This window comes from Acinetobacter portensis, assembly GCF_023158935.1.
GTDB classification, from domain to species: domain Bacteria; phylum Pseudomonadota; class Gammaproteobacteria; order Pseudomonadales; family Moraxellaceae; genus Acinetobacter; species Acinetobacter faecalis.
Genome location: NZ_CP096121.1, coordinates 230,686 through 288,356 on the forward strand (window position 1 = coordinate 230,686; position 57,671 = coordinate 288,356).

The following is a 57,671-nucleotide window of genomic DNA, read 5'->3' on the forward strand; positions in this document are numbered from 1 at the left end:
AAAACAATGCTTTTTTTTAGTAGTACCTATCTGAAATGGAAATACAACGTACTTTTTTCAATCAATTATAGAGAGTAAATGAGCTCTTATAGTTTGCTAGACGTCTTTTATATTCCTTTATAGTCTTATTCTTTCTTTTTATTATCTTTTCTATTCTTTTTTGTTCTTTTTTTAGAATATAATTTATACAGAAAATAACAAAGTACATTTATTCTTTTTTTAATTAAAATATTATTAATACTGTAATTTATATTTTACAGTATAGAAGTATATTAATAAAGATGTTAATATGCTTTTTTTAATTAATATTAAAAATATTATTGGTGATAATGCAATTTATTTATAAGCCAGCTTCTTTAATATTAAATAAATTGATAAAAACTGTTTGAAGAAAAAATGCATCTTGGTATATACCATTCCTAATTTAAAAGTTTAAAGACATTAAAGCTGCTACTTATAAAAACCTATCTTATGGTTTAGTGCTGTGCATCTTAAATATAAAGATTTGACACCTTAAACACCAATTAAACTGCAATAATGATAGGCTTAGAGTCGTATTTTTCCCTAAAAATTTAAGGCATCGCAACTGGCAAAAGACTATTGAAACTATGCATATCAAGCACTTCACTGTAAAAAAGGACCACTGTGTTTTTATGATTTCTCAACTTCATTTTTTTGATTTTTCCACTGTACTAACAAGAGAGGAGTCAAAAAAGACATTCGCATTTATTGGGCTTAAAAGTGAAAAACATTTTGCTTAAAGTGAAAAACGTTTTAACGAGTACTTTTAGAAAGGTGTTTAACGTTGTAGTATGTGCTCATGTTTTGCATGTGGATAAAGGGTGGTAGTGGTGAGCAGTTTTGAGAATCCTAATAGCTATCCAAAGACATTAAAAGAATACACAAGTCGTATAGAAGATTTTCCGTATTCTACTAAGACCAAATATGATATTGAGCTTAAGCAAAAAATTGATAAACATTTAGATAGTTCAGAGCTAGATTTAAAAATGTTATATGAAAACATATATTCTGAATTTAAAACTAAATCTGAAAATGGTTATTACGCGGAATCTACATTTAGAACATATCGTGCATATTTAGTGTATGGAATCGGTCTAAAGCTTAATGAGCTAAATAATGGCTCTATTAATGATGAAGATATAGATGCTGGTTTTGATGAATATTTTTTAGAAGAATTATATTTAAGAATCATTAACACAAAATATACAGCTAATAAGGACAAACCTAAGCGTACTTCTGAGCTGAAAACAAAGTACTTTGAACGCACGTTTTACAACTACTTGGTAAGAGAATTCGAGCATAAGAACGAGAGTAACACCAGGGTTAGTGAGTTTGATCGGATGATGGTTGCTTTTGTTGATGCCAATCTTGTTGTTGGATTGCGTCCTGTTGAGTGGTTTTCCGTTTCATTCTGTTGTGCAGTAAAAGGACCAAAACTGATCATGATTGTGGAAAATGGCAAGGCTACACATGGTCGGGCTAATGGACTTAAAAGGTATTTAATACTTGATGACCTTAAACATGAAGATCAAGAAAAGATATACCTTTATTGGAACTTGCTAAATAGGTATGTGAGAAAGGTATCTAGTTTAAATAAAACTAGTGGCTATACCTTTGGATGGGATGAAAAACAGACTTTTATTAAAATACTGCAAGAGCGTTTACGTTTAAGTTATATCAATTACTTTAAGCTTAGAGGCAAGGTTTTAACTAATGAAGATCAACGACCTACTTTATACAGTACAAGGCATCAATGTATTGCAAATGCTAAGGTAAAGGGTATTGATAAGTTTGTGATAGCTGGTGCTTTTGGACATGCTGGTAAAGATACTGCTTCTAACTTTTATGGGCGAAAGTGGAGAGGCCATAGTGGTTTTAGTATAAAGCCTACTTTAGATTCTATTGAAAACGTTAATGGTAGCCATGAATTTGTTAAAACACTTTTAGCTAATAACCTAGATACCTTTTATTATTTTGATCTTAATATAGCAAATGAGTTTAATACCGACTATTATAAGGACGAATTAAAGTCGGGTTTAGTGATTGACTAAATGGATAACTCTAAAACTAATTTGACTACTTCAACATGGGGTTCTCCTTACGCTGAAGTATCAATAATAGGTAAAAGAAAATACGCAAGGCTTTTAAGAGTGTTGGTTAGTACGTTTGCCTCATTGTGCATTTTAACCGTTTTAACAACGCTTAGTTTTGTAGCTTTTAAACTCACCACAACAGATTTTGAATCTTTGGTTTTTGATGACGGCACACCAGTTAAGTGTGTGCTTAGCTCTAAATCAGATCGTCCAATTCCATCTGTTATATATCAGCCAGCGAAATAGGAGTGCTGTTGTGTCTAAAGACAAATCTAATGAAAACGCTGAAATAGGTTCTTGTGATCCTAGTCTTTGGCTCAGAAAACAGGTGGATGAAAAAGATAAGGAGATTGCAAAGTTAAGACGATGGCTTGTTTTCGTGTTTTTCGCTTTTATCGTGAGTGCTGTTCTTGCGATGATTATTTTTGCTGCCTTTAATGCATACCCAAAAGTCAAAGCTGTTCAAACAGTAGATAACTCGGTTATCTGTCCAATCGAAGCATCAAAAAACCCTCGCGTTACTGACGTTGTTATTTCTGAATTCGGTAAGAGTGCAATTCTTTCTGTCTACAACTTTGATTTCTTGAACTGGCGTGACGTTATTAACAATGCTGGTTCAATGTATTTCACTGAGGGCGGTAAAGATTCATTGATGAAGCAAATCGCTCAATCACAAACAGTTGGCACAATCGTACAAAACAACCTAACGATGCGAACTACTGCTACTGATGTTCCACAAATCGAAAACCGTGATTTACATGCTGCAGAACCTAGTTGGACTGTTCGTGTTCCTATCACTACTCAATTCTTCTTAGGTGACAAACAACCTAAAGAGACTCACCGCTTCATTGCGACAGTTACTATTGTTGAGCATCCACGTTCTTATCTGAACTACAACGGTATTGCTGTTAAGACAATTACGTTAACTCCAGCGCGTTAATTGGATGATACTTATGAAATTGAAAAAATTATCTTTGGCTCTTTTTGCTTCTACTGCATTAACTACAATAGTTAATGCTGCTGATATGCCTCCGAATACTTTTGCGGATGCTCAATCTCCTTTGGTTGCACCTGAGGTAGTTGATACAGCATCGGAAATTGACAGACAGGTTCACAATCTTGTTGGTTTGCAGTTCACACCTGAGCAAACAAAAATAGTTAAAGGACTTTTGTTGCAACAAAAACGAAGCCTTTCTAGTCCTTATGTAAATACGCCACAAGCGAAAACCCGTAGTTTGGGTATTTCATTAAACCCTGGTGAGGAACCGCCAGTAATTCGTTTAAGCGCTGGCATGCTATCTACTATTGTCTTTACCGATTCTTCAGGAAATCCATGGAACATTGAAAAGATTTCTTTGGACCGTGGACGTTTCTCAGATGGCTTAGGTGAGCAAAACGAAAAAGAGCCAGACGAAATCCCTGAAACTAACATCCTTTCAATCGAACCATTAGATCCAGCTGCTTTCGGAAACGTAACGGTCACATTAAAGGGATTGGGTGCTCCAGTAATTTTGATGTTAGCTACTGGCCAACGTGATTTAGATGTTCGTGTAGACGCACGTATACCTGGTCGAAGCCCAACAGCCAAAGCTATGTATTCAACAGGCAATCAAACATCGATTATTCCAGATGGTGTGAGTTTGCAATTTATGGATGGCTTAGCGCCTGAGGGTGCTGTTGAAATGCGAACCGATAGTCCTAATGTCCGTGCTTGGAAGTTTGGTGGCTATATATATGTGCGTAGTAACTTTGGTGTTATTCAACCAGCCTTTTTGAGTTCTTTCCGCGCTAACAACGGTATGAAGATCTTCCGTTATGAAGATTCTGAAGATCTGAAGTACATCACATTTTCAACGACTGGCGGTACACCTAAAACTGTTTACCTCGAAGACGCATTTTAAGTCATTAAGTGAGAATTAAAAATGGATTCAACGAACCAACAAAATAACCCGAATGACATTGAAGAGAATTCTAGTCGTAGCACTGAAGTAGGTACTACCGATGAAACTATTATTTCTGCAAACCAAGTTCATTCAGAAGAAGACCAACCTAAAAAACTGAAAAATACAAGTATTAAAACTGCTAACAAAAAACGTGTTTTTGCAGATACGCGCTTTCGCGTTGTTGCAATTATTGGTTTGGTAGTAGTTGGTGGATTAGGCTTTTTTATGTTTAACCCAATGGGGAAAAGTGACCAACTAGCTTTAGATAATCAGGTTGCTATTGCTACACCAGAAATCCAAGGACAGGGTACAAATGTTATCCCTCCTGAATATGTAGAATATGAACGTCAAAAACAAGCTGAAGAAGCTGCTCGAGCTGGCAAAAATGGTGAAAGCTATTTGCCCGAATTTAAAACAGTTGCAACACAAGATCCAAACGGCGATCTGAACGATCAGAATTTTATTACAGGTCCAAATGGGCAACCTGTAAACGGTTCTGCAACAGGTGGTACACCAAATATTACGCTTGAACTTGACCAGATGGCCAGAGCTAATATGGCAAATCAAGGTGGTGCATTACCTCAACCAACTAGCGGTGGTCTACCACAACAACCACAAACACAAAACGGTGCTAATCAAAACGCACCGATTTATCAAACTAACTACGCGCAACAATATGAACATGCTTCATCTGCTGCTAATGATGTTGCTAGTGTATATAGCCAACAAGCAGCTGCTTATGCAGAACGTAATGCTGCAACGCGTGAATTAAGTCAAACTGCTTTTGTTGATCAACTTGCTGCGTTTTCTAATACAAAGAACAAGGTCAACGGATATTCAACATATAAATATTCACACAACACTAAAGCATCGGAAGGGCAACAAAACCTTGGAAGCTTGAACGTTGCGAATACGACTAGCGAATCTACTAAAGGACTAGCAATCATTAAAGCTGGTACAACAATGAAAGCGCGTTTAGATACAGGTGTGAATACTGATAAAGGTAAAAACCTATTTGCTACTGTTATTGGCGGTAAATTTAACGGCGCAAAACTTATTGGTACTGTTGGTCTGAATACTGCGGATATTGAATTTAACTTTACCCGTATGTTGTTTAAGGGCGAAGAGTATGCAATCCAAGTACGAGCTTTAACTCTTGGAACAAAACAATCGGGCATGGCTGATAAAGTCCAAAAACACACTTTGCAAAAGCTTGGCGGTATGGTTACTGCTGGAATCTTTGAGGGTTACGGACAAGCCTATCAAAACATTGGTACAACCCAAATCACAAATACTGGCAATGTTGTAAGCACGAAGGAAGAGCCAAACGATAAAGAAATTGCCGGGAACATCATTGGTAACGTTGGTACGGAAATGGCGAACATGGCACGTACATCAACAGTTCGACCAACTACGTATATCGTTAACAGCGGAAAAGTATTTGAAGTCTTTTTTGATGCTGACGTAACAACACCGAAAAATAAGGGGTAAGCGAAATGTCTGATAATCAAATGACTGCTGAACAGGCAAAGAAAAATCTAAAAGATGCTGAAGGCAAACCCCAAAAAGGCGAAGGTAGTGCGAAGGGTGGTATTCCTCCAAAACTTCTTATTGTTATTGGTGTTATTGCCTTAATTATGATTGGTACTTTCTTTTGGATACAAATGAGTAAACCAAAAGACGTCAGCACGGCAGTTGCTCCAGAACAAACACCAGAATCCATTGATACTGTTGGTCAAGGCATTCAACAAACACAAGCAACATACAACCAAAATCAACAACCTTTAAAGGACAATAGTATTGCTGATGATACGGCGTTCATTGTTGATGAAAATATTGTGTTTAAAGATCCTACCACTGGTCAATACATGATTATGTACAAATCCATGTCGTATCCGATTGATTCTGATCTAGGAATAGAGGCAGTTAACTTCTATCAAAGTCAGGGTACGAATGCACTTATTTTATTACAACGTTTGAAAGAAAAAGAGCAAGCGCATGGGCAAGTACAAAACGGCGAACAAACTGCAGTTGCTCAATCAGAAACCATAATCAAAAATGAACAACTGAAAGCTGAAAATGACGATCTTAAAAACCTTGTTGAATTGCAAGAACAGGCAATTAAGGAATTAAAGACTAGTTTAATCAAAATAGCTAAAGACCAGACTAAGCAAAAGGCTTTAAGTACATCGGGATCTAAAACCTTATCAATTCCAAAAGGTGCAAAACGCTTGGATGCTTTTGCGGTTGTAGGCGATCGCGCTTGGATGACAGATTCTCAAAACCATACATATACAGTCTATGTAGGTCAGAAGATGCCAGACAATCGCACGGTCTATGCTGTTGACGAAAACGAACAAGCCATTTGGGTGAAATAAGGAAAATAGCGTGGATGCATTAGATATAGTTAAAGCGATATTAAACATATACGGTCCACTACTAAGCTTTATACGCATTTGCTTTGTTGTAACGGGGTTGGTGATTACTGGCACGGCGCTTTTTGACTTAGTGCAAGCATCATCACCTCAACAAAAGTTCTTTGGTCATGGAATGAAAGAGCCTACCACTGGTGGGGCATTGTTGAAGATTCTTATCGGTGGTGCTTTTGCATCACTTGGATATGACGGATATATCATTGGTGCACTAGGTTCTTCATTGTTTGGTGGTAATGGCATAGAACTTGTAACGGTACAAAGTTACTTGCCTAATGCTGGTGCTAATGATTTAGGTGCATATATCGTTACGGCGGTTGTAGGTTTTACGCAACTGGTAGGGATTATAGCGGTAGCTCGTGGCTTATATGGTTTTGTAGAGAAAATTGATGCTCAAGGCAATGCGACATACCGCAAAGCATGGGTTTTAATTATAACAGGTGTATTATGCGTATACGTTCAGGACGTACACGATGTCTTTGTTAATACCTTTGGAACACAAATAGGAGGAACCTTTTTTACAATATTTTAAACAATCTTCTTAAAATAGGGTGAGAGTTTCTTAAAAACCTTGTATAAGATATTGAAGATATTTAACGAGAAGTTTAAAATTAAGCAACTTAAAGCAATAGGGTTTTAAGAATGTTTAATTACAGTGCGGAGATTAGCTCCCGTATATTAAATAAAAGGAAAATGACAATGGTATCATTAGTAAAACACTCAGTTCGCACTGTAAAAGCGACTGCATTCCGCGCAAAAGTAATGTTTTTAGCTTTTGTTTCTGCATTAATGGGTCAAGTTGCATATGCAAACACTGGCACATGGAACCCAGGTGGTACAGCTTACGGAAAACACGCTGCTGGTTCTGATGCGAATGAAATCTTAGGCCGTGGTGAAACATTAGGTCAAAACGTTTATAAATTCTTAATCGTAGTGTTCATGGTGCTTGGTTTAGGCTTAGTTGGTACTGGTTTGTATATGATGTATACATCAGAAGAAGATCAACAAAAGAAAAAGAAAACTGCTTGGATCTGTATTGGTGTGGGTGGTGCGTTATCAATCGTAGGCTTCATCATGTTCTCTGCTGCGAACACTATTACTGGTAAAGCGTAATACAATAATAAATAAGTTTAAAAGCGTGGCTTAGGCTGCGCTTTTTTTATTTTAAAAATAGTATATACATGTTTTAATTAGACCTTACTTAATAGTATTAAGGGGTTTAAGTGAAACATATAAACCGTAAGTTTGGTATTTTAAGACCTATTAACGGCGTAAACGACAAGCAAGAGATACGTCAAGATAAAACTATCCATGATGGTTTTAAAACCAATGAGACAATAAAGCAAATAATGTCTTCACAACCAGCTAAATGCTATTTTTGTGATTTCTATGACGAATACTTTTTAGAGCCACATCACTTAGACGGCGATCATAGCAACCATACGGCTGAGAACATTGTAGCGGTCTGTACGCTATGCCATGCACAAAACCACATCTTTGCACTATCACTGGAAAAGAAAGCTGAAATATGCGTATTGAGTACGAACATACCTCAAGAGATCTTTAATCAATATCAACGTGCATTACTGGTGTTATCGCATAAGTCTGACAACCAAGATCCTGAGCTTGCTAAGTTCGCACGGCGACATCGCCAAAGCTTGCTTGTAGAGCCGTTAAAGCGCCATCAACGCCCTAATCCTACAAAGATGTCTGAAGCAGAATACGCACGTAATATGTTTGAGGATATACAGGCGTTTAATGCGATTAAGACACGAACCCAAACAATTGATACCCAACTGTACTTCACGGACATTAAGTTCAACACAATGGCTGAATATGAAGAAGCCAAGCAAGAAGATATGTTGGTAGCGAACGTTGATTACGTAGACCAGCTCCGCAAGTACAAAGAGTGGTATTTGAATGCCATCAAAGAGAACAAAAACTTTTCTTTGTATCAACTCGCAAAAGCTTTGGAAAAGGTATCAGACGAAGCATACGAGAGCTTTAATCTGCCAAACCACTACATAGTATTTTCCCCGAATATCTTTACTGACGAGCAGTATGAGTACTACCAAACACTAGATGTATTTAAGGGTTTGGGTGATAAGTGAGTTCACATAAATGACAGAATGCTTAACAGATACCGAATACATAGATATGAGCTTAGAAGACGTTATATCGGGCATAGTGTTACAGCCATTTAAGCCTGACATAGTGAATGATATAGCGGTATTGGATAGCGTATTTGAGACGGACATATTGAATGATGATGAATACTCATTTATTGGTCCATACATCTACAAATATTGGGAACTTGGGATAGATGCACTACCAAAGGAAACGCACGATCAGCTATCGATATTTCGCTTATGCGTTATAGGTACTGAGGCTTTCAACTTCCTGAACGATTTGTATATACCAACGACTCGCGACACTGGTCATACATCTAACACGCTAATGCTACTCCATGTTGTACATATAGCGATAGGGAATCAGACAACAACTGGTGAAGACTCAACGGGGCATTTTCAAGATCCACTGATTAAAGCGCTACTGTTGATGAATATCCCCGTTAACAGCGATTGTTTGCTGTTGGATGACACTTTGGTACACCTAAACAAAATAACGGCGCTGAGTGGCTTAGACGTTGAAATACAGGTTAAGCAAAGTGTGAGTGTGAAGCATAAGAAATTACTAAGCACCAACTTTGGATTTGACAATCCATTATCAATTATAAGCGTTTTGGAACAAAAGAAACTGTCTGAAGAACTGACACGCTACTTTCCGATGATACATCTACCAACGTCCGTAGAAGATGCGACAAACCAGATAGATACGGGCAACTTAAAAATGAGTTCGCTGCAATCTTTTTGTATATACCAAAACTTAAAGCTATCGGTGTCTAAAGTTTTCCACGAACAGGGCTTATACCAGAACAAAGAGATCTACATAGAGCTTGATAAGGTTCACTTCCAACTTAAAAATACAGGTTCCTTAAACTTCAAGGTGGGTACTTTAGGTGAAAGCCAAGAGGTTTTAGAAACGGCGTTTTGGCAACTGCTTAATAAGGGTTTAGTGTTTGACCTAAATAGTTTTAAGAAGTATGTCGAATTAAAAGAGGACGAAACCGTTAAAACTGATGTATTTACTAATTCAAAAAATGATAATATCCCTTTTAACAGTACCTACTATGAGCTTTTATTAAGGTTGGTTTTAGATACAAGCTTAAAACCCTCTGTAAAAAGTCTTGAGGTCGCAATTCAAAATAAGGATTTCGACAGTGCGATTAACGTTTTAAGAGAATTACCGTTTTTTAGTGCTTAATGCTTAAAGGCATGTCTAATCAAAGATAGACGTAGAAAGGTGAATAAAGGTGTTTAAATGAGTAAGAAGAAAGCTGAGAAGTCTGGTTATAAAAAGACTGGTTACTCCAAGATTGAAATTATATTGATGTTATTCCTACAAAGCATGAAAGCTGACGTAGAGGATTATTGCGATTTAGAAACAGTATCGGACGAACATACGTTTGTCACAAAAACTGGTACAATGATTACGATCATCGAATACAAGGGGATTAAGAGTTTAATTAGTGGTGATGCATTCAGCCGTCAAATTGGTTTGATGACGAGCAACATGCGTAACTACTTCAAAGACCGTGGACATACGATTCATCTAGCGTTCAAAGTAGACCATGAGACGCCATTCGCGATTCATGACTTGAATGCCATGCAAAAGGCGACCACGGCGCGTTGTGCGATGAATCTAGACATCATCATTGATGAAATGACAGAAACCATTTCAGGCGGTGTATTTAACGAAAGCTGTTATATCGCTTTAATCTCTGAGCCAACCTTACTATCGCCAATCGATAAGGCTCAAGACTCAAAAAACCGTAAAAAGCTACTGTCGCAAATTACAATGCCAAGTACGGTCAATGCTCAAGACATGCTTAAATCATCGGACAGCTTATACGTACACCATGAGTCTTTTGTCTCACAATTCTTAAACTCACTCTCAACTGAAGAATTTCCAGCAATCTATGAAGTATTGAATGTTGTTGAAGCTGGTCTAGCGATTAAAAAACAAATTGCCTCACATTCAACTTCAGATGACTTCACCTTGTCTGTGCCGATGCTGAATACACGCTTACCGATGCGTTGGAAAGAAATACCATCAGAACATGATGCGTCACACGTTTTGTATCAACCGATCTCAGAACAACTCATGACGAATGCGATCTTACCTGGTACAAGTCAAGGTTCATTCTATCCAGTGGGAAGTGTTATCACTGACGGCGTTGTATATGCTCCATTGATGGTAGATATATATCCAGCGAAGACGAATACGTTTGAAACGCTATTCCGCTTATTACACCAGGCCAAAACGCACGACACTAGCGGTAACATCCGTTCTATCCCATATGCGGTGAGTTACTGTATTACTGGTGATGGTATGGCTGGAACCATGATGAAACGCACGTTATCAAGCGTTATTCACTTTATGACGGCACAAAACAAAGCCATTCGTAATGCTGGTAACATTTTGATGGCCACTAAAAATGACCTAGATCAAGTAGACACTGTTGCTGGTCTGCAAATGACCATGATGACATGGGCACCAAATACCGAAGATGGTGTAAACATTCTTGTAGGACGGCGCCAAAAGCTTTGGAAGAGTTTTGAAGCGTGGGGCGGTGCAAAAGTCATGGAACAGGCTGGCGATCCTATTTTGACTTGGGCATCACATATACCGGGCTTGATGGTACGTAATCACGCACCTATTTCACCGGCACCGCTGTTTGATGTGTTCTACATGTTACCGCTGACACGTATTAACTCACCATTCCATAAAGGGCATCAGCTCAACAAAACCTTAGACGGTAAACTGATTATTCTTGATTCGTTCTCAAATGAAGTGACTGTATGGACGACTATTAACATTGGTAAACCGGGTACGGGTAAATCGGTCACAATGAACAAAGGCATGCTTGAGGACATCATGATGCCTGGTAACGAGCGTATCCCGTTGACCTATATTGTCGATGTGGGTGAGTCAAGCCGTGGGTTAGTAGAAACAGTGCAAGATTCATTGCCTGAAGAGCTACGTCACTATGCCATCTATAAGCGTATTAAAAACTCAAAAGAAGAAGCGATTAATCCGCTTGAATTCAGTATGGGCTTACGCTACCCGTTAAACTACGAAATGCGTCAAATGACAGCGTTTTTAAGTTCATTGGTAACACCGCCTGAATTGAAAGGGCAACCAGCCAAAAATACTTCTGACGTTATTGGTGCGGTCCTACGCCGTACATTCTATTTTGCTGATGATACGAATGCTGATCATAAAGCACGTAAGTACATGCGCTTTGCAGATCCAGAACTAGATCGCATCATGGAAAAACACGGACTGATTGAGCCACATTCTGAACAAGGTAAGGATATTTCTTATTACGCTCTACGTGACCTTTTCCATTCTTTGAATGAGATCCGTGGACGCACGTTGGCACACCGTTACGCAATGCCGACTATTGGCGATATGATTGAAACCCTTTCTGATTCATCAATTTTAGATGTTTGGAGTGATGTTCATATTGATAATGAACGAGCACTGGACTTTTTGGCGCATCAGATTATGGCTGCACAAAATACCTATCCAGCATTCTTCTATCACACTAACTTTGACATCGGTAACGCTCGTGTAGCTTCTATCGACTTAAACGAAGTTGCGACATCATCAGATCCTAAAACTACATCTCTATTCTTCCAGATTGTACGGATGTTCATTAAGCGTAAGTTCGCCGTGAGCCGTGACGATATTCCAAAATTCCCACAAGCTTATCGTGAATATGCAACCCAACTGATTAATGAGCTTCTTGAAGACCGCAAAATTATGTCTTATGACGAATTGCACGTTGCGAAAGGCGATCCAATCCTATTAGAAGAATTGGCTGAAGACGCACGTACATTGCGTAAATGGGGTGCTCGTCTTAACTTGGCATCACACAAAGTAGAAGACTTTAAAGACTTGGTTGGCTTTGCTACGGCGTATGTGATTGTCGATCCTGGTACACGCGAATCTCGTGAAGCTATTCGTGACAGTATCGGTCTAACTCAACTAGAAATGGATGCTCTTGGTTCAGGTAACGTAGGTTTCTCAGATCAAGGCTTAACGTACTTCAGTAAAATTAAACTCGAAAAAATGGAATGTTCGGGCTTATATACCGTTTCACTTGGTCCAATCCTTTTATGGTCACTCAGTACACATCCCGATGAACGTGCGCTCCGTAACTACACGTATGACCTTATCGGTGAACGTGGTAAGGCGTTGAAGGTCCTTGCACAATTTTACCCAAAAGGTGCGAAGAACCAGATTAAGACACGGCGTACCATGATTGAGAAAAATGCCAAAAATAAAGGCACGGACTTTGACGAAAACAAAGCAACTGCTTCAGTGATTTCTACCATGGCACAAGAGATGGTTGTTGAATATCAACGCTATGAACTTGAGCAAAACATGAAGAAAAAATTACTGAACCAACGTAAGTCTGAAGCTGTTTCTTCTTAACTCCAATCAGCTATATAGATTTGCGTTAATTGGTATATACATTGAAGTGCTTGGAAATGGGTAAGGTCGTTAAACAACGACTTTGCCTATTATCCTGAAGATAAAAGAGTAGGTCGCAAAGCATGGCTTCTACACAAAAATACGGCACACAAACAAAGTTCAGGCCAAGTTCGCTTAAGCGTGATACACGATCAGGCTTAGAGAAAATCCATTTAAAACTTACAGCGCCAGACGGCGCTAATTATTTGGTTGGCGTTCTTGGTGCTATTGCAGTTATTTTGTTTGTTGTTCCGTTTGGCGGTGAGATATTTATAGGGATCGCGTATTACCTATTAAAACGCTACACACATCCGAATGATTACTTTTTTGAGTGGCCATTCCGTGCGCCGTTGCATTCAAACTCACTGGATGCGTCAACTGACATTACATCACGCGTAAAAGATGACGTACTGGACAATCCAAAAGCCTTTTTGGAATACGCACGTACCAATCGCGATAAGCTACAAGGTGAGGGTGTGACTTACCTTGGTCGTTGCCGTGAAACTGGTCTACCTGTTTATGCATCTAACTCCGATGACCGTACACATCAAATTGTGTTAGGTACTACGGGTTCGGGTAAAACAGAATACATGCTAGGTAACTGTGCCAACCAGTACGTACAAAACTCAGGTTATATCTTTGTAGACGCAAAAGGTGATACCAAGGCTCAACAAGACCACTATCGTTTATGTAACCGCTTTGGGCGTAATGAGGATCTATTAACGATCAACTTCATTACCTCAGGTCGTAACATGCTACGTGCACAAACCGACAAGATGACCAACTCAATGAACCAAATGAGCAACACCAGCTCAGGGATGTTGATTGAATTCTTGATCAACTTGCTTGATGACTCAGGCGGTGGCGGTGGTGACATGTGGAAAGGTCGTGCGATGGCCTTTATCGCCGCACTTACACGAGTTTTGGTCTATCTACGTGACAATGGCTTCATTCAGCTTTCACCAAAAGTATTCACGCAATACATGGAACTTGAAGCACTTGAAGAATTGGTATTTTGTCATAACGATAAATACGGGATTGACTTTGAACGTGTGGCTGAACAACTTCAAGGCTACCTCGTTTCATTACCTGGTTATTCAAGCAACCCTAAAAAGTTAAAGAAACAAGAAACCAAAACCCGTGAGCAACACGGTTATATCACCATGCAGTTAACCAAAGCGATTAACGACTTGACGTTTAACTACGGTCACATCTTTGGTGTAGAGCATGGCGGTGATATTGATATTTTTGACGTTGTACTTAACCGCCGTATCTTAACTGTGCCATTACCAGCTCTTGAGCGTTCACCAGACTCACTCAAAATGCTCGGAAAATTAATCATTGGCTCAATTAAACAAATGATGGCTGGTTCCCTTGGTAACAAAATGGAAGGTTTACGCCGTGCCATTATTGACGCACGACCAACCAACGCCACTACTTCATTTAAGCTATTTTTGGACGAATGGGGCTACATCGTTATTGTCGGTGCTTCGGTTTTACCAGCTCAGGCACGTTCGCTTAACTTCTCTATTACGTTCGGTGCTCAAACATTTGAAGATATTGAACGTGGATCTAAAGAGGAAGCAGCTGCTACATGGGGTAACACGACCGTTAAAGCCATTGGACGTACTACTTCGGGTGCTGAAAGTACAACATACAAATTGGTTGATGGTTTTGCTGGTGAAGAGTGGCAAGGTAAAGTTAACTCAATCAATATGTATCAAGGTCTAGTATTCAACCGTTCGGTACCACAAACAGAAGTCCAGTTCGCCAAAGAAAAACGTGTGACAATTGAACAAATTGCCGGACAGCACAACGGCGAATTTACCTTGCTCATATCAACTAAAGGGGAAGGTGGTAAAACTTCAGACGTTAAAATCGTATCAATGTTGGCGTTCTATGTGGCTGGTGATCAACCCAAGTACTTACGCTTAAATGACCTTTGCCCAATCTTCAATATCCAAAAATCTGAAATCTACGATCCTACTTTAAAAATTGAAGACTTCATTCATGAGATTGAGGAAAAACACACGCTACTGACAGACAACAATTCATCTGCCAATGTCACGGCGCTTGGTGATTTTGAGATCTGCAGAAAGCTCAATAACACCTTGTACGAAAACAACAACACGGTAAAAGACTTTACTCAAGATTTTGTACATCAGATTCTTGAAGCAAGACGTCTTGAATCCATCACACCTGAAGGGATGGCACCTGGTCAAAGAACAGTAATGTCTTCGTCCACGGCGAAAGGTGAAATCTCCAAAGAACAAAAACACCGTGAAAGTATTGTTTCAGCACAAAAAGAAGCAAACATTAAAGACCAGATTATTGAGAAGCGAAAACAGTTCCAGTACTTCGGTAAAGATTCTGACATTTCACCTCAAGTACAAGCTGGTGCTTACAACAATGCGGATCTTGATGCTGAATTTAATATCTATGGTGAACGTATAAGCGAACCTGAACAGGCTCAACAGGAAAGTGATGTTGAAACTGTGACTCGCGCCGTTATCACACCAATGAACCTAGACAGCTACTATGATGAATTGAAAGAGATCCTAACAGGATATGACTTAACCGTTGCGCCAATTACTGAATATCAGCTTGTTCAGATACCACGCCATGTAAAACCTGAAGATCAGACACAATACATTGCGGAAAACAAAGCCAGTCTTGATCAAGCCATCTCACATAGCACTAAAAATGAAATGGAATTCGTAGAACAACAGTATGCAGCTAAGTTTGAAAAAGCTTTGATGAAAAACCCGTTCTCGCACGAATGCGTTACTTTTGAAAAATTGTTGGTGATACTTGGTTCAAAAAGTTCTTCAGCTTCATTACGATCAGGCATTACAATCAAAAAAAAGGATGACTAAACGCATCCATGTAGAAGACATAAGGCTGGTTATCCAGCCTTTAGTTTTTTTGGGTGAGCTGTTTGTACTTAATACGCCTTAATTCATCACTCGGCATGTATTGGGCTATTTCATATTCGCTCTTATACGGCGTTTCATTGAATATGGCCAATAACAACAACTGCGACAGCGGAATGGCTTCAGGCACCATCATTTCGATTAAGCGAAACTTTTCAGACGCATTCACATCAAATGCAACCAATAGCGCCGTATATGGAATGTGGCGATCTGCAAGTGATAAATCGGGGTAAATAGGTTGGTCCTAGTGCTAACGTTTGAAAGTCATACATATTCAAGCAAGAGATAGCTTTAGGTACATTGGATAGGTTCACGGCGTAAGATTCAATGTTTGAACACATATTGGCATCCAGTTTGGTTTTAACCCTAGTTTAGATGCATTTTAATATAATAACTTAGTTTTAACGTGCGTATTCTTAAACATAACTAAACCACTTCTTAAAACCTTGTTTTGTTTTAGGCTTAATCGGTATATACCATTTCATAAAAAGTTTAATGAACTGTGTTTTACCCTTTACAATCCTTAATACATCAATTAAATTGCCCTTAAATCACATCCAATATACAGGATATAGGCAATGACTAAAGAACAGCTAGACGACTTGCAAACACTTGGAATGACTGACTATAAAACACGTTTACACGTTAAAGGTGTGCGAATTGTTGAAGTGCAACAGTACTCAAAGTCTGTCGATAACAACGCCGTACAACCACTTGCAACTAATACCACTCAACCGCAATTCTTAAATTAATTTTCCAAAAAAATACTTATAAGCACTTTCTGTATTAATATATCTTTATTAGTTTTAATAAAGCATTAATCAATGGAGTGCTTAAAATGTTAGACACTTTACTTTCGGTATTTTCAGCAAAACATAAGCTTTATAAGAATCTCAAGTTAAAACCCTTTATTGATACCCGTTTAGTCAATTCTGACAGCATCGCCATGACCGATGTTTTCCCTTTTCATCAAATCAAAGATTCTCTTTGTATGACTGGTATATCTCCTACTAATTTTGTACCAGGCAAAAACATTGTTTTGAATCCACATGCCAAAGATAACGATTCCATCAGCTACCTTGGTCAAGATACGCAAAATCATAAGCCGTTCTACATCTCTACCTTTGCTGAAGAATTGGCTGAAGTATTTAATCCGATTTTTGCAGAAATCATTCATCTTGAAACACCATGCTTACTTGACCTATCTGAAATTGGGGGCTTCTCAAATTCCAAGTCGGATTTAAGCCAGTACCGTAGCATTGATGATTTTGTAAAAAACGCATGCCCTGATTACATTAGTGATGTGAGTATGGAAAATTTAGATCGAATGTTGTTATGGCCAGAAATCCGTTTATTGAACTCTCCAGATACAACCACTGATCAATTTTTTATCTATGGCTGGAGTCCTAAGATTTTTGTTCAAAATGCTGGTGGATCACATCACATGGCTGCTGCACATTACTTGGCTAAGAAACTGAGCCAATGTGTGCCGATTCAAGGCAAAGTAAGTTTGAATCTAATCTCAAGTAAAGCACTTCAAAACTTTGATTCAAAATACGCTGCGTTCGCCGTGCCAGATGATGCATTGATTGATATGGGGAATGATTTATCAGAATCAGGGCTTGAATATCAGCTGGTGTTTTTCCGTGAACGTGAAGTTAATTTTATCTTCTTCAAAAAGAATGATCAGAATGCCCGTGTTATTTCGCTATTCAACAATCTGCATGCTTCATTGAATGGTGCATTAAAGTCGGCGGTTCAAGCGCAATTCAAAAATGAAGCACTACTCACAGTCATGAGTGCTAACCTCTCTGATACATCAGAAGATCAATTCTTTAGCACACGACCTCACTTGGCTGAGATCTACAATCACGTTCAAAACGAAATTTGTTTGAGTGGTCCTAAACCGACTAGCCCGACAATCTAAGGGGTAGGGAATATGGATCACCAATCATCAACTACACCACATGCACTCATTCTCGGTCTGACACTTGAACAGGCCATTTCTGTTTTAGCAAAGAAACCCGTTGATGCTACCCACTACAACTATCTTGAAGATGACGAGTACAACACCTACGTCATGATGAAACCTGAGTGGACTAGCCTCAACAAACATGCCTACCTACATGTAGATGGCTTAACCCATGAGCGTAAATGGATGTTTATGCCGAATGCTTCAGGTGAGTACAACTTGCTAGAGGGCTGTATTGACCTGTTTGAACTTAACCAGGCCATCGAACAGCAATATCTTGTGTTTGAACAATTCCTGAATGGCCACGGCGCACCGTTCCGCAAAGTTGGTGAGAAGTTTTCTTTTGTCACTCAACTTCTCTTTGATGCATGGGTGATAGATCCAGAACGTGCGATTCAAAAACTTCATGAGATGAAGGAAACAAAAATCTCATTACAAGTGCCTTTGCTTCATGGGGATAGTCAGCATGATTGATACGCAAAATACTAATGAAAACATTGCTTCAGAAATTGAAGCTCGTAGCGCTTTTGAAAATAGATACGGCGTGGTCGGTAGTCTGTTGGCCAGTGGCAACTATTCTTCTTGGGTGCATCAGGCGAAATGGGAAGCTTTTCGTGATGGTTGGATGCAAAGTGAAGTAGAAACTAAAAAATCTATCTATCAAATGCAAACACCAGCCATCAGCGATGACCAATTGGAAGTGGAAAAATTACTGCAGTTGCTCGATGACTTTTGGAATAAGAAATGGGGCGATTGGAAATCATCTGCAGATATGGTGGCGCAAGGTGAGGCAAATGCCTATGAACATGCGAGAGGATTGCTTGAAACGGCGATAAAACAAGATGAAGCCACATGCCAGTGGTTACGCAATCAATTGGCAACGATTCAAACTGAATTGGATGCTTTTATCACATTCGTTAATGAACACCTTGTTTACCATGAAAGTGATGGTCCAGATTTAATGTCGAAGATCCAGAAGCTCAAACATTTGATAAAGGTTAAACCATGATTACGGTTCAAATAGAGATGTGTGGCTTTGGGATTAAACGGCGTTGGGAGTTTGGAGATCCGCGCCGTGCGCCAATTACAGTTTTAGAAATGGGCTTCATTAAGGTTTGTAAAATGCGTGGTGATAGCAAACTGGTTGAGTTCATGAGGGGTTATGCAGACGACAAAGAATTCAACTGGCATCCCAAAGTTCGCATTGCACGTAGAAAAGCAGAACGTAAAGCCTATTCGTACTATGACAACCACTACAAACAGCAGATTAGAGAACTTTTCGATCGCCAAAATGTAGACCGCCAAAAACAATATGAATTGGAACGCCAAAACAAAGCGTTATTGGCTGTTATTGAACTTAAAAAAGAACAATCGTAGGTATATACCATGACGGGAATTGAATATTTTCAGAAATATGGCTGGAGTCACGCCGTCCAGTCCGTTAGTCGAATTCCAAGTGAATACAACGAATATTCACCAGAACTCAAAACTGTTGTTGTAAACGGCAACTTTCGTTATGCGATGGCTGCGGAAATCAGCAAAAAGAAAACTGAAGTCTATGTCACTGAGCTCAAACAAATCATTGAGAGTGAAAAGCTACTAGAAGACTTCTTTAACTTGAATCTGGTTGGTATAGAAAAAGGCTTAAGTAATGCTAAGCGTGAAATGCAAGACATGGAAGAACAGGGGATTGTTGAATTCAACCATCGTTTTGATGACGACCTGACTTGCACCACGGAACGCATGAAACTTGCCATCGCTCAAATAGACCATCTTTATCAAAACAACATTACAAAAAGTGAGTAATGCCCATGTTAGAAATGTTCCAAAATCAAACTATGCGATATATCTCTATTGCCATTGGCGTGATTAGTATCTTTATATTCCTGTACCTACTTAAACTCGGTGAGGGGCTTGTCATTAGCCTTATGGTTGCTGTGTTCATATGTGGTTTGAGTTTACTCAAACTGAAAAACTACTATGAAAAAAATAACCCATACATCAGTGCAGAACACCTTGCTTGGCTGTATGGTGAATTGCAAGAATATGACCAGGATCTATTCACAACTGTTAGCAATCTGACCAAGAGTACTGGACGTTTAGAATTGAGCCAGCTTAAATCAATCCGTAACCGCTATGCTTCTTCCATGAACGAAACTCAACTACAAGCATTGGCCAGTGAACATACTGAAGAAAGCAAATATCGCTTAGACCAGTACAACTACTCAATTTATGTGATGGATGAAGTCATTAATCAATATTAATGGCTGTATGCAATCTCTATTAACATCGCCGTGTTATATATCTGCTATACGCGGTATCAAATGTATAAAGAGATATAAAACTATTGAAAGGTTTATAAAATGAACACAACTCTACCTATTCTTATTCATAGCGTTATTGGTGGTATTGGTGAACATCCAGATGCTAAAAAACGAAGCTTAGGATACGGCGCTATCATGCTGTATATACCGATTGAACATATGGTCGGTTCAGGTGTACTTAAGCTGATGATTGATGTGAATACACTGTCGATCTATGCGTCTGAAAATCCTAATTACCTAAAACAACCACATACCATCAATGAAGCTTCTCACTTGTGGAATGCATTGCGCTTTGACAGTGCTTCTAAAGCCAGCCGGAAGGTCATTCATGATAATGGGTATGTTGAGTGTTTGTTTTCCATTCCTATGAAGGTTCTTGAGCCATTTATGGATGCTGAATTGATTCAAAACGAATTAGGACTTCCATACATGGCCATCGATCAAACTGACAAGTCGAAATGCATGCCGATTTGGTATGATGATGTCAGTAAATCTACCAATCAATTTATTGATGGCAACTACAACGATTATCCTGGTGTGCAGGCATCTTAAATTTTTAAGAAAAGTTTTTAGCTTTGATGGTTTATTAATATATTTATATCGACCACATTGGCGATGATGAAGAGAACAGACTCAATATGGCCCGTTTAATGGGCCACATTTATTTTTATAGATTAGGGATGCCAACGGCGTGAAAACAAAAATCATTTTAAACATCATTTTGTGGACCTTAACCGTCCTAACTTGTTTTGCGTGGATTGCCTTTACGTTTATTCAACCAGTTGGCTACACCATGACTTTTCTTGTTATTTTAATCTTGATGACAGTAGTGCTCAGCTGGTGCTTGGCAACACCTTATATTAAGACCAAAGACCGAACCAAGCGACTAGACGAAAACTTTATGCTACTTATGCTCTCTGTTGCTGTTGTTCCATTCCTAATGTTTCTACTGTCATATGGTTTTATATGGTGTTTCAAAACGCTAGAAAAGAAACAGTTCAACCATGACCATATTGCTGCGATGGTACCGGGTAGTAACTTCAATCAACTACAAAAGTTTGCCAAGGAAAACTACAACGCGCCACTTGTGTTAGGTGACTTTAACGAAAGTTGGGCTTTAACTTCCTTAGATATACCGCAAGCTTCTCCAGCTTCATTAAGATCTAGTACAGGATATTGCCTGGTGAATATGTCTAAAACCAGCATGAACACCATGTATAAAGAAGCAAAAACCGATGTAAGCTACAACGATTGGGAAATGCTGATATTAGCGCACGAGTTATCTCACTGTTTAGATCGTGCGACCGATGTGCCTGGTGAACTTGGCCAGCCACTTAAAGCATTAAATTCAATTGCGCCGTCTGATCGGTCCAAAGTAAAGATGGATGATGTATCTACCTTTGTAACCGCTGAAAGTAGCGGTAAAACGCAACTATGGCGAGAATCTTATGCGGATCTGTTTGCGGTAGGTTTTATGTCACTTGATCCAAAATACGATACTGCAGCGTTAAGAGAAAGCCTGATTAAATTACGTGAAAAACGTAAGGCACAAGATCCAACCCATAATTCGGTGTGTTGGTTGCAGTATTCTAAGAGTCAGCCTTTCCCACAAAAAGGTTCGGATGTTTTTTCTTGGGCAAATAACATCAGAATTAAAGCGCCGTGCGAGTTGAAATAACTTGTCTTCAGACAAATTAAAAGCCCGAATTTCGGGCTACTTTTATACCAGCTAATTAACAATAAAAGCCAGGGCTTATAGTTGGTGCAGACATATCATCATAGACGCAATCTATACTGACTGCAGGTTTATCAATGTGGCTAAATAAGCTTGGATTGACCAATTGATTTGTTAGCTTAGATTTTTCTATACTAAAGCCAACCAGTTCAACTTCACAATCACACACGTAATGGAATTTTGCCTTACCGTGCAACACAAATACATTAGGTGACTTCTCATACATCTTGAAGTACTCGGCTTGAGTTTGTGACAATGGAACCTCCAGCACCACAAAGCCATTTGGTACGACAAAAACTGCAGATCCATCATTTACTGAGTAAACGATGGCTTGAACATCAGAAGCACGTTCAAAACCCACACTTTTTTTTATCATTTAGATTACCTTTTTATATTGTAGCGAATGAACGTTGTAAAACAGATTGTAGATCTGCTTCATTTGTAATATTCGCCTCGAGCGCAGCGTTTCGTACATCAGCTAGGTTTAACCAATGGCGGTGCTCAGCTTTAGTTTTTTCAATTTTGTGTGGTGTTCTTGGGTATTCCCAACTCCAGTAATGCTTTTTATAAATCTCCTTATCTTTCACAAGATACGCCTGTATAGATTGACTATCCTCATTAGTTGCATAGCCAACGCCAAAGTAAATATCTAAACCTTGCTTTAGTGCAGTTTGATAATCGGCTTCAAATTGAATAACAAGGGATTCAATCCTAGCTTCATGAGAAAAGATACTAGATAGTTTTAATATCACACGGCTCCAAGTTTAAGGCAATATGCCTCGAGATAAAACCATTATAACGGTCAAAATCCACTAAATTAGTTTATTTAAAAAAAATTTCATTAAAGTTAAACCATTGAAGATTAAAACATACGGCGAAAAACTTAGGTTTTTTATTCAATATTAATCAGACTTACTCAAATTTAGTCTAGATGAACTGGTATTTTTAAAATTAAGGCTGCTTCGCGTTCCCATTTGTGAACAGATTCTCATTTTTGAGAATGAATTATATTTCATTTTTTGACTGACACTGGAACAATTAGCCATAGACGAGTAGGGGGTGGGTAAAGCCATATACCACATTTAAGAAATAACGCCGTAGTGGTGTTAATTCATTGTTAATTGAATATGGTTTGAATTAAGGCTTGATGGAAATGCATTAGTAGAATTATGGGTGCTGAATTATCAAAATTAAGTTTTGGATTATTTTAATCAACTAAAAAAACATCGTTTGCGTTTATAAAGCCAGCAGTTGATCAATTAGCTGATCAACGCAAGGGTATTAACCTTTTTTATGGTTTAAATACTTTTGAGTACGTTCTAATAATTTCGGGATGGTTTTTTCTGCTTCTTCTTGGGTGAGATGCAAACCATAAAATTTATTAGTTGTTCCGTAGCTTTCATTAAGTACTGAATGGGAGTGACGGGCACTGGCTGGCAATGTCTAGCAACGGCAGGCATTTCGGCTGAGGGTAAAAGAACTTTCCGCTAAGCGATAGACTGTATGTAAACACAGTATTGCAAGGACGCGGAACATGCCTCATGTGGCGGCCAGGACGGCCAGCCGGGATCGGGATACTGGTCGTTACCAGAGCCACCGACCCGAGCAAACCCTTCTCTATCAGATCGTTGACGAGTATTACCCGGCATTCGCTGCGCTTATGGCAGAGCAGGGAAAGGAATTGCCGGGCTATGTGCAACGGGAATTTGAAGAATTTCTCCAATGCGGGCGGCTGGAGCATGGCTTTCTACGGGTTCGCTGCGAGTCTTGCCACGCCGAGCACCTGGTCGCTTTCAGCTGTAAGCGTCGCGGTTTCTGCCCGAGCTGTGGGGCGCGGCGGATGGCCGAAAGTGCCGCCTTGCTGGTTGATGAAGTACTGCCTGAACAACCCATGCGTCAGTGGGTGTTGAGCTTCCCGTTTCAGCTGCGTTTCCTGTTTGCCAGCCGGCCCGAGATCATGGGGTGGGTGCTGGGCATCGTTTACCGCGTCATTGCCACGCACCTGGTCAAGAAAGCGGGCCATACCCACCAAGTGGCCAAGACGGGCGCGGTCACCCTGATCCAGCGTTTTGGATCGGCGCTCAATCTGAATGTTCACTTCCACATGCTGTTTCTCGACGGTGTGTATGTCGAGCAATCCCACGGCTCAGCGCGTTTCCGCTGGGTCAAGGCGCCGACCAGCCCAGAGCTCACCCAGCTGACGCACACCATCGCCCACCGGGTGGGTCGCTATCTGGAACGGCAAGGCCTGCTGGAACGGGATGTCGAAAACAGCTATCTGGCCTCGGATGCGGTGGATGACGACCCGATGACACCCCTGCTGGGGCACTCGATCACTTACCGTATCGCTGTCGGTTCACAGGCGGGGCGAAAGGTGTTCACTTTGCAAACTCTGCCGACCAGTGGTGATCCGTTCGGTGACGGGATTGGCAAGGTAGCCGGGTCCAGCCTGCACGCCGGCGTGGCGGCCAGGGCCGATGAACGCAAGAAGCTCGAACGGCTGTGCCGGTACATCAGCCGCCCGGCGGTATCCGAGAAGCGGCTGTCGTTAACACGAGGCGGCAACGTGCGCTACCAGCTCAAGACGCCGTACCGGGACGGCACCACGCACGTCATTTTCGAACCATTGGATTTCATTGCAAGGCTGGCCGCCCTGGTACCGAAGCCCAGAGTCAACCTAACCCGCTTCCACGGGGTGTTCGCACCCAACAGTCGGCACCGGGCGTTGGTCACGCCGGCAAAACGGGGCAGGGGCAACAAGGTCAGGGTGGCTGATGAACCGGCAACACCAGCACAACGGCGAGCGTCGATGACATGGGCGCAACGGCTCAAGCGTGTTTTCAATATCGACATCGAGACCTGCAGCGGCTGCGGCGGCGCCATGAAAGTCATCGCCTGCATTGAAGACCCTATAGTGATCAAGCAGATCCTTGATCACCTGAAGCACAAAGCCGAAACCAGCGGGACCAGGGCGTTACCCGAAAGCCGGGCGCCACCGGCTGAGCTGCTCCTGGGTCTGTTTGACTGACGAGCCTGAAGGCCAACGATACCAATCAAAATGCTGCGTTCACAGCGCCGCGGCAGGGATCCGCCGTGCTGGTTGTCGGAAAAGGAGCCGCTAGTGGGAAAGAGGAGGGTAAATTTTCAGCGTTGCTGGCTCCCCGTCAGCCGGATTGGGTTGCATCGCAGGGGTGTCGAAAGAGTCAACTGCGGTCCAAAGCTGTTGGACTTGGGTGAAAAGGGCGTTTATTCTTCCTATACGTCGATCGATTGAATGAAGGACATATACAATCATTTCTCCGACATTTGGTTATGGAGCGAAAAGTTTCAATATCTTATCAAAACCAGGCAATCAATGCGATTAAGTTTTATTACGAACGTGTTTTGGGTGGACAACGGAAAACATATTTCATCGAAAGACCAAAAAAAGAAAAAACACTTCCTGTTGTGATGAGTGAAGAAGAAACCATTCGGGTACTACGCGCTATTGAAAACGTGAAACACAAGGCTATTCTGATGACTATTTATTCGGCAGGTTTGCGCATTTCTGAATGTATAAACCTGAAAATAAAAGACATTGACTCCAAGCGCATGCAAATTCGTATAGAACAGTCAAAAGGAAAAAGAGGTCGTTATACCATTTTATCTGAGAAAACATTAATTATTTTAAGAACATACTTTATGGAATATAAACCAAAAGATTATTTATTTGAAGGTCAAAAAGGTGGCGCATACTCAAGCCGAAGTATTCAAAACATTTTTAAAGCAGCTGTTTTAAAAGCAAAGATTCAAAAGGAAGTTACTGTACATACCTTACGACATAGCTTTGCAACGCATTTGCTTGAGAATGGTACGAGTTTACGTTATATTCAATCGTTGTTAGGTCATTCAAGCAGTAAAACAACTGAGGTTTATACACATATTACCACCAAGGGAATGGAACAATTAAAAAGTCCGATGGATTTGTTAGATATATAGAAAGGATTTGTATATTTGAGCAAAACTTAACAAAAAGCACTATGAATATAAATCCTTTTGAGAGAGTAGAAACGAACGGTAAACGGTTGAAAACGGATTTGTCACTGATAATGAAAGGTTTAGCAAAATAAGATATAGTGGATATATACGCCATTTGGCGTATAGCCACTTGTTATGTGCCATTTTTGAATGACAATGCGAATAGATACAGACAAACAAATGAATTTACTTAGTGATAAGAACGTTGCAATAATTGGTGGTGGACCCGTTGGACTGACTATGGCAAAATTATTACAGCAAAACGGCATAGACGTTTCAGTTTACGAAAGAGACAACGACCGAGAGGCAAGAATTTTTGGTGGAACCCTTGACCTACACAAAGGTTCAGGTCAGGAAGCAATGAAAAAAGCGGGATTGTTACAAACTTATTATGACTTAGCCTTACCAATGGGTGTAAATATTGCTGATGAAAAAGGCAATATTTTATCCACAAAAAATGTAAAGCCCGAAAATCGATTTGACAATCCTGAAATAAACAGAAATGACTTAAGGGCTATCTTGTTGAATAGTTTAGAAAACGACACGGTTATTTGGGATAGAAAACTTGTTATGCTTGAACCTGGTAAGAAGAAGTGGACACTAACTTTTGAGAATAAACCGAGTGAAACAGCAGATTTGGTTATTCTTGCCAATGGTGGAATGTCGAAAATAAGGAGCTTTGTTACCGACACGCAAGTTGAAGAAACCGGTACTTTCAACATCCAAGCTGATATTCTTCAACCGGAAATAAACTGTCCCGGATTTTTTCAGCTATGCAACGGCAACCGATTAATGGCGGGACATCAGGGCATTTTATTGTTTGCCAATCCCAATAATAATGGTGCATTGTATTTAGGAATTAGTTTTAAAACGCCCGATGAATGGAAAAATAAAATTCCCTTAGATTTTCAGGACAGAAACAGCGTTGCCGATTTTTTATTGAAAAGATTTTCCAAATGGAGTGAAGTTTACAAACAATTAATACGTTCGGTATCAACATTTCAATGCTTGCCCACAAGGAAATTTCCTTTGAACAATGATTGGAAAAGTAACCGTCCATTACCCATAACAATGATTGGCGATGCTGCTCATTTGATGTCGCCTTTTGCAGGACAGGGTGTAAATACGGGATTATTGGATGCTTTGATATTGTCTGAAAACCTTACAAACGGAGAATTTACAAGTATTGAAAATGCCATCGAAAACTACGAACAACAAATGTTTGTTTATGCAAAAGATACGCAGGACGAATCGACAGAAAACGAAACCGAAATGTTTAGTCCCAATTTTTCGTTTCAAAAATTATTGAATCTATAAACAGTAAGAAAAAACGGCTACTAACAAGCAGTTTTGCAATAGTGGGGCAGAAGTGCAAAATTGAACTTGTGTGCTTCTATCAACTTTTGTACATTAGCTGCCAGTTTAAGATGGGTGCATTTGAGTATGCCCAAAGGAGCCCGCAAGTATGCGCAGGACGAAGCCAGTAGCCGCGCCGATGGTGGCGCGGGTCTATCTGCGCGTCAGCACCGACGCGCAGGACTTGGAACGCCAAGAGGCGATCACTACGGCCGCGAAGGCCGCCGGCTACTACGTCGCCGGCATCTACCGTGAGAAGGCATCCGGCGCACGCGCCGACCGGCCTGAGCTGCTGCGCATGATCGGCGACCTACAGCCCGGCGAGGTGGTCATTGCCGAGAAGATCGACCGCATCAGCCGCCTACCTTTGCCCGAGGCCGAGCGCCTGGTGGCCTCGATACAGGCCAAAGGCGCACGCCTGGCCGTCCCTGGCGTGGTCGATCTATCCGACCTGGCGGCCGAGGCCCAGGGCGTCGCCAAGATCGTGCTGGAAGCCGTGCAGATCATGCTTTTTCGCCTGGCCTTGCAGATGGCCCGCGACGACTACGAGGACAGGCGCGAACGCCAGCGCCAAGGCATTGAGTTGGCCCGCCAGGCCGGGCGGTACAAGGGCCGCCGTGCTGATCCGAAGCGCCGCGCCCAAGTTGTCGCGCTGCGCAAGTCCGGCTACAGCATCAACAAGACCGCCGAGCTGGCCGGGTACAGTGCGGCCCAGGTGAAACGGATATGGGCCGAGGTCAGCCAGGCCGAAGCGAAGCAGCACGGCGCGTTCGTGGAGGACGCATTGACGGAAGCCGATGCCCTGGCCGCTGTCGGCCAGGATGAGCGCCAGGAGGAAAGGGCATGAAGAAGCCGAACCAAGACGACGAGCCGTTTTTCATCACCGAGGAGATTGCGGCCGAAATGATCGCCGGCGGCTATGAGTTCGAGCTGCCGCCCATTCCTTGCACCATCCGCCTACGCGACGTGCTGGAGCGCATGACCGATGCTGAGCTAGCATTGCAGCCGGGCGAGATCGCCGACCAGGAGCGTGAACGCTGCCGGCGCAAGCCGTGTTCAACCTCATGATCTGGTCATGGTATTTTTCATGGCACTGAGCCTGATAGTTCTTGCAAATTGTTGTCACTAAAGGGTTTTGTGTGCTTGTTTACAATCGAGTGGGAGTGACGGGCACTGGCTGGCAATGTCTAGCAACGGCAGGCATTTCGGCTGAGGGTAAAAGAACTTTCCGCTAAGCGATAGACTGTATGTAAACACAGTATTGCAAGGACGCGGAACATGCCTCATGTGGCGGCCAGGACGGCCAGCCGGGATCGGGATACTGGTCGTTACCAGAGCCACCGACCCGAGCAAACCCTTCTGTGCTTTGACAATATATTTCTAAACTGAACATTAAAGTTCTAAACTAGAATCTTGAAATTTACATTATAGTTGTAAACTGAAAAGATAAAACCAATTAAAACAATGGTTTGATAATCTTGGTTTACAACTATTTTGTCAAAAATCATAGTTGGTTTAGAGCAATGTTCCTGTTGAGTTTAAGACTTTAATGTAAAAACTGGAACATATTAAATTTTTAAATAATTGAATTTATTGAACTATTAGTTTACAACTTTATTGTTCAAACACATAAGTTTCAACTCCATGTATTAGGCGCTGTAGCTGAACTTGAAAGGGGTATTATTAGTGAGAATCAAGCAGAGGGAATTAAATTAGCTAAAAAAAAGAAAGGTAAATACAAGGGAAGATCGCCTGCGATTACAGAAGAAAAACTAAAAGAGTTAATTCATACCCTTAAAAATAAGGACGATTCATACCCTTTCACTCAAATAGCTAAAGATTATGGTGTTAGTTATATGACTTTAATTCGATATAGGAAAAAGTATGCAAAACAAATTAACGCCCAGTCTGATTGACCTTTTTGACAATTTTCTCGCACTCATAACAAAAAATAAAGGAAAATTTTAAGATCAATTGGATTTAAGATATACAACAATTATGTTTAAACCTATATAAGAAAACACATTAAGCTTCTTTTATAAGGCATTTTTAAAATGATAATTCAACATAAAAGTCCCTCATCCTCGCCTTCTTTCAAAGTGAGAAGGCGATTTCAATAGCAATATGAATCACTCATTATAAACATTCATTCAGTTTAGAAATAATCTAGAGATATTATGATTAACAGCAGAATTATCGATAAAATCAAATAAGTATTGATATTATTAAAGCTCTTAAGATAATTTAACATTCGTCATTTCCCATAAGAATTTAATAAAATACTATATCCCTACGAACTCCCGGAGCTGCTCGCGGTCGAAGCCGCGTCCGGCCTGCCCGAATACCTGCAATGGCTGGCCGCCGAGAGCCGACCGGTAAACTGAGCCAATGACCGCATCCACGATCCGCCTGCGCCGCTGGCTGGCCGGGCTCGCCCTGCTGCTTGCGCTGCCCGCGACCTCGGCCGTCGCCCAGGACTTCGAACTGCCGCCGGTCGACGAGGTCTTCGTCCTGTCCGCGCAGGCCACCGCGCCGGACCGCATCGAGGTGCGCTGGCGGATCGCCGACGGCTATTACCTGTACCGGCACCGCACCTCGGTCAAGGCCGATGCCGCCTTCACCGGCGCGACCATGGCGCTGCCGAAGGGCAAGGCCTACCGCGACGAATTCTTCGGCGACGTCGAAACCTACCGCAAGGAATTGCTCGGCACCCTCACCGGCACGCCCGCGGCCGGCGCGAGCGCGACCACCCTGACCGTGAAGTACCAGGGCTGCGCCGATGCCGGCGTGTGCTACCCGCCGCAGACCCGCACCCTGAAGGTCGCGTTGCCGGGCGAAGCGGGCGCTGGCGGCTTCGGCTGTAAGGCGCGCGGGCTGCATGATTATGTCGTCAAGAACGGCTCTGCCGATCATCCCAACGCCGAGGTGAAATTCGCACTGGGTGATGTGGTCAACACCATGATCGGCTGCACTAATGGTGAAACGATCATGCTGTGCCACGACACCTCGCTGCCGCGCCCCTATTCTCTCGGCTTTCGGGTGCAAGGCACCGAGGGGCTGTGGATGGACGTCAACAAGTCGATCTATCTGGAGGGCAAGAGCCCACAGCCGCACCGCTGGGAGCCTGCCGAGGGCTGGTTTGCGAAATACGATCACCCGCTATGGAAACGCTACGCCGATCTGGCGGCAGGGGCCGGGCATGGCGGGATGGACTGGTTCGTGATCCACGCTTTTGTCGAGGCGCTGAAGGCCAAGGCCCCGATGCCAATCGACATTTACGACGCGCTGGCCTGGAGCGCGATCACGCCTCTGTCGGAACAATCGATTGCTGAGGGCAATCGCACGTTAGATTTTCCCGACTTCACCCGAGGGCAGTGGCGCACCCGCAAGCCGATCTTTGCGCTGAACGACGCCTATTGATCGACGCGATTTAGGCCAAGCGCACCGCAAAGGCGAAATTGGTAATCTTGTCGGTATCCTTGACGCCCGGCGCGCTTTCGACGCCGCTGGAGGTATCGACCAGCGGCGCTCCGGTGCGCGCAATCGCCTCGGCAACATTCGTCGGATTTAGCCCGCCTGCCAGCCCCCACGGCAAGGCACCGCGATATCCGGCCAGCAGCGACCAGTCGAACGCCAACCCCATGCCGCCGGGCAGCGCGCCTTTGGGGGTCTTGGCGTCGAACAAGATCAAGTCCGCCGCCCCGGCATAGGCTGCGGCGCGTGCGACATCGCTGGCGCTGGCGACGGGCAGCGCCTTCCACACCGGCTTGCCAAACCGCGCGCGCAACTGGGCCACGCGTTCGGGCGATTCCGAACCGTGCAGCTGCAGCGCGTTCAGCTTGGCTGCCACCAGTGCGTCGGCGATGACAGCATCATCCGCATCGACGAACAAACCGACCATGGCGATCTGGCCAGCTGCGCGCGATGTCAAAGCGCCCGCGACATTCGACGTAACCGCACGGGGCGACGCTGGATAGAACACCAACCCGGCATAGTCCGCCCGCGCCGCGATGGTCGCATCGAGCGCCTCGGGTGTGCTGATCCCGCAAATCTTGATTTTCGCGGGCATGCGGTCAGTCGGGGTTCTGGATCAGCCGCACCAGCGTGCAGTCGGGATCGATCAGGTAGCCGATCCTCAGGCCGCTCGCCTCCAGTTGCGGAGCTTTGAAGCGCGGCCAGCCGGTGCTTTTTTCCTCGGCTCCCGCCGCGTTCACCAATGCCACCATGGCATCGAGATCATCCAACCGCAGGCAACAGCCGAACGAGCTCGTAGCTGGGTCGAGGTCAGGATAGGGGAAGAATTCGAGCTGCAAACCGCCGCGCTGCAGGATCATCCAGCCGCGATCCTTCCAACTCGTCGCAAAGCCCAGCTTCGCATAAAACGCCTCTGTCACATCGAAATCGCGCGATGGCAGATTGGGGGTGACGTGGTCAGCCATGGCTCAGCGCAGCTTGTCGGCCATGCGGGCCGTATGAGTGATTGCGGCGCGGCTATCGGGGGCGGAATGGCTCATCACGATCATGCTGGCCTTGGGGAACGCCGCACCAAACGCGCGCGCTGACGCGGCGTAGTGCTCAGTGTCGGCATCACCGAGATTGCCGAGCGACTTGGCCTTGCTGTCCTTGATCAGGCAGCCACCAAAAGCGATGTCGGTGCCGTCGATCCCAACGGTGATATTGTCACTGGTGTGGCCGGGGCCGGGGTAAAATACCTTGAGCGGGCCAAAGTTGGGCGCGGTTGCTGGTTCGACCCAGCCATTGGCGGCGAAAGTCAGGCTGTGTTGCGCCGCAACCATCCCCTCTTGCGGGGCAAGCTGGTTCGACAACGCATTGGCATAAGTCGCAATCCCCGCCGCATGCAGCGCGTCCATACCGCCCATCTTGTCCTGATGCGCGTGAGTCACCACCGCCAGCGCGACCGGCAGGTTGATCTCCTGCTTGATCCAGTTGAGGATCTGGGCGGTCTGGTCATCGGTCCAGGCGGTATCGACCACCAGCACGCGGCCGCCATCCCTGACGATCAAACCGTTGGAAGCGACTGCCCCGAAACCCGGCATGTCGAGATAGGAAGTGTGCTGCCAGACATTCGGTGCGAGCTGGCGGAAAACCAGATCGCCAAACCGTTGGTCGCCAGTTTCCATTTGCTGGCCAATCGTCGGGCGGATTTCACCGGGCATGCACCCGCTCAGCATCAATGCAGCGGCTAATGCGGTGCTCAGCTTCGCGACCGGGTGCATAATATTGGGCAATTCCATCAAGTTTTCCTTTTATTCAGCATTAAAAACCCCGCAAATGCGAGGCCTAGTAAATAGATGATCTTAATTTGGTTCACTGTAGCAAAAATATGGGGCGAATTCAAACATGAGGTGCGACAGTTTCAAAAGCCATATGATAATCAACAAGCTGAGCAAATTTCTCTAATGGTGTAAGCCAATCTAACGCCTTTCTAGGACGAGTATTCAGTGACATGGCAACTTGATTTAAATAATGCTGATCTGCCTGATTTAAATCAATCCCTTTAGGTAAATATTGCCTAATTAAACCATTCATATTTTCGCATGTGCCTTTTTGCCAGGGTGAATGTGGGTCACAGAAATATACATCTATGCCTAAATCTTCTTCGAGTATTTTATGTTCTGACATCTCACGTCCACGGTCATAGGTCAACGTTTTACGCAGTTCTGCAGGTAAATATTTCAGAGCTTCAGTTAAAGCCTTGCGCACTGATTCTGCCTTTGCATCAGGTAATGTTGCCAAGATACAGAGCCGTGTATTTCGTTCAATAAGTGTTGCTATCGAACTTTTATTGTCTTTACCTTTAATTAAATCAGCTTCCCAATGACCCGGTATTTTTCTTTCTTGAACTTCGGCTGGGCGCTCATGAATAGTTTTAATATCCTGTAATATAGAATCTTTTTTAGGTTCACTGTGCTTTGACAATATATTTCTAAACTGAACATTAAAGTTCTAAACTAGAATCTTGAAATTTACATTATAGTTGTAAACTGAAAAGATAAAACCAATTAAAACAATGGTTTGATAATCTTGGTTTACAACTATTTTGTCAAAAATCATAGTTGGTTTAGAGCAATGTTCCTGTTGAGTTTAAGACTTTAATGTAAAAACTGGAACATATTAAATTTTTAAATAATTGAATTTATTGAACTATTAGTTTACAACTTTATTGTTCAAACACACCTGGTACCGAAGCCCAGAGTCAACCTAACCCGCTTCCACGGGGTGTTCGCACCCAACAGTCGGCACCGGGCGTTGGTCACGCCGGCAAAACGGGGCAGGGGCAACAAGGTCAGGGTGGCTGATGAACCGGCAACACCAGCACAACGGCGAGCGTCGATGACATGGGCGCAACGGCTCAAGCGTGTTTTCAATATCGACATCGAGACCTGCAGCGGCTGCGGCGGCGCCATGAAAGTCATCGCCTGCATTGAAGACCCTATAGTGATCAAGCAGATCCTTGATCACCTGAAGCACAAAGCCGAAACCAGCGGGACCAGGGCGTTACCCGAAAGCCGGGCGCCACCGGCTGAGCTGCTCCTGGGTCTGTTTGACTGACGAGCCTGAAGGCCAACGATACCAATCAAAATGCTGCGTTCACAGCGCCGCGGCAGGGATCCGCCGTGCTGGTTGTCGGAAAAGGAGCCGCTAGTGGGAAAGAGGAGGGTAAATTTTCAGCGTTGCTGGCTCCCCGTCAGCCGGATTGGGTTGCATCGCAGGGGTGTCGAAAGAGTCAACTGCGGTCCAAAGCTGTTGGACTTGGGTGAAAAGGGCGTTTATTCTTCCTATACGTTGTCGGCAGCGGGCCAAAAAGGAATACGTCCATGCCCATCGAGGTGAAACCGGCTGTGAGCGCGGGTTCAAGCATATAGCCCGACAGGCGCGTATCCTTGCCGATCACGACACGATGGCGGTGGTCACCGCGACGAAAGACACGGCCAGCCGCCATGCCGACGCGCAAGGCGGTTTCCGCCGTCATCGCGCCTTCGTTGGCTTTGCCACGAATACCGTCTGTGCCGAAATATTTGCGCACCATAAGGTCGATTATCCTGTCGTCGGGTCGCCCTCAAAGGGGACATGCCTGCTGAACCGCGAATATAGAGAAATATCCCGAATGTGCAGTTAACGAATTCTTGCGGTTTCTTTCAGCGCCGCCAATACCGCCAGCCCGTCGCGCAAGGGGCGCGGCTCGTGTGTGCGGATGAAGTCAGCTCCACCTGCGGCGGCGGCAAGCTCTGCAGCGAGTGTCGCGGCCCCGACATCCCCCGGACCACGGCCTGTGAGCGCGCGCAGAAAGGATTTGCGCGAAACAGACAGAAGCACCGGCAAATCGAAGCGCAGCCGCAATTCATCGAACCGCGCCAGCACCGAGAGCGAGGTTTCGGGAGCAGCCCCCAGAAAAAACCCCATGCCGGGATCAAGGACAAGGCGGTTGCGTTTGATACCGGCACCCGTCAGCGCCGCGATGCGCGCGTCAAAGAACGCCGCAATGTGATCCATGATGTCGCCAGCGGGTGCCTCGCGCCGATCTGCCTGCCCGTCTTGCACCGAATGCATAACGACGAGTTTGGCAGATGATTTCGCCAATTGCGGATAGAACGCAGCGTCTGGAAAACCGCGAATATCATTGAGATAGGCCACACCACGCGACAAGGCATAGGCTTGCGTCGCGGGTTGATAACTGTCGAGCGAGACGGGAATGCCATCTGCCTTGAGCGCGTCCAGCACCGGCGCGATACGCGCGATTTCTGTGTCGGACGAAACAGGCGCGGCGTCGGGATTGCTGGATGCCGGACCGAGGTCGATCACATCTGCCCCCTCGGCCATCAGCTTACGCGCCTGCGCAATGGCTGCGTCTGGCGCCAGATACCGGCCTCCATCGGAGAAACTGTCCGAGGTTATGTTGACGATGCCGAAAATGATGAGCGATTTATTCATGGGGGCTTCTATAATAATCTCTGTACACGACAAAAATAGATAACTCATTGAAATAATGTCACAATAATTGTTTTCTAACGACGAATACTATGACACATCTCAATGAGTTATATCTTATCTTAAACAAATCTCTAAAATGGAACAAGTCACATTTAAAGTGCTTTGCGCTCATCATGCTTGTGATTATTTTAAAGCAAACATGTAATCTTTCTTCTGCATCTAAAGCCTTGCCCATCAAGTGTTTACCACAATCATTTTATCGACGTATGCAGCGCTTCTTTGCAGGTCAGTATTTTGATTATCGTCAAATTTCTCAGTTGATTTTCAATATGTTTTCATTCGACCAAGTGCAACTGACTTTAGATAGAACCAATTGGAAATGGGGAAAACGAAATATTAATATCCTGATGCTCGCAATCGTTTATCGTGGAATAGCGATACCTATCCTTTGGACATTGCTTAATAAACGTGGAAATTCAGATACGAAAGAGCGTATTGCTTTGATTCAACGCTTTATAGCCATTTTTGGTAAAGACCGTATTGTGAATGTGTTCGCAGACAGAGAGTTTATCGGTGAGCAGTGGTTTACATGGTTAATTGAACAAGACATCAACTTCTGCATTCGTGTTAAAAAAACTTCATTGTCACCAATCATTTAGGAAAGAATCATAAAATTAGTGATTTATTTCGCCATCTTAAAGTTGGTCAAATTGAATGTCGTAAACGACGGATTTTGGTTGGTCGGGTGAAACTATATATAAGTGCACTACAGTTAGAAAATGGAGAGCTTTTACTCGTCGTTTCTCCTCAGTTTAATGCCAATGCTATTCAGGATTATGCATTACGCTGGGAAATTGAAACCTTATTCAGTTGTCTCAAAGGACGCGGGTTTAATCTTGAAAATACGCGCTTGACAGACCCTAGACGAGTGAAAAAATTGATTGCGGTGTTAGCTATAAGCTTCTGTTGGTGTTACTTAACGGGTGAATGGCAACATAATCAAAAAAAAGCGATAAAAATAAAGAAGCATGGACGACTCTCAATGAGTTTATTTCGCTATGGTTTAGACTATGTTCAAATGGCGATTCAGCGTTTAATTGGTTTTGGGAAAAAAGAAGAGTTTAAGGAAATTTTGGCAATTTTAAGAAAGCAGAATCCTGATAGGATAAGGGTTCTGTGAAATTTGTCGTGTACAGAGTATAATAATAATAATCGAGCATGAGTCTCATACGGATGCTCGGGTCGAAAGGGAATCCCCAGGCGAGTAACCTGTTTGCGGTGATCCATTAGCTGCAGGAGCAGAAGAGCATACATCTGGAAGCAAAGCCAGGAAAGCGGCCTATGGAGCTGTACGGCAGCGCTCAGTAGGCAATTTTTCAAAATATTGTTAAGCCTTTTCTGAGCATGGTATTTTTCATGGTATTACCAATTAGCAGGAAAATAAGCCATTGAATATAAAAGATAAAAATGTCTTGTTTACAATAAAGTGGGAGTAGTAATTTCGTTACTTTGTTTAGAATTTCTTCAGAAATATTTCTTAATAAATCGTGTTTTTCAACAAGCGTAAAATTACTTTCTAAAATCGGGTATACGGATTTAATGGTTGATGGGGCACCTTTACCCCACCAACCTGATACCATTATCAGATGGTTGATAGATCGACCCCGTAGTTGAGTTCCTCTGCGAAGTCCGGCAGTCCGTAACCGATGGTTTTCTTGTAGAACGGAGAGACCTTCGCGGTCGGGGCCTTCTTCTTGTGCTTCGTGGTGTAGAGCATTCGTGCCCGCATCACCTCGAAGGAGTAACCACGTCCTTCACGGTTCTTGTCCTTGGCCAGTCGGTTGATGGACTCCGTGTAAGCGTTGGTGACGGGCATGTCCGTCTCGAAGTAGGTCATGATCTCTTCGCGCCAGTTGCCTACAGCCCTGACCAGATCGCTCCAGACTTCCTTCTGGCCCTTCGGGATGGTGGCTATCCACTCGTCCAGGGCGGCTTCTGCCTGGGGCCGTGTGGTAGCGTCCCAGATGCCGTAGAAACGTTCCTTGTGCTCGTAGGCGGCCAGCAGTTGTGGGAATGCGCCGGTCCAGGTCTCCATGATGAGGCGTTCCCGGTTTGAGACTTCGTGAGCGCGTTTCAGCAGGATTTTCCGGTCACCCTTGAGGGTTCGGCTCTGGGAGGGCATCAGCTCCTTCCTGAGGCCCTTGCGCACCTTCTCCAGGGCATCGTTGGCCATGCGCACCACATGGAACTTATCGACCACGATGCGGGCCTGTGGCAGCACCGCCTTGACCGCTGCTCGGTAGGGATTCCACATGTCCATGCTGACGATCTTGACCTTCTGCCGGTCTTTCATCTTCATCAGGTAGTTGGTCATCACGTCCTGACGGCGGGTGGCCAGCAGGTCGAGCAGGGTCCTCTCCTCGATGTTGGTCAGGATGCAGCGGTAGCGCTTGTTCAGGTACAACTCGTCAATGCCGAGAATGCGGGGCGTCTCGAAGCGGTGCCAGCGCCCCAGGAATTCGGCGCGGGCGTTGAAAATGTCGCGTACCGTCTTCTCGTCCAGGCCCGCAATATTATCAAGAGTAAACTATTAAAAATCCATTAAAATCAATACTTTCACTTTGAGAACATGTATTTAAAGTAAATAACAATTAAAGCCTGTATCTTAGTTATCACTTGAGATACAGGCTTTTTATTTATTCGTTCATATAATTAAACAGTTTGCCTAAAAAATCATCGCTAATGGTTAATTGATACTGTTTTTCAACGAGATTTCGAAGTTCCATAACGAGAAGCAAAGAGTTCTTATAGGCTTCATATAGTTCTAATTCATTTAATCGGGCAGTAGTCTTTTTAAACTTTTCATAGTTTTCAGGACTAATTTCTTTTTCAAGATTCTTTGTCATATTAAACCAATTATCGGCATTTTCTTCCGCAATTCGAATGAGTTGTAGTATATTTTTTTGTAATTGAGATAAAAGTTCCAGTGAACGTGCATTTTCCCCTCTTTTAAGAACATTAATCCCCATTAACCATAGGTTGGAAAAATTATTCAATAAAAAATTTACGTTTTCTTCTGTAAGTCTATTTGGTCCCGGACCTTCCAACTCTGATAAATACAATTCTAGTTGTCCTGTTTCATCATAAATAAACATTGCTTTTGTGTCAGGAATGTAGCCTGATTCTTTGAATGAAGGAATAATATTCATTTCGTTTTCGGAAAGGAAATGAAATTCACCACGTATTAGATTTTCAAAAATTACTACTTCCGTACCGTACTCATTTTGATAGAGTAAAGTGTAGGAAGCGACTTCATTTAGCCATTTTGCTGAATCAAAGGTGGAAATTGTATCATCTTTTAGAAAAACGTAATATTCTATATCAGAGTATTGATCTCCCTCTCCTTTTGTAAAAGAGCCATACATCATACAAGCAGATATTCGTTCATCTGACTGGACAAGTTCCTTAACCCTTGCCATTAGTTCCTTTTGTTTTAACAATTCGATTCCTTCTTTCTTTATTTTGATTCAGGGAGAAATAAAAAATCCTCCCACCTCTCTTTAACCACTTTAACTACTATAAATTATAGACCTTGTTAATTTTTATTTAAAGTAAAAACCTCCCTAATATCCCCCTCCTAAACTACTTTAACTACTATTATTCATTATACTATGGATAAGTGGTATCAGCCACGTAGGCGTAGGGGTGATTGAAGGCTTCCTTCTCCACGTACTCATGCAACCGCAGCGTCATGCGGAAGCCGTCCACCATCTCCGGTAGCTGGGGCCTGAAGGTGGTCTTGCAGGCCCGGCAGGTGTACCGGCGACGAACTACCCAGAGGGTGACCCGCTTGCCGTGGATGGGCAGGTCACGATAGGGAACATCACGCTTGCCGAACCGCACGAACTCACCCTGCACGCAGCACCCCTCGCAGGCTACTGGTGTAGGTGCTTCAAGCCGAAAATGTATGTCTTCATTCTGCTCATCAGAATCCACCAACTGGTAACCAGGAAGGCTTAACGAATTAATCATCTCCCGCCTTGATCAGAAAAACAGGTAGGTGGCGTAACCGGCAATCATCGCCATAGCAAAAATGACTGCTAAAAACGCCGCTAAAAGCTTCAGCGTGAACAAAGAGCGCAACAGAATGAGCTCAGTCAGGCTGGCTCCGGCACTGCCGATGATCAACGCAAGCACCGTCCCGGCACCCACGCCTTTGGCCATCAGAGCCGCTGCCAGAGGTATGACGGCTTCAGCGCGAATATACAACGGCACGCCGATGACAGCGGCAACTGGAATGGCAAAGGGATTATCTGGGCCTGCATACTGCTCCAATAAGTCAGTGGGCATGAAACCATAGATCACGCTGCCAATCGCAATAGCGATGAGCAGGTAAGGCAACACATCGATAAAGTCCGACCAAGCTTCCCGCCACACACCATTGTACTTCCCTTCTTTCTTAACCGTGACAGTGGGTTGACTGTCACAGCATTCGCTAGACGTAGAGACTGTTGTCTTCCTATCAGCCCCGCAAGAAGCCGTCTTCGGAGTGGTGTCGCAGCTGTTGGTGCCGCAACTCGATGCGGTCGATGTAGCACTGCACGGGCTTGCTGATGAACTACATCCACTGCTCTCTTGTGTCGCCGTCCGGCGCACATAACGCTCGAAGCCAAGCGTGTGAAGCAGCCATCCGGCACCTACCGCGACCACCAAAGCGGCGAGCACATAGATAGCAGTAAGTGTCCATCCAAACGTGGCAACCAGCAGGCCGACGACGATAGGATTCAGCAACGGAGATGTGAAAAGAAACACCATCATCGGCCCAAAACCGGCCCGTGCCTGAATCAACCCTTTCAACATGGGGATAGTCGAGCAACTACAGAAGGGCGTTATAGCTCCTAAACCAGCAGCAAGAAAATAGCCTCGCTTCCCACTGGAAGTCAGTAACGCTTCCACCTTGGATGGTGGGATGTGACGTTGAAGAACTCCGACCAGCAAGCTAATGCCAATGAATAAAACCGATAGCTCGATAGCGAGAAAGGCGAACATGCCTAGAGCGTCTTGGAGTTGAGGTGACATTCAATATTACTCCTATATTTCTAGTTTTATCGAAATGATGTACGCAGCCTACTTGCGTTTATCCGACCTGTCAACTATAATTCTAGAAACATCGAATTATTGGGGCGTGCTATGGATCACGAAAAGGTTGCAGCCAGCTTAGCTGAGCTAGGGAATAGTCACCGACTGTCCGTGTTCCGCTTTCTGGTCAAAGCTGGCCATGATGGGGCTTCGGTCGGAGATATCCAGAAGGGGCTGGGTATTCCTGCTTCGACGCTATCACATCACCTTGCGCGCATGGCCAAGGTAGGGCTGATCCGGCAGGAGAAACATAGCCGCACGATTGTCTGTATACCCGAGTATGGGCACCTAGAGAATTTGATCGGTTTCTTACAAGAGGAATGTTGTGCAGGTGTCCGGATTGCGCATGAACCAGAACCGCTTTGACGCTTGCCCAGCTCTCGCTGTCCTCCCTAGTCAGCATCGCTATGAAGACTCAGGCGAAGGTGGAAACAGAAAATTGGCAGTAGAGTAGGCTGAAGAGGATCAATCAGATAATCCGCTGAGAAAGATTTTCTTCTTTACATCTTTGGCATTTTATCAACCAGAAATTCCGGATACCCCTAAAATCTCTTGTTGTTTAGCTCGAGTTTGGGTATAAGCCCCATAATAAAATTGACGAGGATCTTTAAGCACGTACCAATCTTTCATTTGGATTACAGTACGGCCCTTATCGTAAAGATCAAATTCAGGCTGCCATAAAGGTTTGTAATGAAAATTAATTTCTTCCTGAATATCGTAGGTCGCTTCTTGATAACGTGAAGCTGGTTTATCACCAAATCTTTTTTCAATATAAGCATAAGTATTTCTTAAAGGCTTAACTGAAGATGTTTTAATATCAATTTGCATATAAATCTTCCTGATTTTTTAATAAAGACTAGAGTTTTTATTCTCTAATACCGGCCTGTCCAAATCGCCACTTCATGCGGTCATATTCAATCTTTGCAAAATCATCCGTACTTAGGTGCTGTACTTGATGGTGTGCGCAGAATTCTTCAAAAGCCTTGACTGGCATAATCATTTCTACAGCTAACTCTGGATCACCTATCGAAAATTCAAATTCGATATATTTGTCACGCTGAGTCCCTGTAACATGAATAAAGCAAGGAGGCTGTTCTACATTGAGTTGCTGCATACCAAAATCCTCATATTCTCCATAAGATTATTGCAACTTGCATGCCAATTTTATTTATTATTATTTTTCAAATATTTATGATTTTCTCTTTTTTATTTCATACAATGTTCTTTATCAAATTCTTAAGTCACAATGTATGACTTAAGAAAATTCTCAAGTGTTTTATATTTTCTCAGTTGTATAAGCACTTATAGATGATCAAAAAAAAAGAAGCCAAAGCTTCTTTTTTTGATTTTCCAACTCGCATTGATAGCCCCTATAATTCAATCAACTGAACCGTACCGGGTTTGTCGGAGAGTTTTTTATTTAAGTTAGGCCACCTGACCTAACGGGTTAATCTTATCATAGTACATTGCTTCAAAATCAAAAGGTGATACATAACCTAGTGCACTATGTACACGCTCTTTATTGAACCAATCTACCCAATTTAGTGTCGCAAGTTGTACATCCGCTAAACCTTGCCAATCTGCTTTTAGATATTCAATCACCTCTGTTTTGTATAAGCCATTCACCGTTTCAGCCAAAGCATTATCGTATGAATCACCAGTCGTACCGACTGATGCTCGTAAATTTGCTGCTTCTAAACGATTGGTATAGCGAATGGAAAGATATTGCACACCTCTGTCGGAATGATGAATCACATTCTTTGGCATGCCTCGATCATGCAATGCTTGCTCCAATGCATCGAGCACCATATCTGTATTCATCCGTGTCGATACTTTCCATCCAACAATTGCTCGTGAGAACACATCAATAATAAATGCAGTATAAACCCAGCCTGAATTTGTTTGAATATACGTAAAGTCACTCACCCACAGTTGGTCAGGATGATCAGCAGTAAAATTACGTTTCACTAAATCATCTGCTCGTTTTTGGTCATCTCGGCTACGGGTGGTTTGTTTGTTCTTACCACGCCAAACACCTTGTATACCTAGCTTTTGCATTAATCGAGCAACAGTACAGCGCGCAATAATATAGCCTTCACGTTTCAGTTTTTGCCAGACTTTACGTACACCATACCGACCTGAACTTTCCTTCCAAATTTGTTTAATCTCCTCAGCATGATGCAAGTCATGTAAATCTCGCTTTGCTCGATGTTCTGGATTTTCACAGAGATCTAGAGTCCGGTAATAGGTTGAAGGTGCGATCGGTAAAATTCTACAAATCGCCTCGACTCCGTACAGCTCTTTATTATTATGGATAAAATCCACCATTATTTGTGTGGGCGGTCGAGCTCCGCCTGGGCGAAAAAAGCGGCTGCTTTACGTAGAATTTCATTGGCGCGTTGCAGTTCTTTATTTTCGCGTTCGAGTTGTTTGATACGTTCTTGGTCTGAAAGCTGCTGTACTTTAACTGGATTTTGTTTATCTAAATATTTTTGATACCAAACACGTAGTGTTTCAGGAGTACAACCCTTGCGCAGTATACTGCTCAGGGAGCAATAGCGGTGATCGCAGCCCAATTCGATGGATAATCTTTCTCGGATTCAATCAATAATTGAACCGCTCTTTCTCTGATTTCAGGGGTATATTTTACTTTTTTCATCGGGACATTCTCTCAGAAAGCTTGGTCTCCGACAAACCCGGTACGGTTCAAAAATCTTCCATTGATTTATTTATATCTGTTAAACCAGTCGCATTATGAAATGTAATATAAGTAGAAATTTCAGTATAAATGGTCATGATCTTTTCTAAATTTGAATATCTAAGCGTCTTCATTAATCAACCTTATTGATTATTAGTTTCTTCTTTTAAAGCTCTTTGTACTGTTGCTATCCCTACTTTAAACTTTTCTGCAACACCTCTAAATGTTGAATTTTCTTCAGCCATTGCTTTTCGTATTTCAACATAGTCAACCTTCCGCTTTCTTCCCTTATATAAGCCCTTCGCTTTGGCTTTTGCAATTCCTTCCTTTTGACGCTCACGGATCATGGAGCGTTCAAACTCTGCAAATGCAGCAAGCATCTGAAACATGAGTTTATTTATTGCCGATTGTGCTACATCATGACTGAAGGTCAAATTCTCTTTATGAAAAATAATGGTTATACCACGATCATTCAGACTATTCACAATTTCGTTCAGATCATTTGTATTACGTGCCAGACGATCAATACTATGAACATGCACCGTATCACCTTCACGCAGATAGTCGAGCATTGCATTTAACTGAGGACGTTCACGGCTACCACCGCTTGCCTTTTCAGTAAAGGTCTTATCCAGGCTGATTCCATCTAATTGACGTTCAGTATTTTGTTCAGTTGAACTGACTCGAATATATCCGACCTGATTAGACATTCTGTACCGTTAGAGTTTAGATAATTAAATACATATTGTACCGAAATTAAATATTAAGTCTATAAATACGGTTTTTGAGTTGCTTTTTAAGACTTTATTTTGTTCCGTTAGGCTATACTAATCGATACCCTATGCGCAAGTACCTTGCGGCTATGCCAATCAATCACAGCACATAAATAAACAAAGCCTTTTGCCATAGGGATATACGTTATATCAGTAGACCACACTTGATTACTGCGCTGAATAGCCAATCCTTTGAGCAGATATGGATATTTACGGTGAGCTTGATTAGCCTGGCTTAAATTTGGTTTGCAATATAACGCCTGAATACCCATTTTCTTCATTAAAGTACGTGTATGACGTCGTCCTATATGATGCCCTTGACGATTCAACAAATCACGCATCATACGACTGCCTGCAAAAGGATATTGCATATGTAATTCATCAATACATCGCATCAGCTTCAGATCTGATGAGCTAACAGGTTTTGGGCGATAATAATAACAACCACGAGAGACTTTCAGTAACTTAGCTTGTTTAGATACTGAAATCTGAAGTGAGTGATCGATTAACTTTTGTGGTTGAAGCGGCCCAGTTTCTTCAACACACCTTCTAAAAAATCAATTTCTAATGCCTGCTCACCGATTTTTGCATGTAACTTTTTAAGATCAATGGGAGGTTCTGATGGAGCTTTTGATTGATCGAAAGCTTGTGAGGAAGCTGAGATCAATTGATTTTTCCAGTCAATAATTTGGTTTTGATGAACATCAAACTCAGAACTCAATTCAGCAAGTGTTTTTTCTGCTTTGATCGCAGCAAGTGCTACCTTAGCCTTAAAGTCGTTTGAATGATTTCTTCTTGGTCTACGTGCCATAAAATACTCCATATATTGATGTTTATAACATCATTTGAGGAGCAGAGTATCACTTATAGGAGTTGTTCAAATTTCCGGATCCATCTCTCTTTTATTGGATGCAAGAAGTAGTTTTATTGATGCTGAGTTTAAGATTTCAAACATCTTTGATGCACCGCATAAGAATGAAGTTGTTCGCTTAAATAAGAAATCACAAGCATATGTTGAAGCTAATGGCTGGATGTCCAGATCTTCCGCATTAGAACGTTTAGAACAATGGAAAAACGTTGCGTTTAACCAATATCTAGATCCAACGATCCGCAACCAAAACAACCAAAAAATTGTCCTTTCTCTTTTTGATTTGTCTGGCACATGGTCACAACCATGGGTTGATGCTGGCTATCAAGTATTTCGGTTTGATATACAGGCAGATCCTTATTTTGGCGATATTAATAACTTCAGCGTGGAATTCTTTAACGAGCTTTTTGCATGCTTTGATGGTTTGGACGTTCATGCGATTTTAGCTGCATGCCCATGTACAGACTTTGCTGTTTCTGGTGCAAGACATTTTACTGCCAAAGATGCTGATGGTCGCACGTTAAGCAGTATTGAGCTGGTGTACCAAACTTTAAGAACAATTGAATTTTTTAAACCGAATATTTGGGCAATTGAGAATCCAGTAGGGCGTATTGCGAGCTTAACCGGGTTGTCGCCGTGGCGTCTGTCGTTTGATCCGTTTCATTTTGGTGATACATACACAAAGAAAACATTATTGTGGGGCCGTTTCAATGCCGACCTACCAATTGCACCTGTTGAACCTGTTGAGGGCTCTAAAATGCACCGCCTATACGGTGGCAATAGTATTGCGACTAAGAATGCTAGAAGCGTAACGCCTGAAGGTTTTGCATACTCATTTTTCACGGCAAACAACGCACATAGCAATTCGTTAATGACGATTTGCAACAAGTATGATCGTTTAGATCCTGAGCTTTTGAGTCGCTGTTTAAATAGCGGTTTGAGTGACTACGACATCTCTAATTTGATCGATGACGATTATTACGACTGTGATGATTATTCAGCACATCAAACATTAGAAAGTGCCGTTGAAAGCATGGGGGTGGCTGTATGAATCTGAGCAAGGTTATTCATGCTTATAGGTATCTGTCTCCAGAAGATGTACCGCATGAATTAAGAGATCTAAGCCATAAAGGGGCATTTGTAAGAGGGAATTTCTATGTATAACTTGCTTCCACATGAATTAATCGTTGATAACTTTGCTGGCGGTGGCGGTACATCAACTGGTTTAGAACGTGCGTTCGGTAGACCGATTGATATTGCAATTAATCATGATCCGAAAGCCTTGGCCATGCATCGCATCAATCATCCAAAAACAAAGCACTACTGCGAGAGTGTTTGGGATGTTAACCCTGTAAAGATTACGGGCAATCAACCTGTTGGCTTGGTTTGGCTTAGTCCAGACTGTAAACATCATAGCCGTGCGAAAGGTGGCAAGCCGTTAAACAAGAAGATCCGCGGTTTAGCTTGGATTGCTTTAAGGTGGGCTGCAACAGTTCGACCACGAATCATCATGCTTGAAAACGTGGTTGAGTTTGTTGAATGGGGTGATTTGGATAAGAACGGTAAACCGATTTTAAAGCGGAAAGGGCGAACGTTTAACTGTTTCGTGAATGCGCTCAGGTACCAAGGGTACACGGTCGAATATCGTGAACTACGAGCATGCGACTATGGTGCACCGACATTGAGAAATAGATTTTTCTTAATTGCTCGGCGTGACAATTTACCGATCGTCTGGCCAGAACCCACACATGCTGAATTTGACTTTTTTGCACCTCAAAAAACGAAAAAACAACCATGGAAGACAGCTGCTCAATGTGTGGACCTTAATTATGAATGTTTAAGTTGTGTGCCCACCTGCGTAACCGCTGACGACTTGCTGAACTCCCTGAATCTGTAAAAATACGGCTTCAGTACACCAAAAGCATCCCCCACCGAAAAGTGCCTGTTGCATGGTTGATTCCTCATTCAATTAAATAACTCAATCGGGCTGATGGTTAAATTCCAGCTCATCAGTATGAAAGATAAAAAAGCCTGTCCATACAGGCTTTTTGTAGGGAAGTATTAACGCGGCTGAACAGCACTTTCCAGCTGGATCAAGAGATTTCCATGGCGATCCAGTAATTTTAAGGTTTTAGCAAATACCTGATAATGCGTCACTTTAGCTAAAGCTTCATTAAATTTCTGATCAAGCTGATCGTTGTTCATGCAAGCCATACGGGTAGTAGCCATTTGACTCAGGGTCAGCGTATCTTTTGCTGCTGTGTAGCTGCCCATAATCCGGTTACAGCTATCTGAACCTGAAACGCGCTGGGTACTGGCATCAAATTGCAGACTCGGAACATTGCGTGCGGTTGGCGCAGTCTTGATTTCAGTATTACCAATCTGGGTCGCAATCCAAGTACGATTTTGCAAAAGTTGTAAATGATTCGCGGTTTGTGTCGTGGCTGTATTGGGCACAGTTTCGCAGCCCATGACCGTTAGAACCGAGCCTAAAATCGCGATTGCAGTTAATTTTTTTAGCATGAGAGATACTCTGATCATTGACTAGCTATTTGTATATAAACAAAAAAATGATCAAGGTTCCAGTTGATTTTGTATCTTTATTGAAGTGGATTTGCTACACAGTTATCGCATGTCGGGTTTTGGTAGGCCCTGCCGGATCAGGCGTGAATAGTCCTGACTGGAGAGATTAGCGGTGCGTTCTACCCGTGGATTGACATGTGCCCGTTGATACCAAGTGTGCATATCCCAAGACTGTTCTAGTACTTTAAGATCATAGAGATAATTCGGTAAATAGCCGGAGGCCAGCAACCGGTAATCTGAGGGTAGCTGTTGTTGCGATATCGCCTGAACCATATCAAAGACTAGTGTGGTGCAATTACTGGTCAGGGTATTGTACCATTTTGGCTTTTGGGCCAGCTCATCGGCCTGACGCAGATATTCCTTGAATAGCGCTTTAGCCTGAGCTTGCGGCATTTTGACTGGGAAAAAATAGACCTGTTCACCACGGACATTGCTACGGGTATAGACAATATCCTTTTCATCCGATGCGACCAGACTCAGTTCATATTTTCGGAAAAAGCCACCAATCGCTGAAAACTCTTCATTCTTTTCCTTGCGGATTTCAATCGAGAAGGTGAGTGGCTTTTGATTGGCAAAATCGAAGCTGACCAGGGTATGGGCAATTTTAGGCCCCATCCAGTAGGAAGTAATGATGTTCACGCCAGTAATCTGATTCAGATCAAAACTGCGGCTTTCCCAGCGTTCGATATAGCGACCATCGGCCTGCCAGTCAAAGTTGCGGATATTGTGTAAGGTAACCTGATCGCCTTGCTGCTCATAATGCAGAAGCTGGGAAACCTCAGGATTCCACTCTCGATCCTGACGCGCTTCCAGACTGAAATATCCTAGCAAACAGAATAAAAAGGCCAGAAGATAAAGAACGCTATCCACTTGGCGGGAGATCAGATGCCGGGTGAAATAAATCCCGAGAACGACCAGCGCAAAGGTCAGCCAGAGTCCAATCAGTATCAAGCTGCCGATTTTGCCGATGGGAAGATGAACCCACAGCATGAGGCTGAGCCACAGGCTCGACAGAATGACGAATAAAGTAAACAGGCTGCCCAGCAGCCACAGACTCCAATGTCTGGAGATATATTCGCGTCCCTGCATCATCACTTTTTCATGAGAAATAGGTTTTATTTTCTGTAGGTTGCGAACTCAAAAGCAATGCCGGTTTTGTCATCAATATGTTGTTCTGACGCTATCTTCACAAAATCATTTGGAATTTTAGGATAAAAAATATCACCTTCAACATTTAAATCAACATGAGTAAGCTCTAGTCGATCCACAATATTGATGGTTTGCTTGAAAATCTCACCACCACCAATAATAAAAATTGTATTTGGTTTCTCTGATGCTTGAACGTCAGGAATAGATTTCTCTAAGGCTTCTTCGATTGAATGTGCAACTTTAACGCCGTCAAAATTCCAATTATGGTTTCGAGTAATTACCCAATTTACACGTTTAGGAAGCGGACGACCAATCGAATCAAAATTTTTACGACCAAGGATAATTACCCCACCTTGGGTAATTTCTTTAAAGTGTTTTAAATCAGGAGAAATATGCCAAGGCAGATCGTTATCCTTACCAATACAACGTTGGTTGTCCATAGCAACCACATGTACTACTTCAAAACTTTGGAAAGTCATAACTTAATTGTCCGGAACATATTGAATATCACATATAACAAAATCCCGCTTTATAAAAAGCAGGATTTGGTCATGGTAACTATAAAGGAAAATAAAGCTAATTTCAGCTTAATTTAAAAATCCATTAAAGCTAAAGAATTTTTAAGTAGGGTCTGTTGACATTTACTGTTCATAATTAACCCTATAAAGGTAGCCATAAAAATATACAGGCTAAAGCAACAGAACTTTGATAATTTCTTTTGAGCTTGTCATATCGAGTAGCTATTCCTCTAAATTGCTTTAATCTACAAAACATATTTTCAACTAAATGCCTGATTTTATATAAATACCAGTCCATATGGTCATTGTTCGATTGGCTATTTGTTTTCTTTGGTATATTCGCTTTAGTCCCTGTTTTCCTGATCTGTTCATGCAGTGGTTCTGAATCATAGCCTTTATCTGCACATACCACTTTTGTCTCTTTTAAATCTAATGTTGATATTAAATCAGGTGCAACTTTAACATCATGTGTGGTTCCATCGGTAATCATGAAATCAATAGGATTGCCATGTGCATCAACAATCAAATGTATTTTTGAGGAGTTTCCTCCTACACTTTTAGAAATAGATTGATTCGCTATACCGGCAGAATGTTGATGAGCACGTACATGAGAGCCATCAATAAAAATCCACTCCATATCGGGGCATGAGGCTAGTAATTTGAATAATCTAAGTAACTTACCGCTGCTTGACCAACGATTAAAACGTTTGAAAATAGAGTTGGAATGACCAAAACAAGAAGGAATATCTCGCCACGGACAGCCTGTTCTAATTCTATAGAGAATAGCTTCAATAAAATTGCGTAAATTTGAGTTGTGGTGAATGGATAAATTACGCAGAATAACTTTCAACTTTTGCCAGTGTTGATCTGTCAGCATGGTACGAGGCATAGCGAATAGTAAAATTGGGTTTGGCGATTTGATTTTACTACTTCGCTATTTTTTTAAACTAAAAGTGTCAACACACCCTAAGCATATTCAAGCGTAAAAAACCTTTAGCACCAGCTACATTAGAGCGAATTGTGAGGGGGATTTTAAAATATATCGTTCACAACCCAAAACCTTACATCGTGGACAATGTGGCGCCAATTCTTACTGAGTGTGCCAATGGTTCAAGTCGTAGATCCATGCCAATAAATGAGCCATTACGTACAATTACAGCAGAAACAAAAGGCGGTACACATGCGCTATACGTGTGTCACCTATCTAAAATGAAAAAGGGGTGCACTGGCCAAGAGCTATCAGAACCATTTCACACGTTAACGACCGTGAATCAGTTTGCGGAAGTACGTGCGCTACTTTTGAAATTTACCGGGCAATTCAACTTTAAGAATGACTTGTTTGAACGTTTCGGCTTAATCGAAATCAATAATAGACTTCCTTCATAAATCATTTTTCAACCAATTTAATTGTTTATCTTTCACCCAATCTAAATTGTATATGCCAGCAAGTAAATTAAACCGCAGGTTTAATCGTTTACGACGATTTCTATATACACAAGATAAAATCTTAAAACATTTCATCCTTCCAAATACATGCTCTACTTGAATTCGTCTACGACCAATCTCTTTATTTAACTTTTTTAATTCAGAATCTAGTTTTTCAGTTTTCTTTGCTTTAGATGGCATGAGGCATCCAAAACCCAATTTCTTTATCCCTAAATACCCCTTATCAACGATAAAAAAGGGCTTAAATTTTAATTTCCTCATGCTTTTTTTAAATATTTTAAAATCATGCATGCTTCCATGACTTCCACATACACTCAGTATTTCACCTGTTGTATAGTGCATAGATAGCTGAAATTTAAAGGTATGTCGCTTTTTTTTACCGCTATACCATTTCTTCTGTTTTTTTTGGACGTTGAACTAATATTTCAGTTGCATCAATCACAACAACTTCCCAATCCACTTCATCTCGATTAGGAAGTTGTTTTGGCAAGTTAAATTTTCCAGAACGGATTAAGGTATCTTCAATAACGCGTGTGATACGAATTGCACTCGTTTCAGATACACCGTAACTCATACCAAGATGGAAAAATGTTCGATATTCTCTCCAATATTCTATACATAAGAGTAAACGATCTTCCAACGGTAATTTATGTGGTCGTCCTTTACCAATATGACAAGGTAACTCCTTATTTAGCTCGGCCAACATGAGGTTAAATGTAGCCCAACTAACACCGGTAAGCCTACGAAACTTAACGTCTGATAATTTTTGAATATCTTTGAATTTCATCCAAAGATTATCCCTTGGATTAAATAATTTTGCTGATTAATTTAAGATCAAATAAATTGTACGTTTTTTGATTTATGACGGAAGTCTAATGAACATTATTATATTGAAGACATTGGTTTTAGGATGATTCAACCATTTGAGTTGTATAAGGCTCAGGGCTTTCCAAGCAATTACATCTTTACTCATGGTGTAGATGAAAATAACCAAAAAATTAAGCTGACGAAAACTGAGCAATACAGAATGGTAGGTAACTCAGTACCTCCAGATCTATCCCATGCACTTGTCAAAGCAAACTTTAAACATGAAATGAAATATCAAATTGCATCGTAAAAAAAACCTAGCATTGATTGGTCAATGCTAGGTGGGTATAAGACTTTTCAGGGGCTCTTATATTGCAAATGCTAACTGTGCTACTGGTGGCTTTAACATGCCCATTGATGTTAATACATCAGTGTATGTACGTACAGACCAGGTATTCGTTGATATATCAAAATAGATACAACTAAAAATAGTTTTGTACTCAGCGTACAGGGTAATCAAGTCAAAGCTATCGATATTGGCATTTTCAACCCGTTCGCTATATGTTGTACTGTAAGAGACACGCGTTAGATCTTCAGGTGCAAAATAGACAATACGTGCTTTGTCGCCGTGTCGTTCGTGGTTGTATTTGATCGTATTACACTTTGATAATCTCTCAATGTAACGGTCAAAAGATGCAGAATTTTGAACCTCTTTGTAGAGTATTTCCGCTGCATGGTAAATAAAGCAGTTGCTTAACCCAATGCCGTGCGAACTAAGGACTTTTTCTCCATCTGTTTTAAACATCGTGTAGCGTAGATACATCTTGAATACTCCAGGTTTTAAGCAATGAGCTTGATGTATTCATTTTAAAGACTGTTTGGGCTTTAAAATTTTTTCAAAAAAAAACCTAGCTAGGCTAGGTCAAAAGGGTAGAAGTTAATTAAATAACCTGAAGATCCAAAGTCCTAATGCTAAAAATGCTTCTTCCAGCACTTCAATCTTGGTTGTGTATTCAAGTGAATATAGATGTCCAACTTCAGTAACACTCAGTTTCATACGATTAGATAGGTCCAAGTCACTCACATTTAATTTGATCAGTGCATTAAACAAATAAATTAACGAAAAAAAGTTTTTTGATAAAGTTTTTGTGGCTAATAGATTTAATATAATTATCTAATTGGTTAGGTTATAAAAGGTAAAAATTTTGTCTAAATCTGATAATGACAACCCGTGTAAAACCAAAGAGAAACCGTTTTGGAACCATGTCAATACAGATGACTACGAAGAAGAAAACGAATATAAACACCAAGCGCCATCGTTCTTTAAGTATTTATTCAATATGTGCAGAAGCTGGCTAATAGTCATTATCGAAGTGCATATTCTTATTGGTTTTATTCTACTGGTTTTGTACATGTGGAAAGGCGTTTTAGTTTTTAATTAATAACGCTGTTTTTGAACAAACCCAATTCATGAATCTGAAAGCAGTTTGCCGTAGATATTTAACATTCAACGCTATTAAATGCTCAATCTGTTTATGCGATGAATTCCCTCTAAACCATCTGCATATACAAGTGAGTCGGTTCCTGATCTCTGGCCATGGTCTGACCAGGCCTGGAAACCAAAATCACCGCGTCAAAATTTAGTACGCGCAACAGCCTTATATCACTTGAGTTTTTCTAAGATCTAAGTCAATTTTGAACTTCCAATACGACCAGTAGGCAAGTGGCATGCCTACTGGTTTTTATTTTTTGATTGATCATCAGACATGCAAGAAATAGAATTGGTATATATATTCTTTCACCGGTCTTGAGATGTCAGAAAAATCAGAAATACCGCTTAAAGCTGGTGATTTAGTTGAAATTGAAGCTCTTGCTCCTGGTGCACCTAAACGCATTCCAGTGGCGTTAGAGCTGCTGTCGGCTGGATTTGCATCACCAGCACAAGATTTTATTGAAAAGTCGGTCGATCTCAACGAAATGCTGATCACCAATGAGTACTCTACGTTTATTGGTAAAGTAGGCTCTCGTTCCATGCTAAATGCCGGTATAGATATTAACGATAAGCTCATAATCGATAGAAGCTTAGACGCCAAGCATCTAGATATTATTGTTGCTCAGCTAGAAACAGACTTTACCGTTAAGCGGTTGATGATCACCAAGCAAATGTCAGCTGGTGAAATTAATGAAATTTTTGGTCCAGATGCAAAATCTATCCCTCCAGTTTGGCTTAAAGCAGAAAACCAAGAGCACTCACATATTTTTCTAAAACCTGAACAGGAATTGATTGTGTGGGGCGTAGTGACTTACATCATTAAAGACGCACGAAAATGACAAACCGGGTATTTATTCATGTTGATATAAATTCGGCATATTGTTCGATGGAAGCATTTTGGAACCCTAAGTTAAAGGGTAAACCATGCGTTGTCTTAAGCTCTAATGATGGAACAATCATCGCGAGAAGCGCTGAAGCTAAACTCTTAAAAATCCCGATGGGTGCGCCACTCTTTAAGGTCCAAGACATCATCAATAAACATAACGTTCATGTGCTATCGAGCAATTTTGCGCTATATGGCGAAATGTCACGCCGTTTTCATGGAATATTATCTGGTTTTGTAGATCCAAGCTGTTACAGCATTTACAGCATTGATGAAGGCTTTATAGAATTTACTCAATTTACTAAAAACTTTGATGCTACTGAAATGGCACGGGAGATTCGGCATCAAGTATATAAGTTTATTGGCTTAACAACGTGCGTGGGTGTTGGTAGAACACTGACTGAAAGTAAAATGGCCAACAACCTTGCCAAAAAGAATCCAGAATTAAATGGAATCTGTAATTTAGTGACAATGAGCCTGGTAGATGTCGAAAGCTACTATCAAAGCATGCCAGTTGATGAAATATGGGGTGTAGGGCGAAAGTACGCTAAAAAGCTTAATGACATGGGGATTTTAAGTGTGCTGGATCTTGCAACATCCAACCCGAATCGAATGCGTGAACTCTTCAATGTGAATATGCAAAGTACGATTTTAGAATTGCTTGGCCAGCCATGCTTTGAATTTGAAAGTTCACCTAAGGCGAAACAACAGATTGTCTCGAGCAAATCTTTCGGCCAGAAAATTACTGAGCTCTCAATTCTTCAAGAAGCCGTCAGCAAATATACCCATAATGCATTCAATCGGCTTGTTGCTGAACACCAGCTATGCGGATCTCTGATTGTTTTCTTGCAATCCAACCCATTTGACCAGTCAAAACCGTATTACAGCAAGTCGTTAACATACACGTTTACCCAACCTACAAACAATTTGATGCAACTGGTTAAAGCTGCCACATCACTGATTGATAAATTGTACAAAGAGGGGATAGAGTTTAAGAAATGTGGCGTGATGTTGTGTGAATTGATAAAAGAAGAACATCGCACGATCGGCCTACTAACTGACGTAGAGCAGCTTGAAAAAGAGCAAGCGTTAATGACGGCGTTTCAAAACATTCAAAGTAAGTTTGGCAAGGCTAAAATTGCTGCTGGATCATGTAATCTGAAAAATAGAGATTGGGAACCTAAGTCAGAACGTCAAAGCCGTAACTATTTTAGTGAGGCTGGTATGATTGTCTTCAATTGATTCATTTGAGGGAATTTGTTGGCAATGACGGGGATGGTCAGACTCGAACTGGCATTCAAGGAATCAAACCTTTGCCTTAAAGAGATTGATCAAATCTCAAAATCAATTGGCTACACCCTCGGAAATATAAGAAATTAAGATTGCTGATAGCTTCTTGGTGATTCAGCTGGTGTACCATCATCATATCGCCAAAATAAGAAGCTTCCACTCCATTCGACTTCACCTGAAGCATAGTCACGGATCTTATCGCTCCAGCGGATAGGTTTAATTTCATGGTCTAAGAATTCATCCCACACAATAAACGCCGTGCCATCTTTGTTTGGGATTTGGTCCTCTATGAAGAACCAGGGTGACTTCACATCAACAGAACAGCGTTTTGTCATTTTGTCTCTCTCACTCTTTTGAGTCGTATGCATATTCATATAAGCCTCAAATCAATTGAAAAGATCCTGGAAACTGTTTTGAACGTCAGATCGTGCGATCGGCGCTGTTTCTTGTTGCACAACTTCATCAATCAAATAAGCAACAGGACTTACAGATTGGCTTTTTGTGAAAGTCGGTGCACCAGCTTCAGCGATAAACTTCTCGCTAATCGGTTTTTTGATTTCTAAGCGATACACACGGCGCAGCTTGTTTAAGCAATCAGACATTGAGCCATCGCCAATACCGTGACGGGCTTTCTTGTTATCACGAGTCTTAAACGTGAAGTATGGAAAATGTTTGGCCATGACTGCAGTAATGTCTTTACCAACCAAGTAAATGTGGCTGTGTGTTTCGTAGAAGTGGGTAAATGACGTCTCTACGTGATAAGCAGCCAACAAGCTTTTTGCTTGAGGGTCAGTGATAACCGATTTAACTTGGTTAATCATTTTTTTGGCAATTGTTTTGTTATTCATGATGAACACCCTATAAATTTGATTAATTAGATTGAGTTAATGCAAGTTGCGTAAAAATACGTTTTAGGCACACTTTACATGTAACAAGGTGCGGTACCGTGTCCACGGTAACTTCACCTACTTTCATTTTGAATTCTTTCTTTGCTTCATCTGCAGGGAATAAGCCTCCAGCTGAGCACAAGTACTGGTTTTTCTCACGAACCAATTTAGATCCTGAGTAGTCTTCATCAAAAACCAAGTGAGTCACTGTATTTGATTTTTCACCATCGCCCCATGATCCAGCTGACAAGCCTGACATTACAATTTTTACACCAGTGAACCATTTGAACGGTAAAGCACTGAAGTTTTTCTTCTGATCGATAGCATCAAAGATCGGTTTAGCTTGTTGCAGCGCATTGAATAATTCAAACAATGCAGTAATTTTTTTCTTAGCATCCTGTTCAGCCTGGTTCCACTTGGTTTGCGCCTCATACTCAGCACGGGTATACCAGACCACTTGCCCATTTTTTGCATATAGCCAAAGTTTTTTACCAGTCATGAGATGGTTCACCATCGCATCGGGCATATCAAACATGAGGTTGTTAAATGACATAACTTTGTCATTCAGGTTGATAAAAGACTTTTTATCTTCAGGTAGTAGCACCGGCACTAACGTAGAGCGTACTAATGCTTCGTAGTTGTCAGTAGACATGCTAGAACGTGGGAAACTATGACCTGTAAACACTGGCTTAAGATAAGGGTTGTATGGCAACTCAGTTGCTAAAACCTTGGTGGACCATTCTTCCCACAAATTGAACTTTTTAGCTTGTTCAACCATATGGTGCAGATCTGCAGTAGAAATTCTAACTGATGGCATTGAAGGGTTATTTACGGATTCTGGCGCACGAGTTACACGAACAAGTTCTATAACTTCATGCGCTTCAATTGGACCATATTTGCGATCAAGGTTTTTGTTCAGTAATTCATTAATAGAAACCATTTCAACTCCAAGTTTTAAGCTTTCTGCTTCAATATGTTTATTTTAAGATAGAACCTAACCCAAAAACTTTTTTAAAATTATTTATTATTGTTTTACTGGTCCTTGCTGCGACTTTTAACAGATAGCAGCTAAAAATAGTAATGAGGATGCTATTAGAATGATGGAAGCAATTAACGAACCATACAAATAAGCATTGATCCTGGTGCGCCAGATCTAGCGCTGGCCACAACCAAATTTCTAAACCTTTTTTTAATCAACTAAAAAAACATCGAATGCGGTTTTCAACTGCCAAAAAGTGAAGCAATAGACATGCTTCACTGGTTGTTGTTATTAAGCTTCAGTCAATTCATTAATATCTAGGATATGAACGCCGTTTGATGTCAGTAGCCAACATGGGAGGGTATGTGCTTCAGTGACTTGAAGTATGAGGCTGTTAAGAGTGTCACTAGATTTTTTGCAGTAAAGGCAATCAGGTTCAGGATTGCTACCATCATCATCAATCAATGGCGTGTCAGCAATTAAGCGGTATGAAGCATACTTAATGATGTCAATATCATCGGCATTGATTGGCTCTTTTGAGCTTAGGAGTACTTGCTCTAAGCTGAATGCTTCAGGTTCAATCCATTTAACCTTGCTGGTGTTTTCAATCTGGTAACTTAACTGAGTGCCATCAGCAAAAAACACGACAAATTGACCATCTTCAATGTGCTGTACTTTAAAATTGCATGGAATGGTGAATGTGTTGTAGTAATTCATGGGGTTTCTCCAAGTTGTAGGCGTTGAGCCTAAGTTGATTAATCGTTTAAAACAGATTCG

General features: G+C 42.1%; 56 protein-coding genes, 15 pseudogenes and 1 other annotated feature (1 of these 72 running past the window's edge). Of the genes and pseudogenes, 40 read left to right on the top strand and 31 right to left on the bottom strand.

Features of this window, described 5'->3' with window-relative positions; genetic code table 11:
* Positions 1-851 precede the first annotated feature (851 nt).
* The 12 genes from MZO21_RS13835 (at position 852) to MZO21_RS13890 (ending at position 15,968) form a co-directional block, all read left to right on the top strand.
* Positions 852-2,072: a hypothetical protein gene (locus tag MZO21_RS13835; protein ID WP_228199015.1), complete on the top strand. Its 1,221-nt coding sequence runs from the start codon at positions 852-854 to the stop codon at positions 2,070-2,072.
* Positions 2,073-2,360: a hypothetical protein gene (locus tag MZO21_RS13840; RefSeq protein WP_024160792.1), complete on the top strand. Its 288-nt coding sequence runs from the start codon at positions 2,073-2,075 to the stop codon at positions 2,358-2,360.
* A gap of 10 nt (positions 2,361-2,370) precedes the next feature.
* Entirely contained in the window at positions 2,371-3,054 is a 684-nt protein-coding gene (locus MZO21_RS13845; protein ID WP_005005897.1) for a DotI/IcmL family type IV secretion protein, read from the top strand.
* Positions 3,055-3,067: 13 nt separating this feature from the next.
* The gene (locus MZO21_RS13850; RefSeq protein WP_005005900.1) at positions 3,068-4,015 is read left to right on the top strand and encodes a DotH/IcmK family type IV secretion protein; all 948 of its coding nucleotides are present in this window, start codon (positions 3,068-3,070) and stop codon (positions 4,013-4,015) included.
* Between the two features lie 21 nt (positions 4,016-4,036).
* Positions 4,037-5,548, top strand: coding sequence for a DotG/IcmE/VirB10 family protein (locus MZO21_RS13855; protein ID WP_024160793.1), 1,512 nt, complete (start codon positions 4,037-4,039; stop codon positions 5,546-5,548).
* A 5-nt stretch (positions 5,549-5,553) separates the two neighbouring features.
* Complete coding sequence (locus MZO21_RS13860) at positions 5,554-6,435, top strand: hypothetical protein (protein WP_024160794.1); 882 nt, start codon at positions 5,554-5,556, stop codon at positions 6,433-6,435.
* Between the two features lie 10 nt (positions 6,436-6,445).
* A complete protein-coding gene (locus tag MZO21_RS13865; RefSeq protein WP_024160795.1) occupies positions 6,446-7,021 on the top strand; it encodes a hypothetical protein in 576 nt (191 codons plus the stop codon).
* Positions 7,022-7,188: 167 nt separating this feature from the next.
* On the top strand, positions 7,189-7,602 hold the full coding sequence (locus MZO21_RS13870; protein ID WP_024160796.1) for a hypothetical protein: 414 nt from the start codon (positions 7,189-7,191) through the stop codon (positions 7,600-7,602).
* Positions 7,603-7,838: 236 nt separating this feature from the next.
* Entirely contained in the window at positions 7,839-8,600 is a 762-nt protein-coding gene (locus MZO21_RS13875; protein ID WP_228141528.1) for an HNH endonuclease, read from the top strand.
* A gap of 46 nt (positions 8,601-8,646) precedes the next feature.
* Entirely contained in the window at positions 8,647-9,813 is a 1,167-nt protein-coding gene (locus MZO21_RS13880) for a hypothetical protein (protein WP_228725646.1), read from the top strand.
* 57 nt (positions 9,814-9,870) lie between these two features.
* Positions 9,871-13,053 (top strand): hypothetical protein, encoded by a 3,183-nt coding sequence (locus tag MZO21_RS13885; RefSeq protein WP_166135296.1) that lies wholly within the window; start codon positions 9,871-9,873, stop codon positions 13,051-13,053.
* 122 nt (positions 13,054-13,175) lie between these two features.
* On the top strand, positions 13,176-15,968 hold the full coding sequence (locus MZO21_RS13890) for a type IV secretory system conjugative DNA transfer family protein (protein ID WP_248103171.1): 2,793 nt from the start codon (positions 13,176-13,178) through the stop codon (positions 15,966-15,968).
* A 40-nt stretch (positions 15,969-16,008) separates the two neighbouring features.
* Here the strand turns inward: MZO21_RS13890 and MZO21_RS13895 are convergent, their stop codons facing one another.
* Positions 16,009-16,209 carry a hypothetical protein gene (locus tag MZO21_RS13895; RefSeq protein WP_078389757.1) on the bottom strand — a complete coding sequence of 67 codons (201 nt, stop codon included), beginning with the start codon at positions 16,207-16,209 and terminating at the stop codon, positions 16,009-16,011.
* A 394-nt stretch (positions 16,210-16,603) separates the two neighbouring features.
* On the opposite strand from MZO21_RS13895, the gene MZO21_RS13900 reads away from it, so the two are divergent.
* From MZO21_RS13900 to MZO21_RS13940, 9 genes are all read left to right on the top strand, one after another.
* The gene (locus tag MZO21_RS13900; protein ID WP_162900306.1) at positions 16,604-16,777 is read left to right on the top strand and encodes a hypothetical protein; all 174 of its coding nucleotides are present in this window, start codon (positions 16,604-16,606) and stop codon (positions 16,775-16,777) included.
* Between the two features lie 86 nt (positions 16,778-16,863).
* On the top strand, positions 16,864-17,952 hold the full coding sequence (locus MZO21_RS13905) for a DUF6685 family protein (RefSeq protein ID WP_065995116.1): 1,089 nt from the start codon (positions 16,864-16,866) through the stop codon (positions 17,950-17,952).
* A gap of 12 nt (positions 17,953-17,964) precedes the next feature.
* Entirely contained in the window at positions 17,965-18,471 is a 507-nt protein-coding gene (locus MZO21_RS13910; RefSeq protein ID WP_104221741.1) for a hypothetical protein, read from the top strand.
* Positions 18,464-19,006, top strand: a complete 543-nt coding sequence (locus tag MZO21_RS13915; protein ID WP_005005928.1) for a hypothetical protein — start codon at positions 18,464-18,466, stop codon at positions 19,004-19,006. The genes MZO21_RS13910 and MZO21_RS13915 overlap by 8 nt, the downstream gene beginning before the upstream one ends.
* Positions 19,003-19,374 (top strand): hypothetical protein, encoded by a 372-nt coding sequence (locus MZO21_RS13920; RefSeq protein WP_005005929.1) that lies wholly within the window; start codon positions 19,003-19,005, stop codon positions 19,372-19,374. The genes MZO21_RS13915 and MZO21_RS13920 overlap by 4 nt, the downstream gene beginning before the upstream one ends.
* A gap of 9 nt (positions 19,375-19,383) precedes the next feature.
* Positions 19,384-19,803: a hypothetical protein gene (locus MZO21_RS13925; protein WP_033917401.1), complete on the top strand. Its 420-nt coding sequence runs from the start codon at positions 19,384-19,386 to the stop codon at positions 19,801-19,803.
* A gap of 5 nt (positions 19,804-19,808) precedes the next feature.
* The gene (locus MZO21_RS13930; RefSeq protein ID WP_043041543.1) at positions 19,809-20,261 is read left to right on the top strand and encodes a hypothetical protein; all 453 of its coding nucleotides are present in this window, start codon (positions 19,809-19,811) and stop codon (positions 20,259-20,261) included.
* 99 nt (positions 20,262-20,360) lie between these two features.
* Positions 20,361-20,873 carry a hypothetical protein gene (locus MZO21_RS13935; RefSeq protein ID WP_043041524.1) on the top strand — a complete coding sequence of 171 codons (513 nt, stop codon included), beginning with the start codon at positions 20,361-20,363 and terminating at the stop codon, positions 20,871-20,873.
* Positions 20,874-21,114: 241 nt separating this feature from the next.
* Positions 21,115-21,999, top strand: a complete 885-nt coding sequence (locus tag MZO21_RS13940; protein WP_228716462.1) for a hypothetical protein — start codon at positions 21,115-21,117, stop codon at positions 21,997-21,999.
* Between the two features lie 55 nt (positions 22,000-22,054).
* Here the strand turns inward: MZO21_RS13940 and MZO21_RS13945 are convergent, their stop codons facing one another.
* Positions 22,055-22,432 carry a hypothetical protein gene (locus tag MZO21_RS13945; RefSeq protein WP_057694184.1) on the bottom strand — a complete coding sequence of 126 codons (378 nt, stop codon included), beginning with the start codon at positions 22,430-22,432 and terminating at the stop codon, positions 22,055-22,057.
* Positions 22,433-22,445: 13 nt separating this feature from the next.
* Complete coding sequence (locus MZO21_RS13950) at positions 22,446-22,808, bottom strand: hypothetical protein (protein ID WP_227520106.1); 363 nt, start codon at positions 22,806-22,808, stop codon at positions 22,446-22,448.
* Positions 22,809-23,590: 782 nt separating this feature from the next.
* Here MZO21_RS13950 and MZO21_RS13955 point away from each other — a divergent pair.
* From MZO21_RS13955 to MZO21_RS13985, 9 genes and pseudogenes are all read left to right on the top strand, one after another.
* On the top strand, positions 23,591-25,084 hold the full coding sequence (locus MZO21_RS13955; RefSeq protein WP_001120888.1) for an IS91-like element ISCR2 family transposase: 1,494 nt from the start codon (positions 23,591-23,593) through the stop codon (positions 25,082-25,084).
* A gap of 242 nt (positions 25,085-25,326) precedes the next feature.
* Positions 25,327-26,034, top strand: coding sequence for a tyrosine-type recombinase/integrase (locus MZO21_RS13960; protein ID WP_160241743.1), 708 nt, complete (start codon positions 25,327-25,329; stop codon positions 26,032-26,034).
* A 189-nt stretch (positions 26,035-26,223) separates the two neighbouring features.
* A complete protein-coding gene (locus MZO21_RS13965; RefSeq protein ID WP_024160783.1) occupies positions 26,224-27,390 on the top strand; it encodes a tetracycline-inactivating monooxygenase Tet(X3) in 1,167 nt (388 codons plus the stop codon).
* Positions 27,391-27,538: 148 nt separating this feature from the next.
* A complete protein-coding gene (locus MZO21_RS13970; protein ID WP_001366550.1) occupies positions 27,539-28,276 on the top strand; it encodes a recombinase family protein in 738 nt (245 codons plus the stop codon).
* Positions 28,273-28,497 (top strand): hypothetical protein, encoded by a 225-nt coding sequence (locus MZO21_RS13975; RefSeq protein WP_000743213.1) that lies wholly within the window; start codon positions 28,273-28,275, stop codon positions 28,495-28,497. Before MZO21_RS13970 ends, MZO21_RS13975 begins: the two co-directional genes overlap by 4 nt.
* Before the next feature lie 548 nt (positions 28,498-29,045).
* Positions 29,046-29,345 carry a recombinase family protein gene (locus MZO21_RS15155; RefSeq protein ID WP_348983682.1) on the top strand — a complete coding sequence of 100 codons (300 nt, stop codon included), beginning with the start codon at positions 29,046-29,048 and terminating at the stop codon, positions 29,343-29,345.
* A 390-nt stretch (positions 29,346-29,735) separates the two neighbouring features.
* On the top strand, positions 29,736-29,813 hold the full coding sequence (locus tag MZO21_RS15160) for a hypothetical protein (RefSeq protein WP_233148753.1): 78 nt from the start codon (positions 29,736-29,738) through the stop codon (positions 29,811-29,813).
* A gap of 4 nt (positions 29,814-29,817) precedes the next feature.
* Positions 29,818-30,192, top strand: a pseudogene (locus tag MZO21_RS13980) (protein-disulfide reductase DsbD domain-containing protein); the annotation flags it as partial.
* A 90-nt stretch (positions 30,193-30,282) separates the two neighbouring features.
* Positions 30,283-30,849, top strand: a pseudogene (locus tag MZO21_RS13985) (hypothetical protein); the annotation flags it as partial.
* Positions 30,850-30,859: 10 nt separating this feature from the next.
* Here the strand turns inward: MZO21_RS13985 and MZO21_RS13990 are convergent.
* The 4 genes and pseudogenes from MZO21_RS13990 to MZO21_RS14005 all read right to left on the bottom strand — a co-directional run.
* The gene (locus MZO21_RS13990) at positions 30,860-31,498 is read right to left on the bottom strand and encodes a phosphoribosylanthranilate isomerase (protein WP_004201168.1); all 639 of its coding nucleotides are present in this window, start codon (positions 31,496-31,498) and stop codon (positions 30,860-30,862) included.
* A 4-nt stretch (positions 31,499-31,502) separates the two neighbouring features.
* Positions 31,503-31,868 carry a bleomycin binding protein Ble-MBL gene (gene ble, locus MZO21_RS13995; RefSeq protein WP_004201167.1) on the bottom strand — a complete coding sequence of 122 codons (366 nt, stop codon included), beginning with the start codon at positions 31,866-31,868 and terminating at the stop codon, positions 31,503-31,505.
* A gap of 3 nt (positions 31,869-31,871) precedes the next feature.
* Complete coding sequence (locus MZO21_RS14000) at positions 31,872-32,684, bottom strand: subclass B1 metallo-beta-lactamase NDM-1 (protein WP_004201164.1); 813 nt, start codon at positions 32,682-32,684, stop codon at positions 31,872-31,874.
* A 100-nt stretch (positions 32,685-32,784) separates the two neighbouring features.
* Positions 32,785-33,360: pseudogene (locus MZO21_RS14005) on the bottom strand (IS30-like element ISAba125 family transposase); the annotation flags it as partial.
* 267 nt (positions 33,361-33,627) lie between these two features.
* Here MZO21_RS14005 and MZO21_RS14010 point away from each other — a divergent pair.
* Positions 33,628-34,002, top strand: a pseudogene (locus MZO21_RS14010) (IS91 family transposase); the annotation flags it as partial.
* Between the two features lie 235 nt (positions 34,003-34,237).
* Here the strand turns inward: MZO21_RS14010 and glmM are convergent.
* Together glmM and sul2 are read right to left on the bottom strand one after the other, a co-directional pair.
* Positions 34,238-34,480 (bottom strand): annotated as a pseudogene (glmM, locus tag MZO21_RS14015) (phosphoglucosamine mutase); the annotation flags it as partial.
* 86 nt (positions 34,481-34,566) lie between these two features.
* Positions 34,567-35,382, bottom strand: coding sequence for a sulfonamide-resistant dihydropteroate synthase Sul2 (gene sul2, locus MZO21_RS14020; RefSeq protein WP_001043260.1), 816 nt, complete (start codon positions 35,380-35,382; stop codon positions 34,567-34,569).
* An 89-nt stretch (positions 35,383-35,471) separates the two neighbouring features.
* On the opposite strand from sul2, the gene MZO21_RS14025 reads away from it, so the two are divergent.
* A protein-coding gene (locus tag MZO21_RS14025) for an IS4-like element ISAba1 family transposase (RefSeq protein WP_085940648.1) occupies positions 35,472-36,562 on the top strand; the annotation gives its coding sequence in 2 pieces (ribosomal slippage) (positions 35,472-36,012 and positions 36,012-36,562; 1,092 coding nt in all).
* 462 nt (positions 36,563-37,024) lie between these two features.
* On the opposite strand, the pseudogene MZO21_RS14030 reads toward MZO21_RS14025, so the two are convergent.
* From MZO21_RS14030 to MZO21_RS14045, 4 genes and pseudogenes are all read right to left on the bottom strand, one after another.
* Positions 37,025-37,948, bottom strand: a pseudogene (locus MZO21_RS14030) (ISL3 family transposase); the annotation flags it as partial.
* Positions 37,949-38,078: 130 nt separating this feature from the next.
* Positions 38,079-38,882: a lincosamide nucleotidyltransferase Lnu(G) gene (lnu(G), locus tag MZO21_RS14035; RefSeq protein WP_002333496.1), complete on the bottom strand. Its 804-nt coding sequence runs from the start codon at positions 38,880-38,882 to the stop codon at positions 38,079-38,081.
* 178 nt (positions 38,883-39,060) lie between these two features.
* Positions 39,061-39,414 (bottom strand): annotated as a pseudogene (locus MZO21_RS14040) (transposase family protein); the annotation flags it as partial.
* Between the two features lie 12 nt (positions 39,415-39,426).
* Positions 39,427-40,461: a permease gene (locus tag MZO21_RS14045; RefSeq protein ID WP_029396327.1), complete on the bottom strand. Its 1,035-nt coding sequence runs from the start codon at positions 40,459-40,461 to the stop codon at positions 39,427-39,429.
* A gap of 111 nt (positions 40,462-40,572) precedes the next feature.
* Here MZO21_RS14045 and MZO21_RS14050 point away from each other — a divergent pair, with 111 nt between their 5' ends.
* Positions 40,573-40,887, top strand: coding sequence for an ArsR/SmtB family transcription factor (locus MZO21_RS14050; protein WP_000349485.1), 315 nt, complete (start codon positions 40,573-40,575; stop codon positions 40,885-40,887).
* 183 nt (positions 40,888-41,070) lie between these two features.
* Here the strand turns inward: MZO21_RS14050 and MZO21_RS14055 are convergent.
* From MZO21_RS14055 to MZO21_RS14075, 5 genes and pseudogenes are all read right to left on the bottom strand, one after another.
* Positions 41,071-41,349 (bottom strand): annotated as a pseudogene (locus tag MZO21_RS14055) (phenol hydroxylase); the annotation flags it as partial.
* Positions 41,350-41,386: 37 nt separating this feature from the next.
* A complete protein-coding gene (locus tag MZO21_RS14060; RefSeq protein WP_006581702.1) occupies positions 41,387-41,635 on the bottom strand; it encodes a phenol hydroxylase subunit in 249 nt (82 codons plus the stop codon).
* A gap of 311 nt (positions 41,636-41,946) precedes the next feature.
* Positions 41,947-43,180, bottom strand: a pseudogene (locus MZO21_RS14065) (IS3 family transposase).
* Positions 42,775-42,891: a sequence feature (AL1L pseudoknot), on the bottom strand. It overlaps the preceding pseudogene by 117 nt.
* 182 nt (positions 43,181-43,362) lie before the next feature.
* Positions 43,363-43,929, bottom strand: coding sequence for a recombinase family protein (locus MZO21_RS14070; RefSeq protein ID WP_248104262.1), 567 nt, complete (start codon positions 43,927-43,929; stop codon positions 43,363-43,365).
* Between the two features lie 113 nt (positions 43,930-44,042).
* Positions 44,043-44,815 (bottom strand): annotated as a pseudogene (locus tag MZO21_RS14075) (IS3 family transposase); the annotation flags it as partial.
* 82 nt (positions 44,816-44,897) lie between these two features.
* Here MZO21_RS14075 and MZO21_RS14080 point away from each other — a divergent pair.
* Together MZO21_RS14080 and MZO21_RS14085 are read left to right on the top strand one after the other, a co-directional pair.
* Positions 44,898-45,911, top strand: a complete 1,014-nt coding sequence (locus tag MZO21_RS14080) for a DNA cytosine methyltransferase (RefSeq protein WP_042893681.1) — start codon at positions 44,898-44,900, stop codon at positions 45,909-45,911.
* 105 nt (positions 45,912-46,016) lie between these two features.
* Positions 46,017-46,703 (top strand): annotated as a pseudogene (locus MZO21_RS14085) (DNA cytosine methyltransferase); the annotation flags it as partial.
* Here MZO21_RS14085 and MZO21_RS14090 read toward each other — a convergent pair.
* The 5 genes and pseudogenes from MZO21_RS14090 to MZO21_RS14110 all read right to left on the bottom strand — a co-directional run.
* A pseudogene (locus MZO21_RS14090) lies at positions 46,701-46,811 on the bottom strand (peptide-methionine (S)-S-oxide reductase); the annotation flags it as partial. The pseudogenes MZO21_RS14085 and MZO21_RS14090 overlap by 3 nt on opposite strands.
* 110 nt (positions 46,812-46,921) lie before the next feature.
* Positions 46,922-47,383, bottom strand: coding sequence for an META domain-containing protein (locus MZO21_RS14095; protein WP_033917524.1), 462 nt, complete (start codon positions 47,381-47,383; stop codon positions 46,922-46,924).
* Positions 47,384-47,485: 102 nt separating this feature from the next.
* Positions 47,486-48,535 (bottom strand): Lnb N-terminal periplasmic domain-containing protein, encoded by a 1,050-nt coding sequence (locus MZO21_RS14100; RefSeq protein WP_077170331.1) that lies wholly within the window; start codon positions 48,533-48,535, stop codon positions 47,486-47,488.
* A gap of 23 nt (positions 48,536-48,558) precedes the next feature.
* Entirely contained in the window at positions 48,559-49,071 is a 513-nt protein-coding gene (dfrA41, locus tag MZO21_RS14105; RefSeq protein ID WP_248104154.1) for a trimethoprim-resistant dihydrofolate reductase DfrA41, read from the bottom strand.
* Between the two features lie 162 nt (positions 49,072-49,233).
* A pseudogene (locus tag MZO21_RS14110) lies at positions 49,234-49,999 on the bottom strand (IS5-like element ISAba31 family transposase).
* Positions 50,000-50,178: 179 nt separating this feature from the next.
* Between MZO21_RS14110 and MZO21_RS14115 the strand changes: the two are divergent.
* Entirely contained in the window at positions 50,179-50,496 is a 318-nt protein-coding gene (locus MZO21_RS14115) for a hypothetical protein (protein WP_248129691.1), read from the top strand.
* Here MZO21_RS14115 and MZO21_RS14120 read toward each other — a convergent pair.
* Positions 50,491-50,901 (bottom strand): annotated as a pseudogene (locus MZO21_RS14120) (transposase family protein); the annotation flags it as partial. The gene MZO21_RS14115 and the pseudogene MZO21_RS14120 overlap by 6 nt on opposite strands.
* Before the next feature lie 37 nt (positions 50,902-50,938).
* Positions 50,939-51,343: a transposase family protein gene (locus MZO21_RS14125; RefSeq protein WP_152872730.1), complete on the bottom strand. Its 405-nt coding sequence runs from the start codon at positions 51,341-51,343 to the stop codon at positions 50,939-50,941.
* A gap of 90 nt (positions 51,344-51,433) precedes the next feature.
* On the opposite strand from MZO21_RS14125, the pseudogene MZO21_RS14130 reads away from it, so the two are divergent.
* Positions 51,434-51,673, top strand: a pseudogene (locus MZO21_RS14130) (DNA cytosine methyltransferase); the annotation flags it as partial.
* A gap of 57 nt (positions 51,674-51,730) precedes the next feature.
* Here the strand turns inward: MZO21_RS14130 and MZO21_RS14135 are convergent.
* A complete protein-coding gene (locus MZO21_RS14135; protein WP_038350010.1) occupies positions 51,731-52,168 on the bottom strand; it encodes a hypothetical protein in 438 nt (145 codons plus the stop codon).
* A 400-nt stretch (positions 52,169-52,568) separates the two neighbouring features.
* On the opposite strand from MZO21_RS14135, the gene MZO21_RS14140 reads away from it, so the two are divergent.
* The 3 genes from MZO21_RS14140 (at position 52,569) to MZO21_RS14150 (ending at position 54,980) form a co-directional block, all read left to right on the top strand.
* Entirely contained in the window at positions 52,569-52,805 is a 237-nt protein-coding gene (locus MZO21_RS14140) for a hypothetical protein (RefSeq protein ID WP_038350011.1), read from the top strand.
* A 370-nt stretch (positions 52,806-53,175) separates the two neighbouring features.
* Complete coding sequence (umuD, locus tag MZO21_RS14145) at positions 53,176-53,694, top strand: translesion error-prone DNA polymerase V autoproteolytic subunit (RefSeq protein ID WP_033917549.1); 519 nt, start codon at positions 53,176-53,178, stop codon at positions 53,692-53,694.
* Positions 53,695-53,741: 47 nt separating this feature from the next.
* On the top strand, positions 53,742-54,980 hold the full coding sequence (locus MZO21_RS14150) for a Y-family DNA polymerase (RefSeq protein ID WP_236754007.1): 1,239 nt from the start codon (positions 53,742-53,744) through the stop codon (positions 54,978-54,980).
* A gap of 134 nt (positions 54,981-55,114) precedes the next feature.
* Here the strand turns inward: MZO21_RS14150 and MZO21_RS14155 are convergent, their stop codons facing one another.
* The 5 genes from MZO21_RS14155 to MZO21_RS14175 all read right to left on the bottom strand — a co-directional run.
* Positions 55,115-55,363: a hypothetical protein gene (locus tag MZO21_RS14155; protein ID WP_033917550.1), complete on the bottom strand. Its 249-nt coding sequence runs from the start codon at positions 55,361-55,363 to the stop codon at positions 55,115-55,117.
* Positions 55,364-55,414: 51 nt separating this feature from the next.
* Positions 55,415-55,876 (bottom strand): hypothetical protein, encoded by a 462-nt coding sequence (locus MZO21_RS14160; protein ID WP_046127872.1) that lies wholly within the window; start codon positions 55,874-55,876, stop codon positions 55,415-55,417.
* Positions 55,877-55,898: 22 nt separating this feature from the next.
* Positions 55,899-56,855, bottom strand: coding sequence for a hypothetical protein (locus MZO21_RS14165; protein ID WP_228160841.1), 957 nt, complete (start codon positions 56,853-56,855; stop codon positions 55,899-55,901).
* A gap of 330 nt (positions 56,856-57,185) precedes the next feature.
* Positions 57,186-57,611, bottom strand: a complete 426-nt coding sequence (locus MZO21_RS14170; RefSeq protein ID WP_024160768.1) for a hypothetical protein — start codon at positions 57,609-57,611, stop codon at positions 57,186-57,188.
* A 38-nt stretch (positions 57,612-57,649) separates the two neighbouring features.
* Positions 57,650-57,671: the 3' end of a hypothetical protein gene (locus MZO21_RS14175; protein WP_005006030.1), read on the bottom strand. 134 nt of this gene lie beyond the right edge of the window; the window shows 22 of its 156 coding nt (coding positions 135-156); its start codon lies beyond the right edge, outside the window; its stop codon occupies positions 57,650-57,652.

What these genes read in the sequence shown, in the direction of transcription:
- MZO21_RS13840 (WP_024160792.1), top strand. Translation starts at nt 2,073, where the DNA reads ATGGATAACTCTAAAACTAATTTGACTACTTCAACATGGGGTTCTCCT.
- MZO21_RS13850 (WP_005005900.1), top strand. Translation starts at nt 3,068, where the DNA reads ATGAAATTGAAAAAATTATCTTTGGCTCTTTTTGCTTCTACTGCATTA.
- MZO21_RS13855 (WP_024160793.1), top strand. Translation starts at nt 4,037, where the DNA reads ATGGATTCAACGAACCAACAAAATAACCCGAATGACATTGAAGAGAAT.
- MZO21_RS13860 (WP_024160794.1), top strand. Translation starts at nt 5,554, where the DNA reads ATGTCTGATAATCAAATGACTGCTGAACAGGCAAAGAAAAATCTAAAA.
- MZO21_RS13870 (WP_024160796.1), top strand. Translation starts at nt 7,189, where the DNA reads ATGGTATCATTAGTAAAACACTCAGTTCGCACTGTAAAAGCGACTGCA.
- MZO21_RS13875 (WP_228141528.1), top strand. Translation starts at nt 7,839, where the DNA reads ATGTCTTCACAACCAGCTAAATGCTATTTTTGTGATTTCTATGACGAA.
- MZO21_RS13880 (WP_228725646.1), top strand. Translation starts at nt 8,647, where the DNA reads ATGAGCTTAGAAGACGTTATATCGGGCATAGTGTTACAGCCATTTAAG.
- MZO21_RS13885 (WP_166135296.1), top strand. Translation starts at nt 9,871, where the DNA reads ATGAGTAAGAAGAAAGCTGAGAAGTCTGGTTATAAAAAGACTGGTTAC.
- MZO21_RS13890 (WP_248103171.1), top strand. Translation starts at nt 13,176, where the DNA reads ATGGCTTCTACACAAAAATACGGCACACAAACAAAGTTCAGGCCAAGT.
- MZO21_RS13900 (WP_162900306.1), top strand. Translation starts at nt 16,604, where the DNA reads ATGACTAAAGAACAGCTAGACGACTTGCAAACACTTGGAATGACTGAC.
- MZO21_RS13905 (WP_065995116.1), top strand. Translation starts at nt 16,864, where the DNA reads ATGTTAGACACTTTACTTTCGGTATTTTCAGCAAAACATAAGCTTTAT.
- MZO21_RS13910 (WP_104221741.1), top strand. Translation starts at nt 17,965, where the DNA reads ATGGATCACCAATCATCAACTACACCACATGCACTCATTCTCGGTCTG.
- MZO21_RS13915 (WP_005005928.1), top strand. Translation starts at nt 18,464, where the DNA reads ATGATTGATACGCAAAATACTAATGAAAACATTGCTTCAGAAATTGAA.
- MZO21_RS13920 (WP_005005929.1), top strand. Translation starts at nt 19,003, where the DNA reads ATGATTACGGTTCAAATAGAGATGTGTGGCTTTGGGATTAAACGGCGT.
- MZO21_RS13925 (WP_033917401.1), top strand. Translation starts at nt 19,384, where the DNA reads ATGACGGGAATTGAATATTTTCAGAAATATGGCTGGAGTCACGCCGTC.
- MZO21_RS13930 (WP_043041543.1), top strand. Translation starts at nt 19,809, where the DNA reads ATGTTAGAAATGTTCCAAAATCAAACTATGCGATATATCTCTATTGCC.
- MZO21_RS13935 (WP_043041524.1), top strand. Translation starts at nt 20,361, where the DNA reads ATGAACACAACTCTACCTATTCTTATTCATAGCGTTATTGGTGGTATT.
- MZO21_RS13940 (WP_228716462.1), top strand. Translation starts at nt 21,115, where the DNA reads ATGACTTTTCTTGTTATTTTAATCTTGATGACAGTAGTGCTCAGCTGG.
- MZO21_RS13945 (WP_057694184.1), bottom strand. Translation starts at nt 22,432, where the DNA reads ATGATAAAAAAAAGTGTGGGTTTTGAACGTGCTTCTGATGTTCAAGCC.
- MZO21_RS13955 (WP_001120888.1), top strand. Translation starts at nt 23,591, where the DNA reads ATGCCTCATGTGGCGGCCAGGACGGCCAGCCGGGATCGGGATACTGGT.
- MZO21_RS13965 (WP_024160783.1), top strand. Translation starts at nt 26,224, where the DNA reads ATGACAATGCGAATAGATACAGACAAACAAATGAATTTACTTAGTGAT.
- MZO21_RS13970 (WP_001366550.1), top strand. Translation starts at nt 27,539, where the DNA reads ATGCGCAGGACGAAGCCAGTAGCCGCGCCGATGGTGGCGCGGGTCTAT.
- MZO21_RS13975 (WP_000743213.1), top strand. Translation starts at nt 28,273, where the DNA reads ATGAAGAAGCCGAACCAAGACGACGAGCCGTTTTTCATCACCGAGGAG.
- MZO21_RS13990 (WP_004201168.1), bottom strand. Translation starts at nt 31,498, where the DNA reads ATGCCCGCGAAAATCAAGATTTGCGGGATCAGCACACCCGAGGCGCTC.
- ble (WP_004201167.1), bottom strand. Translation starts at nt 31,868, where the DNA reads ATGGCTGACCACGTCACCCCCAATCTGCCATCGCGCGATTTCGATGTG.
- MZO21_RS14000 (WP_004201164.1), bottom strand. Translation starts at nt 32,684, where the DNA reads ATGGAATTGCCCAATATTATGCACCCGGTCGCGAAGCTGAGCACCGCA.
- sul2 (WP_001043260.1), bottom strand. Translation starts at nt 35,382, where the DNA reads ATGAATAAATCGCTCATCATTTTCGGCATCGTCAACATAACCTCGGAC.
- MZO21_RS14045 (WP_029396327.1), bottom strand. Translation starts at nt 40,461, where the DNA reads ATGTCACCTCAACTCCAAGACGCTCTAGGCATGTTCGCCTTTCTCGCT.
- MZO21_RS14050 (WP_000349485.1), top strand. Translation starts at nt 40,573, where the DNA reads ATGGATCACGAAAAGGTTGCAGCCAGCTTAGCTGAGCTAGGGAATAGT.
- MZO21_RS14060 (WP_006581702.1), bottom strand. Translation starts at nt 41,635, where the DNA reads ATGCAGCAACTCAATGTAGAACAGCCTCCTTGCTTTATTCATGTTACA.
- MZO21_RS14070 (WP_248104262.1), bottom strand. Translation starts at nt 43,929, where the DNA reads ATGTCTAATCAGGTCGGATATATTCGAGTCAGTTCAACTGAACAAAAT.
- MZO21_RS14095 (WP_033917524.1), bottom strand. Translation starts at nt 47,383, where the DNA reads ATGCTAAAAAAATTAACTGCAATCGCGATTTTAGGCTCGGTTCTAACG.
- MZO21_RS14100 (WP_077170331.1), bottom strand. Translation starts at nt 48,535, where the DNA reads ATGATGCAGGGACGCGAATATATCTCCAGACATTGGAGTCTGTGGCTG.
- dfrA41 (WP_248104154.1), bottom strand. Translation starts at nt 49,071, where the DNA reads ATGACTTTCCAAAGTTTTGAAGTAGTACATGTGGTTGCTATGGACAAC.
- MZO21_RS14125 (WP_152872730.1), bottom strand. Translation starts at nt 51,343, where the DNA reads ATGAAATTCAAAGATATTCAAAAATTATCAGACGTTAAGTTTCGTAGG.
- MZO21_RS14135 (WP_038350010.1), bottom strand. Translation starts at nt 52,168, where the DNA reads ATGTTTAAAACAGATGGAGAAAAAGTCCTTAGTTCGCACGGCATTGGG.
- umuD (WP_033917549.1), top strand. Translation starts at nt 53,176, where the DNA reads ATGTCAGAAAAATCAGAAATACCGCTTAAAGCTGGTGATTTAGTTGAA.
- MZO21_RS14150 (WP_236754007.1), top strand. Translation starts at nt 53,742, where the DNA reads ATGGAAGCATTTTGGAACCCTAAGTTAAAGGGTAAACCATGCGTTGTC.
- MZO21_RS14155 (WP_033917550.1), bottom strand. Translation starts at nt 55,363, where the DNA reads ATGACAAAACGCTGTTCTGTTGATGTGAAGTCACCCTGGTTCTTCATA.
- MZO21_RS14160 (WP_046127872.1), bottom strand. Translation starts at nt 55,876, where the DNA reads ATGAATAACAAAACAATTGCCAAAAAAATGATTAACCAAGTTAAATCG.
- MZO21_RS14165 (WP_228160841.1), bottom strand. Translation starts at nt 56,855, where the DNA reads ATGGTTTCTATTAATGAATTACTGAACAAAAACCTTGATCGCAAATAT.
- MZO21_RS14170 (WP_024160768.1), bottom strand. Translation starts at nt 57,611, where the DNA reads ATGAATTACTACAACACATTCACCATTCCATGCAATTTTAAAGTACAG.